This is a genomic window from Enterobacter sp. BIGb0383, assembly GCF_003751845.1.
In the GTDB taxonomy this organism is placed as follows: domain Bacteria; phylum Pseudomonadota; class Gammaproteobacteria; order Enterobacterales; family Enterobacteriaceae; genus BIGb0383.
In genome coordinates this window covers 173,015-230,258 of sequence record NZ_RJKQ01000005.1, presented here as the reverse complement: position 1 = coordinate 230,258, position 57,244 = coordinate 173,015, and the positions used below count along the sequence as shown (strand labels likewise).

Here is a 57,244-nt window from a genome sequence, read left to right as displayed (position 1 = left end):
CCGGGTAAATGTCGCCCGCCATCCGGTCAGTTCATTCCCCAGCAGGCGGAAACGGTCATGCTCCGTCAGCCAGTCGCTAAGGGTTTTGCCGCGGGCCTGCTGTGTCTGATGCTGCTGACGGGCGCTGGCGTAAATCGCGTCGCGCAGGCGCTGTTTGTCCAGTAAGCGAGTATTCACTTCCTGCGTCTGCAGGCGGGTCTGCTCGGCAACGGCGGTCTGGTCCTGCAGGCGTGTCCACTGGGGACGCAGTCGCTCTGCCGGCTGGGCGCGGGTCAGGGCATCCAGCTGGGGCCGGGCGGCATCGAGGGCCTGCTGTGCGGCGTTCAGGGCGGCCTGCGCCCGCTGGTTTTCACCGTTCAGCTCCAAGCGGCGGGTAAGCCACTGGTGCAACGCCTGGGCCTGCGCCTGCTCGCTAAGCTGCTGGCGCTCTTCGTCAGTAAGTACCTGCAAACGTTGCAGCAGCGCCTGCTGCTGCTCTTCGCCCAGCAGGGTTACGCCGTCGGCCAGAGCCTGAAGCTTATCCAGCTCGCCGCGTGCGGCTTTATGTTTCTCAAACACCATGGACGAAATCTGCCCGTAAATCTCGGTGCCGGTCAGCTCTTCCAGCAGCTCGGCCCGCTCTTTAGGTTTGGCGTTGAGGAAGGCGGCAAACTGCCCCTGAGAGAGCAGCATGGAGCGGGTAAAGCGGCCATAGTCGAGGCCGGTCAACGAGGCGGTCAGTTCCAGCTTATCCTTCACTTTATCCGCGAGGATCTTACCGTCATCCCGACGCGCCAGCTCCACGCGCGGCGCCTGCAGGTTGCCGTCGGGCTGGTTGCGGGCGCGGTTCTGGCTCCAGAAGGCGCGATACGCCACGCCCTGTACCTCAAATTCGACCTCGGCCAGGCATTCGGCGGTATCGCGGGTCATCAAATCGTTTTGCGACTGGGAGAGGGTATTGAGGCGCGGCGTCTCGTGATAGAGCGCCAGGCAGATGGCGTCGAGCAGGGTGGTTTTGCCCGCGCCGGTGGGCCCGGTAATGGCAAACAGACCGTTGCTGGCGAAGGGTTCCGCCGTAAAATCAATTTTCCATTCTCCCTTCAGGGAGTTGAGGTTTTTCAGCCGCAGGGTCAGGATTTTCATGCGTCTTTCTCCTCGTCCAGCGCCTGACGGGCGCGGTTAAAGCAGTCGTACAGCCGGGACTGACGGGCCTCATCCAGTTCTTCCAGCGCCAGGCGGCGGGCAAAAACATCTTCCACTTTCAGTTCGCTGAGGGTTTCCCGCTGAACGCTGGCCATAATGCGCGCCCGCTGCTCGCGGCTGCGGCGCACCAGCAGAACCTCAACGGGAAGTCCCTCGGTCAACGCCTGAATTTTGCGCTGCATATTGTGGAGGTAATCATCGGTAGTGATTTCAATATCCAGCCAGACGGGCGGTTCGTGCTGCCCGTCGCGGAAAACCTCAAGCTGCTCGCTAATCGACGCCAGGTCGCCCTTCAGCACCGCCAGCGGCTGGGTGATCGGCACCACAAGGGGCGTGATTTCCGTCAGCTTACCGTCGGCAAACACCACCAGGTTGACGATTTTATCTTTGCCGGTTTCATCGAAGCTCAAAGGGATCGGCGAACCGCAGTAGCGAATATGCTCTCCGCTGCCCACCCGCTGCGGACGATGGATATGTCCCAGCGCAATATAGTCGGCGGGCGGGAAATTCTGCGCCGGGAAGGCATCAAGGGTGCCAATATAGATGTCGCGCACGGCGTCGCTTTTGCTGGCCCCGACGGTTGTCAGATGGCCGGTGGCGACAATGGGCAGGGACCGATCGCCACGCAGGGTGCAGGCGGCATCATACTGCTGCTGATAGTAGTCGGTAATGGCCCCCAGCAGATGCTGCTGCTTTTCACTGCCCGACAGCCCCGCCTGGCTGGTGATAATATCCCGTGGGCGCAGGAAAGGAACCGGGCAGAGCACCGCGCCCGCCTCGCCGTCGCGGCGATACAGGAGCTGTGGCGCGTGACCGGCGCTGGCGACCACCGTAGTATTAAGGAAGGCGAGGATTTCACGCGATTCATTCAGCGTGGCGACCGAGTCATGGTTACCCGCCAGCACCACCAGATGGCAGCCCGTCTGCTGGAGCTGCACCACGAAGCGGTTATAAAGTTCACGGGCGTAGCTTGGTGGCGAGCCGGTATCAAAAATATCTCCCGCCACGATAATGGCATCGACCTGCTGCGCCTGTGCCGTTTCCAGCAGCCAGTCGAGAAAAGCCTGGTGCTCTGCGGCCCGGCTTTTGCTGTAAAAATTCTGGCCAAGATGCCAGTCAGAGGTGTGGAGCAGGCGCATAGCGATCCCGTGGCAAAAAAGCGTAAAGAGGATTATAAACATTCAGCCGCTTGAAGAAAGCGAAGATAGTCAGTGGCTTTGCGCCTGTCATAAAGGTTTTCAGTCCGTCATAAGACGGTCATCTTTTTCATAAAAGTGTCATAAATCTGACGCATAATGACGCCGCAACATATACTGTGACTAATATTAAACAGGGCAAATCATGGCGAGACGTATTCTGGTCGTAGAAGACGAAGCTCCAATTCGTGAGATGGTGTGTTTCGTGCTCGAGCAAAATGGCTTTCAGCCTGTCGAAGCGGAAGACTATGACAGCGCGGTAAACCAGTTAAATGAACCCTGGCCCGATCTGATTCTGCTGGACTGGATGCTGCCCGGCGGTTCGGGTATCCAGTTTATTAAGCATATCAAACGCGAAGCCCTGACCCGCGATATCCCGGTGGTGATGCTGACCGCCCGTGGTGAAGAAGAAGACCGCGTTCGCGGCCTGGAAACCGGCGCGGATGATTACATTACCAAACCCTTTTCGCCAAAAGAGCTGGTGGCGCGTATCAAAGCCGTGATGCGGCGGATCTCGCCGATGGCGGTTGAAGAAGTGATTGAAATGCAGGGCCTGAGCCTTGATCCCTCCTCACATCGCGTGATGACCGGCGACAATCCGCTGGATATGGGACCCACCGAATTTAAGCTTTTACACTTCTTTATGACGCACCCTGAGCGGGTTTACAGCCGTGAACAGCTGCTGAACCACGTCTGGGGAACCAATGTTTACGTTGAAGACAGAACGGTAGATGTGCATATTCGCCGCCTGCGCAAAGCGCTGGAGCACAGCGGCCACGACAGGATGGTGCAGACGGTGCGCGGCACGGGTTATCGCTTCTCAACCCGTTTCTAAATTTTGACAGGAGTGTGACGCGTGCTGGAACGGCTGTCATGGAAAAGACTGGTCCTTGAACTGGTCTTGTGCTGTATCCCGGCCTTGTTACTCGGTGCGGTGTTTGGCTATTTACCGTGGTTTTTACTGGTCGCGGTGACCGGGTTACTGGTCTGGCATTTCTGGAATTTGCTGCGCCTGTCATGGTGGCTGTGGGTCGACCGAAGTATGACCCCGCCGCCGGGTAGTGGCAGCTGGGAACCTCTGCTGTACGGGCTGCACCAGATGCAGCTGCGCAATAAAAAGCGCCGCCGCGAGCTGGGCAATCTGATCAAACGCTTTCGTAGCGGAGCGGAATCTCTGCCCGATGCGGTGATTCTGACCACCGAAGAGGGCACCATCTTCTGGTGTAACGGTCTGGCTCAGCAGCTGCTTGGGCTGCGCTGGCCTGACGACAGCGGGCAAAATATCCTCAACCTGCTGCGCTACCCGGAATTTTCACTCTATCTGAAGAACCGTGACTTTGCCCGGCCGCACAATCTGATCCTGAACAACGGTCGCCACCTCGAAATCCGCGTTATGCCCTACAGCGAGCAGCAGTGGCTGATGGTGGCCCGCGACGTGACGCAGATGCATCAGTTGGAAGGCGCCAGACGTAACTTCTTTGCCAACGTCAGCCACGAGCTGCGCACGCCGCTGACGGTGCTGCAGGGCTATCTGGAGATGATGCAGGAGCAGATTCTGGAGGGCGCCACGCGAGAAAAAGCGCTGCATACCATGCGTGAGCAGACCCAGCGTATGGAAGGGCTGGTCAAACAGTTGCTCACGCTGTCGAAAATTGAAGCTTCCCCGATACTGTCGCTGAACGAGCGTATTGATATGCCGGTGATGCTGAAAATCGTTGAGCGCGAAGCGCAGACCCTGGGGCCGAAGCATCTGCTGCACTTCGAGATTGAAGAGGGGCTGAAAGTGCTGGGCAACGAGGAGCAGCTGCGCAGCGCCGTTTCTAACCTGGTCTATAACGCCGTGAATCATACCCCGCCCGGCACGCAGATTACCGTGCGCTGGCATCGAATTGCCCACGGCGTGGAGTTCAGCGTAGAGGATAACGGCCCGGGCATCGCGCCTGAGCATCTTCCGCGTCTGACCGAGCGTTTTTACCGGGTGGACAAAGCCCGTTCGCGGCAGACCGGCGGCAGCGGGCTGGGGCTGGCGATCGTCAAGCACGCGGTCAATCACCACGAAGGTCGGCTGAACATCGACAGTACCCCGGGCAAAGGCACGCGATTCAGTTTCACCTTACCGGAACGTTTAATTGCCACAAACCCGCTCTGACCGGCGAATTGTCAGGAATAGTTGCCACAGACCAGCTTCGGCTGGTCTTTTTTATTGGCAGCAGGCTGGATAAACGTCGTTTGCTGAATTTTTGTTCGCATGATTGGCCATTTGTTTTTCTTATATATAGCGTTTAGAACTAGTCTGGTTTGGCTTTCTGGCATAATCATCTGGTTTTACGATCCCACCTTGCTTTAAAACGTTATAAGCGTTTAAATTGCGCCCCTGACACGACTGGACCGACTGTGTTTGCGTGGTAAATCGAAAAACTATTCTTCGCCACGCCTGGAGAGGAGCATTTCTCGCTGGAATTGCGTGCAATTACCGCGGGATTGTCCCACAGGGAAGTCAAAAATTTTAACGTTTCAACACCACATCCACAGGCAGTAAATACGCTATGACCCATCAGTTAAAATCGCGTGACATCATCGCTCTGGGCTTTATGACCTTTGCGCTGTTTGTTGGCGCCGGTAATATCATTTTTCCCCCTATGGTTGGCCTGCAGGCCGGTCCGCACGTCTGGACGGCGGCATTTGGCTTTCTGATCACGGCCGTGGGCCTGCCGGTGCTGACGGTTGTCGCCCTGGCGAAAGTGGGCGGCGGCGTTGACAGCCTGAGCACCCCGATTGGCAAAGTGGCTGGCGTACTGCTGGCTACCGTCTGCTATCTGGCCGTCGGTCCGCTGTTTGCCACGCCGCGTACCGCGACGGTTTCCTTCGAAGTGGGGATTGCCCCGCTGACCGGTAACGGTCCGCTGCCGCTGTTTATCTACAGCCTGGTTTACTTTGCGCTGGTGATCCTGGTCTCTCTCTATCCGGGCAAGCTGCTGGATACGGTGGGTAACTTCCTTGCGCCGCTGAAAATTGTGGCGCTGGTGATCCTGGCTATCGCTGCGGTCGTCTGGCCGGCTGGCCCGATCAGCCATGCGATGGAAGCCTACGAAAACGCCGCCTTCTCAAACGGCTTCGTTAATGGCTATCTGACGATGGACACCCTGGGCGCGATGGTCTTCGGTATCGTGATTGTTAACGCGGCTCGCTCTCGCGGCGTGACCGAAGCGCGTCTGCTGACCCGCTACACTATCTGGGCGGGTCTGATGGCCGGTGTCGGCCTGACGCTGCTTTATCTGGCCCTGTTCCGTCTGGGTTCCGACAGCGGCAGCCTGGTTGAGCAGTCGGCAAACGGTGCGGCAATTCTGCATGCTTATGTCCAGCACACCTTTGGCGGCGCGGGCAGTATGCTGCTGGCGGCGCTGATCTTCCTCGCCTGTCTGGTGACGGCGGTTGGCCTGACCTGCGCCTGTGCCGAGTTCTTTGCTCAGTATCTGCCGCTCTCTTATCGCAGCCTGGTGTTTATCCTCGGCGGCTTCTCGATGGCGGTCTCTAACCTGGGCCTGAGCCATCTGATCCAGATCTCTATCCCGGTACTGACGACCATCTATCCGCCGTGCATCGTGCTGGTGGTGCTGAGCTTTACTCGTTCATGGTGGAATAATTCCTCACGCATTATTGCGCCGGCCATGTTTATCAGCCTGCTTTTTGGTATCATCGACGGCATCAAGGCGTCGGCTTTTGGTGAGATGTTACCGGCCTGGACCCAGCGCTTGCCGCTGGCGGAACAGGGACTGGCCTGGTTGATGCCAACCGCAGTCATGGCCATTCTCGCTGTTATCTGGGATCGTGCGGCAGGACGACAGGTCGCCTACAAAGCTCACTAAAAAAAGCGGATTGTTTAACCACGGGGCTACAGGCCCCGTGGTTTTTTATTTGTTCTGATTGGTATGGAAAAAGATGGAAAGCACTAACACGCTAAAGCGGGGGCTTACCGCCCGGCATATCCGCTTTATGGCTCTTGGTTCGGCGATTGGCACCGGCCTGTTTTACGGTTCGGCGGATGCTATCAAGATGGCCGGGCCCAGCGTCCTGCTGGCCTATATTATCGGCGGCGTCGCGGCCTATATCATTATGCGTGCGCTCGGCGAGATGTCGGTGCACAATCCCTCTTCCAGCTCCTTCTCACGCTATGCCCAGGAAAACCTCGGGCCGCTGGCGGGTTATGTCACCGGCTGGACCTACTGCTTCGAAATGCTGATTGTCGCCATCGCCGACGTGACCGCCTTTGGTATTTATATGGGCGTCTGGTTCCCGGCTGTGCCGCACTGGGTCTGGGTACTGAGCGTGGTGCTGCTGATTTTCGCCATCAACCTGATGAGCGTAAAAGTCTTCGGCGAAATGGAGTTCTGGCTCTCCTTCTTTAAAGTCGCCACCATTATCATCATGATTGCCGCTGGTTTCGGCATCATTATCTGGGGTATCGGCAACGGCGGCGAGCCGACCGGTATCCATAATTTGTGGACCAACGGCGGCTTCTTCAGTAATGGCTGGCTGGGGATGATTATGTCCCTGCAGATGGTGATGTTCGCCTACGGCGGTATCGAAATTATCGGTATCACCGCTGGTGAAGCCAAAGATCCGGAGAAGTCGATTCCCCGCGCCATTAACTCGGTCCCGATGCGTATTCTGGTGTTCTATGTCGGTACCCTGTTCGTGATTATGTCCATCTACCCGTGGAACCAGGTCGGCACCGGCGGCAGTCCCTTTGTCCTGACCTTCCAGCACATGGGCATTACCTTCGCTGCGAGCATCCTTAACTTTGTGGTGCTGACCGCGTCGCTCTCGGCAATCAACAGCGACGTGTTTGGCGTCGGACGTATGCTGCACGGGATGGCAGAGCAGGGCAACGCGCCAAAGATTTTCGCCAAAACCTCCCGTCGCGGTATTCCGTGGGTGACGGTCACGGTGATGACCCTGGCGCTGCTGATTGCGGTGTATCTTAACTACATCATGCCGGAAAACGTCTTCCTGGTGATTGCGTCGCTGGCGACCTTCGCAACCGTCTGGGTGTGGATCATGATCCTGCTGTCGCAGATCGCCTTCCGCCGTCGTCTGCCGCCGGAAGAGGTGAAAGCCCTGAAATTCCGCGTGCCGGGCGGCGTGCCGACCACCGTCGTTGGCGTGATTTTCCTGGTCTTTATTATTGGCCTGATTGGCTGGCACCCGGAAACCCGCATCTCCCTGTACGTCGGGTTTGCGTGGATTGGGCTGCTGCTGGTGGGCTGGATGATTAAGCGCCGTCATACGGCGTAAGAAACGGGGGGATTTCCCCCCGATAATGGCTTAAACCGGCGTGTTCACGCTGCCTTCGCGGAAGTAGCGCAGCAGGTTATCAATCGCCAGGCTGGCCATTGCCTGACGGGTTTCGGCGGTATTACTCGCCAGATGCGGAAGGAGCACTACGTTGTCCATCTCGCACAGGGCGGGCGGGATCTGCGGCTCCTGCTCAAACACGTCCAGCCCCGCGCCGCGGATCTGCCCGCTGTGCAGGGCACCGATCAGCGCATCCGTATCGACCACCGATCCACGGGCGATATTGATCAGAATACCCTCCGGCCCCAGCGCCTTCAGTACCTCTGCGTTAATAATATGTCGGGTGGCCGCGCCGCCCGGTAGCGTCAGCACCAGAAAATCGACCGCGGCAGCCAGCTCCTCGATGGAGTTGTGGCGCTGCCACTGCGGCTCCTGGGCATCACGCGGGCTAAAGTAGTGTATCGGCATCTTAAAGCCGGCTACCCGCTGCGCGACTTCCCGGCCAATATTGCCCATTCCGACGATACCACAGCGCTTGCCGGTCATCTTCCATGCCATCGGATAGCCGCGTTTTAACCACTCGCCGCTGCGGGCAAAGCGGTCGGCGTTACAAATCGTGCGCGTGACCGCCAGCATCAGCGCCAGCCCGGTATCGGCCACGCACTCGTCCAGCACGCGCGGCGTATTGCTGACCAGGATCCCACGCGCCCGCGCTTTGGGCAGGTCAATGGCGTCCACGCCGACGCCAAAGCTGCTGATCACTTCCAGATTCGGCAGGCTGTCGATCAGTTCCCCGCTGATGCCCTGATTCCCGCGGGTAAAGGCACCGCGGATCTGCGTGGCGTAGTCGCGCAGCAGCTGAGGCTGGTCGGCCTGCCACCCTTTATGCAGGGTAAAGCGTTCGGACAGGGCGTCGAGCATTGGCTGAGTCAGTTCGCTGACGATCAGAATATGGGGCTTGTTGCTCATGCTAACTCCAGGAAAAATAAGCGTGTCGGTAAGTATAGAAACCCGCCGCCGCTGGCTCTTCATGCATAAGCCCTAACCGCCAGGGCAATTGTTTGCCAGTTGCCCGTCAGGTCTTGTGCGGGATCACAAAACCGCCTTTCTGCGCCCCCGTTCTCCCCCGGGCAAAAAGCGGGAAGAGAGGAGGGCGACGCGTCGTGCCTGTGGCATGGTGGCGGAATACTGCATTAAGGGAGGATCGTGATGTTGAATGCCTGGCATTTGCCGGTCGCACCGTTTGTGACCCGGCGCGAAGACCGTCTGACGATAACGCTGTGGCTGACGGGGAACGCGCAGCCGACGCGGGTTTCCCTGCGTGCCGAGCGGGACAATGAAGAGATCCATCTGCTGATGACGCGCCTGAAGCGTGCGCCGCAGCCGGGCGTCAGTGCCTGGCAGGTGACGCTGGCGATCCACGACGGCCAGCCGCGTCGCCGCTACAGCTTTAAGCTGCTGTGGCCCGACCGCCAGCGCTGGTTTACGCCGCAGGGCTTCAGCGATTTTCCCCCGGCGAGGCTGGAGCAGTTTGCCGTGGACGTGCCGGATAACGGGCCGCAGTGGGTCGCGGACCGGATTTTTTACCAAATCTTCCCCGACCGCTTTGCCCGCAGCGAACCGCGCAGTCCGGAGCAGGACAAGGTCTACTGGCACGCTGCCGCCGGGCGGGAAATCATTCTGCGCGACTGGGATGAACCGCTCACCGCCGAAGCCGGTGGCTCCACCTTTTACGGCGGCGATCTCGACGGCATCCGCCAGAAGTTACCGTATCTGAAGGCGCTCGGCGTTAATGCGCTCTACCTCAACCCGGTCTTTGTCGCGCCGAGCGTGCATAAGTACGATACGGAGGACTATCGCCGCGTGGATCCGCAGTTTGGCGGCGACGAGGCGCTGCTGCGCCTGCGCGAAGCGACACGCAAAGCCGGGATGCGGCTGGTGCTGGACGGCGTCTTTAACCACAGCGGCGATTCGCACGCCTGGTTTGACCGCCACCGGCGCGGTGAGGGCGGGGCCTGTCACTCTCCCGACTCCGCCAGCCGATCATGGTACAGTTTTTCCCCTGAAGGACTGGCCCTTGACTGGCTGGGCTACAGCAGCCTGCCCAAGCTCGACTATCGTTCGCCCACGCTGGTGGAGGAGGTTTATCAGGGCAGCGACAGCATCGTGCGCCACTGGCTGAAAGCGCCCTGGGAGATGGACGGCTGGCGACTCGACGTGGTGCATATGCTGGGTGAGGGCGGCGGTGCCGCAAATAACTTACAGCACGTGGCCGGGATTAGCCGGGCGGCAAAGGAAACCCGACCCGATGCGTATATTCTCGGCGAGCATTTCGGTGATGCTCGCCAGTGGCTGCAGGCGGATGCCGAAGATGCGGCGATGAACTATCGCGGCTTTACCTTCCCTCTGTGGGCATTCCTTTCCCGGACCGATATCTCCGGTGATCCGCAGCATATCAGCGCCCGTACCTGCATGGAGTGGATGGATAACTACCGCGCGGGGCTGTCGCATCAGCAGCAGCTCAGAATGTTTAACCAGCTCGACAGCCACGATACGCCGCGCTTTAAAACCCTGCTGGGCCGCGATATCGCCCGCCTGCCGCTGGCGGTGGTATGGCTGTTTAGCTGGCCCGGCGTGCCCTGCATCTATTACGGGGATGAGGTGGGCCTTGATGGGGAGCAGGATCCGTTCTGCCGTAAGCCTTTCCCCTGGGATAAGACACGCCAGGATACCGAACTGCTGGGGCTGTATCAGCGGCTGGCCCGCCTGCGCAAAGACAGTTTGCCTCTGCGTCAGGGAGGCTGTCAGGTTCTCTATGCCGAAGAGGATGTGGTGGTCTTTGTCCGGGTCTGGAAGCAGCAGCGCGTGCTGGTAGCGATCAATCGGGGTGACGCCTGTGAAGTTGTGCTGGGGGATTCGCCGCTGTTACGGGAAAAAAACTGGCAGCTTAATGAAGGTAACGGTAGGCTACAGGCCGATACATTGATGCTCTCCGCGGTGAGTGCATCGGTCTGGTCCGCCACCTGAACCGGAGTGCTCACGGGGGCGGGCGCACAGTGGCGCGTCACGCCACCTTTGAGTCAAGGTGAAAGTACATGGACGGTCTTTTATTTTTGGGCGCAGCCATACTCATCCTGGTGCTGGTCGTGGTGCCTATGGTGGCATTCTCTGCCAGGCGGCGCAGCATCGCCGTGCAGGATGAGCTTCAGCAACTAAAGCAGAGGCTGGCTGTCCTTGAGCAGCGTTCAGTCGAGCCGGAGGCCATTGCCAGACCTGCGCCGTTGGCCCCGGAGGTGGAGCCTCTTTCCGTCGAGGCCAGCGAGCCTGTCGATGTCCCACCGCCGCCGAGAAACGTCTGGGCGCGCAGCGCCACCACGGTATCGTCAACCCCATCCCCCGTTGCACAAGCAAAACCGCCTGAGTCTGCTTCCTGGGGCATCGTGACCTCACTGGTGCGCTGGTTTATGCAGGGGAATCCGCTGGCAAAGCTGGGGATTGTGCTGCTGTTTATCGGCCTCTCGTTTCTGCTGCGTTATACGGCCGAATATGCCCTCTTTCCGCTGGAACTGCGGCTGGTGTCGGTGGCCCTGGCGGCGATGGTCCTGCTGGGGCTTGGCTGGCGTCTGCGGCATAAGCAGACGGTTTTTGCTCTTATCCTGCAGGGCGGCGCGGTGGGTGCCCTCTACCTGACGGTATTTGGCGCGTTCCGGCTATGGCAGATGTTGCCGATGACCCTGGCCTTTGCTTTGCTGATTGTCATCTGTGCAGCCAGCGTTGGGCTGGCAGTGCTGCAGCGGGCATTAAGCCTTGCGCTGCTGGCAAGCCTCGGCGGCTATCTTGCGCCCATTCTGCTCTCTACCGGCGGCGGGAGCCATACGGCCCTGTTCTCATTCTATCTGCTGCTCTCCATCGGCATTCTTGCTATCAGCGTCTGGCAGCACTGGCGCGAACTGAATCTGCTGGGGATGCTGTTCTCCTTCGGCGTGGCCGGGATGTGGGGGCTGCAAAATTACCGCCCGGAATACTATCTCAGCTGCCAGCTGTTCCTGATTGCCAATATCCTGCTCTTCGGGGTGCTGAGCGTTGGGTTATCGCTGCGTGCGCAGCATCAGCGTGAACGCATTATTGATGGCGTGATGCTGTTTGCCCCGCCGCTGGTCGGGTTCGGGATGCAGTACGCGATTGTGCAACATTGGGTATACGGCCCGGCGTTTAGCGCCCTGGGATTCGGCCTCGTCTATATCACCCTCGCCTGGGGCGTACTTAAACGTTATCCCGGTGCAGGAAAACCGCTGGTGCTGGCGGGGCTGGCCCTCGGTGGTGCCTTTGTGACGCTGGCGATCCCGCTGGCCCTGTCGGCCCGCTGGACGGCGATGGCCTGGGCCCTGGAAGGTCTGGGGATCCTGTGGCTGGGCATGCAACAGCAGCAGAGGCGGATGAGCTATAGCGGCACGGCCCTGCTGATACTGGCGCTGTTTAGTGCGATGTGGGCCGGTGTTGATGGCCTGACGTCGCTCTCTGCGCTGCTGATTTGTACCGTACTCAGCGGCTGCTGGATGGCTGCCGCTTTGCTATGGCGTCCCGTACAGAACCTTGTCGGCAGGCTGCTGCTGGTTGGCGCGATCCTGCTGTGGATGATTGCCCTGGGCGCTGCGGCAAAGCTAATGCTGTCCGCCGTGGACGATATCGGCGTGGGCTTCCTGGTCCTGCTGAGCGGCTCGGTCTGGCTATGGCGTGCGTTAAGCCAGCGTCTGGCATGGCGGGATCTGGGCTACGCTCAGTGGCTGCTGTGGCCGGCGATGCTCTCTCTGGTGGGCTGGCAGTTAGGGGAACAGGGGCATATTCTGGCCGCCGGGTGGTACAACCTCGTCTGGTGTCTGGCGCTGCCTTCGGCGCTGATCCTGCTGTACAGGGACGCGGGCGCTGCGCCGTCTATTCTGTCGAAGAGCCTCCATATTTCACTTTTCTGGATCCTGTTACTGGCGGCGCTTGGCGAGCTGTGGTGGCTGGTTGATACATTCGAGTGGGGCTGGCTTGCCTGGCGGTTCGGCCTACCGATGGCGGCGGGTGGCGTGGTGATAACCCTGGTGCTGGCTGCCATTCGTCGCGATAACTGGCCGTTTCGGACCTGGCCCGTGCTGTACGGCACGCTCGGCCTGCTTCCTTTAGCGATCCCGCTGTTTATTGCGCTGATTGTTGCCAATCTTCTGGATGGAACGGTGTTCGGTATGCCGTATCTGCCGCTGATCAATCCGTTGGAGGAAGGGGCGCTGTTCGCGTTCTTTGGCCTGTGGGGCTATTGTCGTTTTGTCGAAACTCACTTTGCCCCCTGGACTCCCCGAGGCTGGCGTCTGTGGCTATTTGTGGTTCCGGGCTTCTGGTGGCTCAACGGCGCGCTGCTGCGCGCCCTGGCCGACTATGGTGAGGTGGCCTGGGAAGTCGAAAGCCTGTGGGCATCGCGACTGGTCCAGACCAGCTTTGCGCTGTTCTGGATGCTGATTGCCCTGGTCGTGATGGTCATGGCGACGCGTCGCCACATGCGGCGCGAGTGGCTGGGCGGTAGCGTACTGTTAGGGATTGTACTGGTTAAGCTGATGCTGGTGGATAGCGCTGGCGGCGGGGGATTATCACGCGCCATTGCGTTTATTGGCGTGGCCGTTCTGGTGCTGATCGTGGGGTATTTTGCCCCGTTGCCGCCAAAACCGGCTCAGGAGCAGAGTAAGGGAGAAGAACCATGAAAGGGCTGCACGGAGTGTTTTTAGTGGCGTTATTAAGCGTGTGTGGATCGGCGTTTAGCCAGGAGACGACGCCCGAACGTCCGCAGGATTACGCCTGGGGTGCGGAGCTGGAGCTGCCCGAGGCATCGTCATGGTATCGCGTCGATCTGCCGTCCGGGGTGTATGCCCGCAGCGTATGGCCCGACTTACGCGATGTGCGCGTGTTTAACCACGATGGTGAGCGGGTGCCGTTTACCCTGGTGACGCGGCATATCGAGGCCGCCGAACCTGAGGCGATACCGCTGCGTCTTTTTCCTCTGGCGGCAAAAGAGGAAGAGAGCGGCGTTGTTCAGCTGCGTTCCCCGGACGGGGTGGATATTCGCATTGAAGGACGCCGCGTCAACAACGTCGGGCAGAGCTATCTCCTGGCGCTACCTGAGACGATGCCGGAGCGCTTTGCGCTGACGCAGCTGGGGCTGACCTGGAGCCAGCCCGCAGAGCGCTGGCAGGCTAAGGCGACGCTTTTTTATAGTGACGACCTGCGTCGCTGGACGCTATTGCAGGAGGATGCGCCGCTGATGGAGCTGACCAGCGGTAGCGACCGCCTGAAGATCGATACTATTCCTGTCAACAGACGACTGACGGCCCGCTATTTGCTGATGGTGTTTGATGCGCCGCGTCTGCCGGTGACGATAACCCAGGCGACGGCCACTCTGGGCCGGGAGGAAACACCCCTGGAGCAGGTGAAATTAGTCAGCGAAGGGCAGTCGGTTTCTTCCACCGAGGCGCTGTATCAGTGGACGCAGCCGCAGCCGTTCAGTTCCCTGGCCGTTGAGCTGGCGGAAGAGGGCGTATTGCCGGTGGATATCGCCTGGCGCAGCGCGCAAAACGACCCCTGGCAGCCTCTGCGTAAAGAGGTTCTGTGGCGGCGTGATGGACAATCTCAGGCGGAGATTCCCCTTCCGGGTTCGGTCGTGCAGGCCGTGCGTATCACCACTCTGGATGCCCACCTGCCTGCCGCGTTGCCGAAGGTGGTCGGGAGCCGGGATCGTCAGGTGCTGGTGTTCAATACCCAGGGCAAGAAGCCCTTTATGCTGGCGTGGGGCAATAAAGCGGCCCAGCCTGCGGCAGTAAGCCTGGATGGATTAATTCCAGAGGCCCTGCGTAAGCAGGTTGATCCGGCGGCGCTGCCTGAAGCGCAGGTAAAAGCGGCTGTGACGCTGGGTGGGGAAGCGCGGCTGAGTGCGACCTCGCAGGCCGAACGGCAGGAGCTGTGGAAAACGGTGCTGGTCTGGGGAGCGCTGCTGCTGGGCGTTGCCGGGCTGGTGTGGATGGGCCTTGGCGTCTGGCGCGATGTCAAATCGCGTTAAGCGGGCGGGGAAAGAAAGAGAAAAGGCTCGCATCGCGAGCCTTTTTTATACAGCCGGATAATTACAGGCTGGAGACGTTTTCGCTCAGGTATTTCGCAACGCCGTCCGGAGACGCGTTCATACCTTCTTTGCCTTTTTCCCACTGAGCCGGGCACACTTCGCCGTGCTCTTCGTGGAACTGCAGCGCGTCAACCATACGCAGCATCTCGTCGATGTTACGGCCCAGCGGCAGGTCGTTAACAACCTGGTGACGAACGATGCCGTTAGCGTCGATCAGGAAAGAGCCGCGCAGCGCAACGCCTGCGTCCGGATGCTCGATGCCGTATGCCTGCTGAACTTCACGTTTGATATCAGCAACCATTGCATATTTAACCTGGCCGATACCGCCTTTGTCGACCGGGGTGTTACGCCATGCGTTGTGTACGAACTCGGAGTCAAAGGAGACGCCAACCACTTCCACGCCGCGCTTCTGGAACTCTTCGTAACGCTTGTCGAAGGCAATCAGCTCAGACGGGCAAACGAAGGTGAAGTCCATCGGCCAGAAGAACAGAACGGTGGCTTTACCGCTGGTGTGCTGTTTGAAGTTGAAGTTTTCAACGATTTCACCGTTGCCCAGAACGGCAGCAGCTGTGAAGTCCGGAGCCGGACGAGTGACCAGAACCATGGTGTTCTCCTGTTAACAGTAGGGATATTTAGAACGCAACGCGGGTCAGTATAGGGAGCCGGATTGGTGAATACAACGCGACCCTGACAATCGATAATATAGGCTGGGCCTATCAGGATTCATAGGTATAACCGTTCTACAGCTGCTGATTTTTTGCCTGCGCCATCATGCGTGGATAGAGCTGCCAGAAACGCTCGCTCAGGGCATCATAGTGGGTGTCCAGATCCTGCCAGCTATCGCGCAGCGCTTCCAGACGCGGGCGGCGGCTGGCCATCCCGTTCAGCACGCGCTGAATAAAGTCCATCTCGCCGTAGCGCACCAGCCAGCGCTCCGACCACAGATATTCATTGAGGTTAACAAAGCGCGGCGGCGAGTCAGGCAGGATCGTGCTGACCTGCTGGTGAGCATAGCGGACGAAATCTTCCAGCGGCAGATCGGGCGATAGCTGTGCCCAGTGGCGGGAAAGGAAGTGGTCCCACATCACGTCCAGCGCAATGGGCGCAACGCGGCGGGTTTGCGGACGGAACCAGGTTTTGGCCTCCGTCACCTCCGGGAGGTTATCGGTCAGTACGTCGATGCGCCGGTGCATAAAAATCCCCGCAACCACGTCCGCCGGATAGTCGGCTTCCGGGTTACCGCGCACAAAATCGGCCAGCAGGTTGCCGGAAAGGGAGCTGTTGGCGAGGTGCGCCAGGTGCAGGTGAGCAAGAAAATTCATCGGTTATTACCTGTCCGGAGGCGGCTAACGGTTGCAGCGAAGGGGCGTCAGCACTAGACTACCCGCCTCTTATTTTGTCCTGAGTTAGTGTCATGCGCGTTGCAGATTTTTCGTTTGAGTTACCTGAATCCCTGATTGCCCACTATCCACAGCCGGAACGTAGCGGCTGCCGCTTACTGTCGCTGGATGGGCCAACAGGTGCGCTGACGCATGGTACTTTCACCGATTTGCTCGATAAGCTCAACCCCGGCGATCTGCTGGTCTTTAATAATACCCGGGTGATCCCGGCACGTCTGTTTGGCCGTAAAGCCAGCGGCGGCAAGATTGAAGTGCTGGTTGAGCGGATGCTCGATGATAAGCGCATTCTGGCGCATATCCGCGCCTCGAAAGCGCCAAAGCCGGGTGCCGAGCTGCTGCTGGGCGATGACGAAAGCATCAATGCCACCATGGTGGCCCGTCACGATGCCCTCTTCGAAGTCGAGTTTAACGACGAACGTCCGGTGCTGGATATTCTGAACGCCATCGGCCATATGCCGCTGCCGCCCTATATCGACCGTCCTGACGAAGAGTCGGACCGCGAGCTGTATCAGACCGTTTATAGCCAGAAACCCGGCGCGGTTGCCGCCCCGACCGCCGGGCTGCACTTTGATGAGCCCCTGCTGGCTCGCCTGCGCGAAAAAGGCGTTGAGCTGGCCTTTGTGACCCTGCACGTCGGGGCCGGTACCTTCCAGCCGGTGCGCGTCGACAGCATCGAAGACCATATTATGCACTCCGAGTATGCGGAAGTGCCGCAGGAGGTCGTCGACGCCGTGCTGGCCGCCAAAGCGCGCGGTAACCGGGTGATTGCCGTCGGGACCACCTCGGTGCGTTCCCTGGAGAGCGCCGCTCAGGCGACCAAAGAGGGGCTGATTGCGCCGTTCTTTGGCGATACCCAGATCTTTATCTTCCCCGGCTATCAGTACCAGGTGATCGATGCCCTGGTGACCAACTTCCACCTGCCGGAATCGACGCTGATTATGCTGGTGTCGGCCTTTGCCGGCTATCAGCACACCATGAATGCCTATAAATCGGCGGTAGACGAAAAATATCGTTTCTTTAGCTACGGCGACGCGATGTTTATCACGTACAATCCGTCAGCCATTACTGAACGCGTCGGGGAATAAGTCCCGGGCGCAGGTTTTATTCGTCAGACTGTTTTTCTGGCGTCGGAGAAAGCATGAAATTTGAACTCGATACCACCGACGGCCGCGCTCGCCGCGGTCGCCTGGTGTTTGATCGCGGCGTGGTTGAAACGCCTGCGTTTATGCCCGTTGGCACCTACGGCACCGTCAAAGGGATGACCCCGGAAGAGGTTGAGGCCACCGGCGCGCAAATCATTCTCGGTAACACCTTCCACCTGTGGCTGCGCCCGGGTCAGGAGATCATGAAGCTGCACGGCGATCTGCACGATTTCATGCAGTGGAAAGGTCCGATCCTGACCGATTCCGGCGGCTTCCAGGTCTTTAGCCTCGGTGATATCCGCAAGATCACCGAAAAGGGCGTGCACTTCCGCAACCCGATCAACGGCGATCCGATTTTCCTCGATCCGGAAAAATCGATGGAGATTCAATACGATCTCGGTTCCGACATCGTGATGATCTTCGACGAATGTACGCCGTATCCGGCGGACTGGGATTACGCTAAACGCTCGATGGAAATGTCCCTGCGCTGGGCGCAGCGCAGCCGCGACCGTTTTGACGGCCTCGGCAACAAAAACGCGCTCTTTGGCATCATTCAGGGCAGTGTTTACGAAGATTTACGTGATATCTCGGTCAAAGGTCTGGTAGAGATAGGCTTTGATGGCTACGCTGTCGGCGGTTTGGCTGTCGGTGAGCCGAAGGAAGATATGCACCGTATTCTGGAGCACGTCTGCCCGCAGATCCCGGCCGACAAACCACGATACCTGATGGGCGTGGGTAAGCCGGAAGATCTGGTTGAAGGCGTGCGTCGCGGCATTGATATGTTCGACTGCGTGATGCCGACGCGCAACGCCCGCAACGGTCATCTGTTTGTGACCGACGGCGTAGTAAAAATCCGTAACGCGAAGTACAAAAGCGATACCGAATCCCTGGATGCCGAGTGCGATTGCTACACCTGTCGCCACTATTCACGGGCCTATTTGCATCATCTTGACCGTTGTAATGAAATATTGGGCGCGCGTCTCAACACGATTCATAACCTTCGCTACTATCAGCGCTTAATGGCTGGTTTACGGAAGGCTATCGAAGAAGGTAAATTAGAGGGCTTCGTGACTGATTTTTACCAACGCCAGGGTCGACCGGTTCCACCTTTGAACGTTGATTAATTTAATAATGAGGGAATTTGAATGAGCTTTTTTATTTCTGATGCGGTAGCGGCAACTGGTGCTTCGGCGCAGGGCAGCCCGATGTCTCTGATCCTGATGCTGGCGGTATTCGGTCTGATTTTCTACTTCATGATCCTGCGCCCACAGCAGAAACGCACCAAAGAGCACAAAAAGCTGATGGACTCCATCGCCAAAGGTGACGAAGTGCTGACCAACGGTGGCCTGGTGGGTCGCGTAACCAAAGTAGCAGAAAGCGGCTACGTTGTGATCGCACTGAACGACACCAATGAAGTGGTTATCAAACGTGACTTCGTAGCTGCCGTTCTGCCGAAAGGCACGATGAAGGCGCTGTAATCTTTTGTTTTCCCAAAGGGAACTGCCGTGTTAAACCGTTATCCTTTGTGGAAGTACATTATGCTGGTCGTCGTGATTGTCGTCGGCCTGCTTTACGCACTTCCCAACCTGTATGGTGAGGATCCGGCTGTTCAGATCACTGGTGCGCGCGGTGTCGCCGCCAGTGAGCAAACGCTGATCCAGGTCCAGAAAACGTTACAAGAAGAAAAAATTACCGCGAAGTCTGTGGCGCTGGAAGAGGGTGCAATTCTTGCGCGCTTCGACTCCACCGATACCCAGCTGCGCGCCCGTGAAGCGCTGATGAGCGAAATGGGTGAGCAATATGTGGTGGCGCTTAACCTTGCTCCGGCAACTCCGCGCTGGCTGTCGACGATTTACGCCGAGCCGATGAAACTAGGCCTTGACCTGCGTGGCGGCGTGCACTTCCTGATGGAAGTGGATATGGAAACGGCGCTGGGCAAGCTGCAAGAGCAAAGCATCGACAACCTGCGTAGCGGCCTGCGTGAGCAGAGCATTCCTTACACCAACGTGCGTAAAGCCGATAACTACGGCGTGGCTATCACTTTCCGCGACGGCGCTGCCCGCGATAAAGCGAATACTTTCCTCACCGCTCGCCACCGCGATATGGTTATCCGAAATCAGGGCAGTAATGGCCTGGTCGCGGTGATGACCGACGCGCGTCTGAGCGAAGCCCGTGAGTATGCCGTTCAGCAGAACATTAATATCCTGCGTAACCGCGTTAACCAGCTCGGCGTTGCCGAACCGCTGGTACAGCGTCAGGGCGCCGACCGCATCGTGGTTGAGCTGCCGGGTATTCAGGATACCGCACGTGCTAAAGAGATCCTTGGCGCGACCGCGACCCTCGAATTCCGTCTGGTCAATGCAAACGTCGATCCGTCTGCCGCCGCCTCTGGTCGCGTACCGGGCGACTCGGAAGTGAAGCAGATGCGTGATGGACAGCCGGTTGTGCTGTACAAGCGCGTGATCCTGACCGGTGACCATATCACCGACTCCACTTCCAGCCAGGATGAATACAACCAGCCGCAGGTTAACATCTCGCTCGATAGCGCGGGTGGTAACATCATGTCTAACTTCACCAAGGACAGCATCGGCAAGCCGATGGCGACCCTGTTTGTGGAGTACAAAGACAGCGGCAGGAAAGATGCCAACGGCCGTTCGATTCTGGTGAAACAGGAAGAGGTGATTAACGTCGCCAATATCCAGTCCCGTCTCGGCAGCAGTTTCCGCATCACTGGTATCAACAACCCGAACGAAGCACGCCAGCTCTCTCTGCTGCTGCGCGCCGGTGCGCTGATTGCGCCGATTCAGATTGTTGAAGAACGCACCATCGGTCCGACCCTGGGTATGCAGAATATCCAGCAGGGTCTGGAAGCCTGTCTGGCCGGTCTGGCGGTGTCGATCCTGTTTATGCTGATCTTCTATAAGAAGTTTGGTCTGATTGCGACCACTGCGCTGCTGGCGAACCTGGTGCTGATTGTCGGCATTATGTCGCTGCTGCCTGGTGCGACGTTGACCATGCCGGGTATCGCGGGGATCGTGTTAACCCTTGCGGTGGCGGTCGACGCCAACGTACTGATTAACGAACGTATTAAAGAAGAGCTGAGCAACGGTCGTTCCGTACAGCAGGCGATTGATGAAGGGTACAAAGGCGCGTTCAGTTCCATCTTTGATGCGAACATCACCACGCTGATTAAAGTCATCATTCTGTATGCGGTCGGTACCGGTGCAATTAAAGGCTTTGCGATCACTACCGGTATTGGTGTGGCGACGTCCATGTTTACCGCAATTGTCGGTACCCGTGCCATCGTGAACCTGCTGTACGGCGGCAAACGCATCAAAAAGCTGTCTATCTGAGGAGTGCGTTGTGGCACAGGAATATACTGTTGAACAATTGAACCACGGCCGTAAAGTCTGGGACTTTATGCGCTGGGACTACTGGGCCTTCGGCATTTCCGGTTTTCTGCTGATCGTGTCGATTATTATTATCGGCGTGCGCGGTTTTAACTGGGGTCTCGATTTCACCGGCGGTACGGTCATTGAAATTTCCCTGGAAAAACCAGCGGATGTGGAAGTGATGCGTGCTGCGCTGGAGAAAGCCGGCTTCGCCGATCCGCTGCTGCAGAACTTTGGCAGCAGCCGCGACATCATGGTGCGCATGCCGCCTGCTGAGGGTGAAACCGGCGGTCAGGTGCTGGGCAGCAAAGTCGTTAGCGTGATCAACGAAGCGACCAACCAGAATGCGGCGGTCAAACGTATCGAATTTGTTGGGCCAAGCGTGGGTGCCGATCTGGCGCAGACCGGGGCAATGGCGCTGATCGTGGCGCTGATCTCGATTCTTATCTACGTCGGTATTCGCTTTGAATGGCGTCTGGCGGCGGGGGTGGTTATCGCCCTTGCGCACGACGTGATCATCACCATGGGCGTGCTCTCTCTCTTTAGTATCGAGATTGACCTGACCATCGTGGCGTCGCTGATGTCGGTTATCGGCTACTCGCTGAACGACAGCATCGTGGTATCGGACCGTATTCGTGAGAACTTCCGCAAGATCCGTCGCGGTACGCCTTACGAGATATTTAACGTGTCGCTGACCCAGACGCTGCACCGAACCTTGATCACATCCGGGACCACCTTAGTGGTTATCCTGATGCTGTATCTGTTCGGTGGTGCAATGCTGCAGGGCTTCTCCCTGACCATGCTGATCGGTGTCTCCATCGGTACCGCGTCCTCTATCTACGTGGCATCCGCACTGGCACTGAAACTGGGTATGAAGCGCGAGCATCTGATCCAGCAGAAAGTCGAGAAAGAAGGGGCGGATCAACCGTCAATTCTGCCGTAATCCCGTTTCGGGGTAATAAAAAACCGCAGCTTTCGGGCTGCGGTTTTTTTATGGCCGGGGAATAATAAATCAAACGCCTTCGAGCAAACGCACCTGGCTCATCGACAATGGGCGGGAATATACATAGCCCTGGAAACCGATGCTGTTATATTCTTTCAGTTTCGCTATATTGAATTCTTTATTACGCCCTTCATATATTATCTCGGCGCCAGAGTGACGACAGCTTTCAATAAGCGAATGGCATTTTTCCTCTTCGCAAATTCGCGTTTTATCGATCTTAATGCTATCGAAACCGAAGGACGAAAGGACTTCCGCAGGGCGTTCGCCGATGCTGATAGCGTCCAGCGCGATTTTAAACCCGTAGCGCCTGGCCAGCAGCAGGAAGTTAAGGTTCTCAATCAGCTGCGCGGCAGCGATCTCCTCGCTAAGCTCAATCTCAATCTGCTCCGGCGCGATACCGAGGATCTCGCAGCGGGCGTGCATTTTTGCCAAAAACGCTTCATCGCCAAGCAGCGATTTTGGAAAATGGAAAGAGGCGCGCAGCTCGTTCTTACGGATCAGCAAACTGCAGGTTAAATTAAATATAATTTCCGTAACCTGACGTATTACTGCTCTGTTGGCGGCGCTTTCTGCAATGTCCGTTGCGGCCACACCGTCACCAGCAATATTTTCTAATCTGCCCAGCGACTCATATTTATATATCTTTTGCGAGCTCAGTGAATAAACAGGCTTGAAGGCTGTAGAAACCGAAAACTCTTCGCCTGATATAATGACAGTATTCATTATCGACTCTTAGTTTACTCATCGTTGGAAGATGACAGGGGGGACCGATCTTATGATTATTGACGATCATTTAAAAATTGTTTTCATCGATCAATATTACTTTAAGTAATAGTTTTAATCTATTAGTTTGATCCGAATGATCGCTTGAATCTATTGTACTGTGGCCAGAAAACGAGATAGTTTGCTATAAGTCGATGTATATTCTTTTCTTTTGATAAATAACAGATTTTTAATTCTTTTGCGCCCTTCCAATGCAGATTTTCATCTAAATTTGATCTGCATCAAGAATATCGCAAGTAATTTAAAAGATCACGATCTCAAGGATCTTTTTTGTCTTTATTTTCGCCAGTCAAAAAGATCGTCGCGCCGGGCGCGATGTTTATTTGTGCAATAAGAAGAGGACTCCTGACAGTATGCTGTCAGGAGGGGGGTTTTAGAGTGTTCCTGAACTTAATTGATAGCACAGGAGCTATGATGAAAAACGTAATCAACTGGTTTGAAATTATCGTCGAGGATCTGGAACGCGCCGTTGGGTTTTATGAGGCGGTCATGGCGGTATCGCTGCGCCGGGAAACCCTGTCCGAGTTTGCTATGGCCATCTTCCCGCACGATCCGGCTCAGCCGGGCGGAGCGCTGGTTAAATGTTCGCAAATGAAGCCGTCCGCAGAGGGCGCTCTACTTTATCTGCATACGGATGATATCGCCGCCACGCTCAAGCGAGTGACGGAGAACGGCGGTGAATGTGCCTTTGGCCCGCAGATTTTACCCAACGATATTGGTACGATTGCGCTCTTTACCGACAGTGAAGGCAACCGAATTGGCCTGCATCAACCGGCATAATTCGATACTCATGGAGTCATAATGTCCCGACGCGCCGACCGGCTTTTTCAGATTGTGCAGATCCTGCGCGGCAGACGCCTGACCACGGCCGCGCTGCTGGCAGAGCGGTTGAGCGTGTCGGAACGCACCATTTACCGCGATATCCGCGACCTGTCGCTCTCCGGTGTGCCGGTGGAAGGGGAGGCGGGCAGCGGTTACCGCCTGATGGCGGGTTTCGATCTGCCGCCGCTAATGCTGACAACCCAGGAATCGGAAGCGCTGATGGTGGCGATCCGCCTGCTAAAAACCTGGGGAGGCGAGTCTCTCTCTAAGTCGCTGGAATCCGCACAGGAGAAAGTGCTGGCGATACTCCCGGCGGAAAGCCGTCGCAAAGCGGAACAGACCCGCGTCTATGCGCCTGCCTTTGGCGCGCAGCAGCACTCGAAAAGCGACTTTGATCTGATGCACCAGGCGGTTTCGGGGCAACAGGTACTGGCGCTGCATTACCGCGATGAGAGCGGGCAGCTTTCACGGCGGGACGTGCAGCCGCTGGGGCTTTTTTTCTGGGGAGAACACTGGCTGCTGGTGGCCTGGTGCGAGCTGCGGAAGGATTATCGCTGCTTTCGTCTCGACCGCTGCCTGGCGATAACGCCTGTCGCACGCCGGTTTAGCGAACGGGCTGACTGCTCGTTAAATGACTTTTTCCGCAAAATTAAGCCGATGGTCAGACAATAAAAAACGGGCCGCCGTGGCGACCCGTAGTGTTAACTGCTGGCGGATTAGAAGTTGTAACCGGCCACCAGGTACCAGCCGAAGCCGTTGGATTTAACACGTTCAGTCTGGAAGAAAGGCTGGTCGCCATCTTTCCACTGGCCGCCGTTATGGAAGTAACGCGCAACCACGGAGTAGTGCCAGTGATCGTAGTTCAGCGCCAGTACGTGGCTGGAAGCGATGGAGTTGCTGGTGCGGTACTGCTCGTCACCCAGATCGGAGCCCCAGTCGAAGTTGGTGAAGCCGATATAGTTCAGCTGGCCGCCCCAGAGCGGAGTCAGCGGAACAAAGTATTTGATCTTAAAGCGGTAGCCATCCCACTCATTCTCGTTATTGGCGTTGTAGTTCTGCCACTGGTATTTAGCATAGATGTTCAGGGAGAGGCTCATCGGCAGGCCGGTATCGATATCGGTGCCCAGACCCATATACCAGGTGCTCTGACGGTTATCTGCGTTACGACCCATATCGTAGATATAGTTGTTCGCGAAGTACCACTCTTTGAACGGACCGAAGCTCAGGTCGGTATTGGTCAGCTTATCGATGGAGAAGCGCGGTTCGATCTCCATAAACAGTGGGGAACCGTGGTTCCAGATACCACGGGACTTGCTGTCACCGCCGACGGAACGCGGGGCATCAACGTAGCCGTAGAAATCAAACCAGTCTTTTTTCGCGAACGCTTCATATTCCAGGTAGGTATCGTTACGCAGCGTTGGTCCGAAGCGGGTGTGATAGCTTCCCACCACGTTGACGCTCTGGTGCCACCAGTCGGAAACGTATTCCGGTTTTGACGTTTCTTCCGCCGCGTTAGCGGTGAAAGTCATGGAGAGTGCCAGCGCAGCGCCAGCTGCAAGAATTGTTTTTTTCATAGTAATGCCACTGTTTGAAGAAAGACACGCCTGAGCGTCGTAGTTATAGCGTTTTGTGCGGCCTATTATATAAATCCGTGCTCACAAAAATACGTAGTGTTTCACATTATTGCGTTCTACGTAATCGATTGCGTTCACGTTTGCGCGCTTTAAACGGCCGGGATTGTACTGGCTTTTGTCAAAGGTGCCAATAGCCACCGAAAAATCGGGGAATTAACGAACAGAAAACGGGCAGGGATAACCTGCCCGGAGGGGATTACTGTACCGGAGGCTGGATATCGTGAATGCGCACGAATCCAAGCTGGTCAGGCGTGACGCCATCCAGCTGGAGGGGGATATCCACATCGCTCGGGGCCAGTTGGCTTGCCGGGGCGTTGATCAGCTGATTGCGGACGTTCACTTCCTGATAGTTCTGGGTCGTGCCCTGAATCTGACCCCACTCCACCGTGCCGCTAAAGGCAGGCAGTGGCGTGTTGGATTCACCCTGGATGCGCAGGGTCAGACGCGTACCGTCCGCATTGGGCGCGATATTCAGAAGAGACATACGCAGCATCCCGATCTGGCTGTTAAGCCGGGCTGGCGTACGAGCGCCAGGCAGCAGATAGACCCCGCTGCCGGATTTTTTGTTCAGGGCGTTTTGCTGGGTGATCTTCACCGTCTGCTGGTTAAGCTGATCCATCTCTTTGTTCAGCGTATTAACGCTCTGATTCATCTGGCTAACGCCGCCCTGCTGGGCACAGGCGCTCAGGGTTAGCAGGCTGCCCAGCACCAGCGTTTTAATATAACCGCTTGTCATCATGTTGTTTTCCTTACCCTTGACCGTTTCCCCAATGGTAGCCTGCCGCGCTGCACTTGCCATCACTCTTTATCTCAAAATATACCCGTCATACTTCAAGTTGCATGTGCGTTGGCTTCCTCGCTCACCCCAGTCACTTACTGATGTAAGCTCCCGGGGATTCGCTGCGTTGCCGCCTTCCTGCAACTCGAATTATTTTGGGTATAAATCTCTTCCTTTTATCACAAAAAGCGCTCTTCCTTTGTTGTCCCGCCACTTCGCGGTAAACTATCCTTCTGTGAAATTATTCGTCAGGACGCGCTATGCATTGCCCCTTCTGTTTCGCCGTAGATACCAAAGTGATCGACTCCCGTCTGGTGGGCGAGGGTTCCTCCGTGCGCCGCCGTCGGCAGTGTCTGGTGTGTAACGAACGTTTCACGACCTTTGAGGTGGCGGAGCTGGTGATGCCGCGGGTAGTAAAAAGCGATGATGTGCGCGAACCCTTTAATGAAGATAAGCTGCGTCGCGGTATGCTGAAGGCGCTGGAAAAGCGCCCGGTCAGCTCAGACGACGTCGAAATGTCTCTGAACCACATTAAGTCCCAACTGCGCGGTACCGGCGAGCGTGAAGTGCCGAGCAAACTGATTGGCAGTCTGGTGATGGATCAACTGAAAAAACTGGATAAAGTCGCCTACGTGCGTTTTGCCTCGGTTTACCGCAGCTTCGAAGATATTCGCGAGTTCGGCGAAGAGATCGCCCGCCTACAGGATTAACGTCATGCACGACGAGCAGTATATGGCGCGCGCCCTGAAACTGGCGCAGCGCGGACGCTTTACCACTCATCCGAACCCTAACGTCGGCTGCGTGATTGTCAAAGACGGTGAGATCGTGGGAGAAGGCTTCCACTATCGCGCCGGTGAACCCCATGCCGAAGTCCATGCTCTGCGCATGGCCGGTGAAAAGGCGCGCGGCGCGACCGCCTACGTGACTCTTGAGCCCTGCAGTCATCACGGGCGTACGCCGCCGTGCTGCGATGCGCTGATCGCCGCCGGTGTTTCCCGCGTGGTTGCGGCAATGCAGGACCCGAACCCGCAGGTGGCGGGGCGCGGCCTGTATCGCTTACAGCAGGCGGGTATCGACGTCAGCCACGGGGTGATGATGAACGACGCCGAAGCGCTGAATAAAGGCTTTCTCAAGCGCATGCGGACCGGTTTCCCCTACGTACAGCTGAAAATGGGGGCTTCCCTGGACGGCCGTACGGCGATGGCCAGCGGCGAAAGCCAGTGGATCACCTCCCCGCAGGCGCGACGTGATGTCCAGCGCCTCAGGGCGCAAAGTCACGCTATTCTGACCAGTAGCGCCACCGTCCTGGCGGACGATCCGCAGCTGACCGTGCGCTGGGACGAGCTGAATGAAGAGACCCGCGAGCTGTATCCTCAGGATGCGCTGCGTCAGCCGGTCAGAATTGTTGTCGACAGCCAGAATCGGGTCACGCCGCAGCATCGTCTGGTGCAGCAGCCCGGCGAAACCTGGTTTGCCCGTACCCGTCATGACGATCGCGACTGGCCGGAAAATACCCAGCAGCTGCTGGTACCGGAACATAACGGCCATGCGGACCTGGTGGTACTGATGATGCAGCTGGGCAAGCGGCAGATTAACAGCGTCTGGGTTGAAGCCGGCGCGCAGATGGCCGGTGCGCTGCTGCAGTCAGGCCTGGTCGACGAGCTGGTGATTTATATGGCGCCGGTGCTGCTGGGCAGCGACGCTCGCGGGCTGTGCGTGCTGCCGGGGCTTGAAACCCTCGCAGAGGCTCCGCGCTTTAAATTCAAAGAGATACGCCAGACAGGCCCCGATATTTGCCTGCATTTAATCAACGCGTAATACGCTTCCTAATATAGGAAGCAGTACGCGAAATATTATGATAAAATCCGCCCCCCTGCGGGGTTCTGAAGAACTCGAAAGGAAGAGTATGAACATTATTGAAGCTACCGTTGCTACCCCGGACGCTCGCGTCGCCATCACCATTGCGCGTTTCAACAACTTCATCAACGACAGCCTGCTTGACGGTGCGGTAGACGCCCTGAAACGCATCGGCCAGGTAAAAGATGAAAACATTACCGTTGTCTGGGTTCCAGGCGCTTACGAACTGCCGTTGGCAGCGGATGCGCTGGCGAAAACCGGCAAATATGACGCGGTGATTGCGCTGGGTACGGTGATCCGCGGCGGTACCGCCCACTTTGAATATGTTGCGGGCGGTGCAAGCAACGGTCTGGCGCACGTTGCGCAGGAATCTGGAATTCCTGTCGCCTTCGGCGTGCTGACCACTGAAAGTATTGAACAGGCCATCGAACGCGCTGGTACTAAAGCCGGTAACAAAGGTGCAGAAGCTGCACTGACCGCGCTGGAAATGATTAATGTATTGAAGGCCATCAAAGGCTGATTTTTTTGTAAGGGGAATTCCGTGAAACCTGCTGCTCGTCGTCGTGCCCGTGAGTGTGCCGTCCAGGCGCTTTACTCCTGGCAGTTGTCCCAGAACGACATCACTGATGTTGAATACCAGTTCCTGGCGGAACAGGACGTTAAAGATGTGGACGTTCTGTATTTCCGTGAACTGCTCTCCGGGGTGGCGACCAACAGCGCATATCTCGACGGCCTGATGAAGCCGTACCTGTCCCGCCTGCTCGAAGAGCTGGGCCAGGTAGAGAAAGCGGTGCTGCGCATCGCGCTGTTTGAGCTGTCAAAGCGTGACGATGTGCCGTACAAAGTGGCCATCAACGAGGCTATCGAGCTGGCGAAAACCTTCGGTGCCGAAGACAGCCACAAGTTCGTTAACGGCGTGCTGGATAAAGCTGCACCGTCTATCCGTCCCCACAAAAAATGACCCGCAAGCCGGAGTCGGAGGCTGCCACTGGCGGCCCCGTTCCGGCTTTTCTTTTTCTTAGCTGAGGCATAACGTATGGCATGCGGCGAGTTCTCCCTGATTGCCCGTTATTTTGATCGCGTAAGAAGCTCCCGTCTTGATGTTGAAACCGGTATCGGTGACGACTGCGCACTCCTGAATATTCCTGAAAAACAGACTCTGGCGATCAGCACCGACACGCTGGTCTGCGGTAACCATTTTCTCGAGGATATCGATCCGGCCGATCTGGCGTATAAAGCGCTGGCGGTCAATATCAGCGACCTTGCGGCAATGGGCGCGGATCCGGCATGGCTGACGCTGGCGCTGACCTTACCCTCAGTCGATGAAGCCTGGCTGGCGGCATTTAGCGACAGCCTGTTTGAACAACTCAATTACTACGATATGCAGCTGATTGGCGGCGACACCACCCGTGGTCCGCTGTCGATGACGCTGGGTATTCACGGCTATGTGCCGCTCGGACGCGCCATTAAGCGTTCCGGGGCGAAACCGGGCGACTGGATTTATGTGACCGGTACGCCGGGTGACAGCGCCGCCGGGCTGGCTATTTTGCAGAAGCGTCTGTCCGTCGCCGACAGCGATGATGCCGCTTATCTGGTTCGTCGCCATCTGCGCCCGACGCCGCGCATTCTGCAGGGCCAGGCGATGCGCGACCGGGCCAGCGCGGCGATTGACCTCTCCGACGGTCTGATCTCCGACCTGGGGCATATTCTCAAGGCCAGTCAGTGCGGCGCCCGTATCGATCTCGACGCGATGCCGCTGTCGGATGCGCTGCGTCGCCACGTGGATATCGACCAGGCCCTGCGCTGGGCCATTGCCGGTGGTGAAGATTACGAGCTGTGCTTTACCGTACCGGAACTCAATCGCGGCGCGCTGGATATGGCCATGAGCCAACTGGGCGTGCCCTGTACCTGCGTCGGTCAAATCAGCGGCGAGATTGACGGCCTGCAGCTGATGCGGTCGGGCAAGCCGGTTGAGTTTGAGGTGAAGGGGTACGATCACTTCGCGTAACCATAAGGCGGTTGGCTCTGCTGACCGCCGTTCAGAACTTATAGTGCTCCTTGCTCAGACCATACTTTTTCATTCTCAGATAAAGCTTCTTACGCGGGATATGCAGATGCTCCGCGACGTCGTTAATGCGTCCCTGATGGATATTTAGCGCGTCGGTGATGATCTGCCGCTCGTACTCTTCGACCCGCCGATCCAGCGGCGCGGGCTCTGCCTGATGTCGCTGTGGATGGGGCGTTTCCGCCAACGGTAAAACGCCGACGGCCAGCAGTTCAGCCGCATTCGCCAGCTCCCGGACATTGCTGGGCCAGGTGCGATGCATCAATCTTTTTAGCAGGTTGTTATCCACGTCCGGAACCGGGTGATTCAGGCGCAGGCAGGCTTTTTTCAGATAGTGCCGGAACAGCGGGGCAAAGTCGTCCGGCCGCTTCGCCAGAGGCTGGCAGGCTATCTGGGTTAGCGTAAAACAGGCGTAGAGCTCCGCCGCGATCTGCTGGGTTGCCGCCAGCTCCACCAGCGGCGTGTCTCCGATGGCAATCAGTCGGAAAGGGCGTTGCTCCAGGCTCTGCAAATGAACCAGATGATGCTGCTGATCGCGCGTCAGACACGCAATATGACTTAGCACGAGCGTGCCGCCCTGCGCCTGAGCGATATAGTCGTTGAGCAAGGGGGCGCTATTGCCGGTCAGCTCACAGCGAATAAGCGGTCCCTGCGCGCTGCGCCCCAGCTGATGCAGATAGCGCGCGCCGGTCATGCGTCCGGTGCCCGGCTCGCCATAAAACCAGACGGCGATATCGGTTTCCGCCAGCTGCTGCAGACGCTGACGGTAGTGATGCAGCCATTCGCTCTCGCCAATCAGTTCGGCCAGCAATGTCTCCTGACAGCGCTGGCGGCGGGCGATAACCGACGCACGTTGACGTAAGGCCTCTGCAATTCGCGAGAGCAGCTGAGCCGGATCGACCGGCTTTTGCAGAAAATCCCAGGCCCCTTTCTTAACCGCGTCGACGGCCATAGGCACATCGCCGTGGCCGGTGATCAGCAGGACGGGCAGCTGTTTATCCTGTTGATGAAACAGGGTCATCAGGTCAATGCCGGAACAGCCGGGCATGCAGACATCGCTCAGGACAATACCCGGCCAGTCTGGCTGAAGCCAGGCCTGCGCCGTAAAGGGATTATCACAGGCGCAGACGCGGTAGCCCCCCTGTTCCAGCAGTTGGGTATAAGCGTCCAGTACATCGGCATCATCATCAATGAGCAGAATCGAACAGTCATGAGGTCGCATCTTTTACATCCGATAACGTGAATTGCAGTACCACGCAGGCATTGCGCGCTGGCGTTGAGGCGAGAAACAGCTCGCCCTCCATCTGCGTCATTAACGATACGCAGATCGACAGGCCAATCCCGAGGCCGACGGCCTTGCTGGTGGTGAAGGGTTTCAGTAAAGAGGGGAGTAATGCCACCGGCCAGCCGGGGCCATTATCCGTGATAAAAACGCGCAGCTTACGGCCTTCCGTTTGCCAGCTCACCGTAATTTGAGCCCGGGTCGGGCAGGCGTCGAGGGCATTTTTCAGAACGTTGACCAGCACCTGCTGAATGCGCACCTCATCGCCCCTGACCCACACCGCGTCGGCGGGCAGTGAGAGCATGCCCGGCTGCGACCTGTGGCGCATCGCCAGTAATTCCCATGCGGCGGTGAGCGTTTGCCGGATATCAACCGGATAGAGCGGTGTATCCAGCTCCGCCCGGCGGGTGAACTGACGCAGCGAGCGGATAATGGCATCAATGCGATTAATCAGACGCTCCGCTTTGCCCAGGGTTGTTCTTGCCAGATCGGATTGCCCATGGTCAACGGCGCGCCCCGCGGTGAAAAGGTACATTGATAGCGCATTAAGGGGCTGGTTTATCTCGTGCGCCAGCGTCGTCATTGTCTGTCCCACGACGGCCAGTTTTGCTGTCTGGATAAGTTCATCCTGGGTTGCCCGCAGATCGGATTCTATCTGTTTGCGCTCGGCGATCTCCTGCTCCAGCTGCCGCTTTTGCGCATTAAGCTGGCCCAGCGTGCGACGCAGCAAACGGGCGATCCTCCCCAGTTCATCCGGTCCGTAAACCGGAATGGTGGCGTCGGTCCTGCCGAGACCAATTTGCACGACGGCCTGGTTTAATACCGTAAAACGCTTCACCAGCCGCGAGCGGATAAAATAGTGGTTCAGTCCCCACGCCAGCAGCAGCGCCAGCAGCGTCGCGACCAGAATTAATCCACTGCTGATGCGGACCGTCTGTTCCATCCGCTGGTTCAGCATCTGCATCTGCCGGTGGCTACTTCCCAGCTGAGCCTCAAGCAGCGTACGAAAGCGGCCCAGCGTTATCTCTCTGGCGCGGCTGGCCTCTACCAGCGCCCGCCTGGCCGCTACATAGTCGCGCAGGGTATCCGGCATTCTGTTTTTTACCATCCCTATATCCAGCAGCTCATCGATCGTCTGTCGTAGCGTGATGGTGCTGGGCCAGTTGTTCAGCGTGCGGATGTTTTCATCTGCCGTCTGCTTCAGATTCTGAAGATAACGAATGTGCGTCTCGACCTGAATGTCGTCGTCATTATCGGACTGCAGCGCATTAAGACGGTCGCGCAGATCATCGACAATCTGGTTTTCTATTCTCGCCAGGGTGTAGACCTGCTGCTGTTCGTCCTGGACTTCACGGGAGCGCTTCAGGTACTGCGCGGCATCCCCTTTTTGCGCTTCTATCTGATCCAGCAGCGTGCCCTGCTGCCAGGTAAAATCCTGTACCAGCGAGTTCATCTCGCTGGTGAAGTCCTCATGGAGCCAGTTAACCCGCGCCGACAGCTCCGCCACCTTTTCCCGCACCAGAAACAGGTTATAGAGCACCCGATCCAGCCCGGACAGCAGCGTGTGGCTCTCCTGTAAGATCTCCGTGAGCTGCTGCCGTTCTGCCCGCTGTAGCCCCTGACTGAGCTGCTCAATTTTATCCAGATGCTGAACGATCTGTTTGCGTAGCTGCAGGCGGACGGTGGTATTCGGCGCCAGCAGGAATTCATTAAGCTGATCGACCACCAGGTTCAGGTTTCCCTCGATCAGAAACGCAGAATGAATACGGGGAAAGTAATCATCCAGCGAGTAGCGTGTCTGAGCGCTCTGCTCGTGCAGGGAGTACAGGCTGGCACCGCTGACAACGAGCGTCAGCAGCGCCCCCACCAGAAACGCGCCCCGCAGGCTGCCGCTGATACTGTGCTGCCATCCCGATCCCCGCGTCATTTCAACTCTTCCAGCCGGGTAATCGCCAGGCGCTGGTTTCTGAGAAACCAGAACTGCCACTCCATCATCTGCTGCTCGGCAAAACGTTTATTATCGAACTGCGCCAGCCAGGCCTCATCTTCACTGCTCGCCGCATCGACGGGGACGCTGGTCAGCAGCGTGCGGATAGCGGGCAGCGGGTGTTTCAGCCGGGCTTCGGCGCTATGCAGCGCCCGCCAGGCATCCTTTAGCTGGGCAAGACGGAAGCTGATCGCCGTATCGAACATCCGCTGCACCAGCTGCTGACGTTTAAGGATCAGCCGGTAGTCGAGCGGCGGCTGACTGAGCAGACGCCTTTGCTGCACCGAACGGGGATTGTCGGCTTCCAGCGGCGCGATCGGGTATTTTCCGGTATTGGCATCGGCCAGAACTTGCTGTCCCGCCGGGCTTAGCAGGTAGCGGATAAAGCGCCGCGCTTCGCTGTTTCGCTGGCTGTTTTTAAGAACGGCAATATAGGTCGGCGATGCTGCCGACTGAGGGAAATAGAGAAAGGAGAGATTCGGATCGCTGAGCAGCAGATTGGCATAGTTATCAATCACCGGGCCGGCCACGCCCGATCCGCTTTTGACTTTGTCGGCGACGCCAAAGCTGCGGGACGAAATGGTGACCAGATTGCCCGCGCTGGTCAGCAGGGTTTCCCATCCTTCCGCCCAGCCTTTTTGTTGCAGCAGGGCTTCGACCATCAGATGGCTGGTATCCGAACGCGAGGGGCTGCTCATCAGCAGCGCGCCCTGATACCCTGGATGGCCCAGGGCCTCCCAGTTATCGGGCGGCGAAAGCTGTCTGGCCGCCAGCGCGGAGTGGTTAATCAGTAAACCAAAGCCTGATATGGCCACGGCCACCGACGTTGCACGAATAGATTCCGGCACCAGGCGCTGATTGTCCTGCGGGGCGCCCTCAAAAGGCGCGAGCTTTTGATGTTCCTGAAGATGCTGGAGCAGCATCGGCGAGGAGGTCAGAATCAGGTCGACATTTTCCCCCTCCGTATCAAGCAGCCGTTCCAGTGACGCGCTGGTGCGATTGAGCGTACGGATCCTGACCGCGCCAGGAGCTTTCTGCCAGTGCTGGATAATCCACGCCGTCGCACCGGGCGAAAATGTCGTTGCCATGACCAGTTCATCACTGAGTGCCGACGTTGGCCTGAGAATTAACAGCCCTAAAAGGAGGGCGCTAATAACCTTTCCACTAATATGGCGGCGCGGGAGTGTGAGGCGGTTCATAAATATCACTCTATTAATAAAATAATCCTGAGACAAAATTAACCCGTCCATGAAATAAGGAGAAAGACTATCAAACAACGCAGTGTAAATTTGCTATCCGCCGCACAAAGCGTTTTGTTTAGTCAGCATTTGATTTCATTTTGTGTTAAAAATATCCTTATAAATCAGTTTTTTGTGTCATTTTTGACACATTTTCATCACTTGAGTTTTACTCTCGTTTGCTGAATCCTGCCTGCTAAATAAGACGGACGTTTATTTTCAATGCAGAATACAGGTGATGACATGCTATCGATACTAAAAAAAAGGCAATCAGCAAGGGCAGTAGCAGAAGATAAAATTCAGGAAACCTATGGGCGATACCGTATACAGGCGCTGCTTAGCGTATTTATGGGCTATCTGGCGTACTATATTGTGCGCAATAACTTCACCTTATCGACGCCCTGGCTAAAAGAGCAGCTGGATCTCAGCGCCACGCAAATCGGCCTGCTCAGTAGCTGCATGCTGATTGCCTATGGGATCAGTAAAGGCGTCATGAGCAGCCTGGCGGATAAGGCCAGCCCTAAAGTCTTTATGGCCTGCGGCCTGGTGCTATGTGCGATTGTTAACGTGGGGCTGGGCTTCAGTAACGCATTCTGGATCTTCGTCGCGCTGGTGGTCCTCAACGGGCTGTTCCAGGGCATGGGCGTCGGTCCCTCGTTTATTACCATCGCCAACTGGTTCCCGCGTCGGGAGCGAGGCCGTGTCGGTGCATTCTGGAATATTTCGCATAATATCGGCGGCGGTGTGGTTGCGCCGATTGTCGGTGCGGCATTCGCTATTCTGGGCAACGAGCACTGGCAAAGCGCCAGCTACATTGTGCCTGCCTGCGTAGCGGTACTTTTCGCGCTGATTGTGCTGGCGCTCGGCAAAGGTTCACCGCGTGAGGAAGGGCTTCCCTCGCTGGAAGAGATGATGCCGGAAGAGAAGGTCGTGCTGAGTCATCAGCCCACCGTTAGCGCCCCGGAAAACATGAGCGCCTTCCAGATATTTTGTACCTACGTATTGCGCAATAAAAATGCCTGGTACGTTTCGCTGGTGGATGTTTTTGTCTATATGGTGCGTTTCGGCATGATCAGTTGGCTGCCGATCTATCTTCTGACGGAAAAGCATTTTTCAAAAGAGCAGATGAGCGTGGCGTTTCTGTTTTTTGAATGGGCAGCTATTCCCTCAACGCTGCTGGCAGGCTGGCTAACGGACAAGCTGTTTAAAGGCCGCCGGATGCCGTTAGCGATGATCTGTATGGCGCTGATTTTCGTCTGTCTGATCGGCTACTGGAAAAGTGAATCCCTGCTGATGGTCACCGTATTTGCCGCCGTGGTGGGCTGCCTGATCTACGTGCCGCAATTCCTGGCATCGGTACAGACCATGGAGATTGTGCCCAGCTTTGCTGTTGGTTCCGCCGTCGGCCTGCGCGGGTTTATGAGCTATATCTTTGGCGCATCTTTGGGCACCAGCCTGTTTGGCGTGATGGTTGATAAAATGGGCTGGCACGGTGGCTTCTATCTGTTGATGGGTGGGATCCTCTGCTGCATTCTGTTTTGCTACCTTTCCCATCGCGGCGCTCTGGAGCTGGAGCAGCAACGCCAGAGAGAGGCGTCGCTACAGCCTGCAGAGGCGAAGTGAATCACGCGCCAGCAACGCTGGCGCCTGGTGTTTACTTAAACCCGACCTGGGGATGTCGCTGATAGGGCGTCTCCAGCTCGGCGATCTGGACCTGGGTCAGCGTCAGATCGACCGCCTGCAATAGCTCCTCCAGCTGCTCTTCACGCGAAGTACCCACTATCGGTGCCGCAATGCCCGGTTTGCTAAGCAGCCAGGCCAGCGCGACCTGTGCTCGTGTGGCACCGGTCTCTTCGGCAACCCCCGTCAGGCGTTCGGCAATCTGCGCGTCGTTGGCATCGGTGGCGTTATAGAGGGTCTGACCAAACTCATCCGAGACCAGTCGGGCGGTGGTTTCACCCCATGGGCGGGTCAGGCGACCACGGGCCAGCGGGCTCCAGGGGATCACCGCCACCTTCTCCCGATAGCAGAGCGGCAGCATGGCCTCTTCTTCTTCGCGATAGATCAGATTGTAGTGATCCTGCATGGTGACAAAGCGGCCCAGGCCGTTTTCCGCCTGCAGCGTCAGAGCCTGGGCGAACTGCTCCGGGTGCATAGATGACGCGCCGAGATAACGAACCTTACCGGCTTTAACCACTTCATCCAGCGCCTGCAGCGTCTCTTCGAGGGGCGTGTTGTAGTCCCAGCGGTGGATCTGCAGCAGGTCAATGTACTCCATGCCCAGACGGCGCAGGCTGTCGTCGACAGAGCGCAGGATCTGCGCCCGGGAGAGGCCCTCCGCCAGGTCGCCGACCTGGTGATAGACCTTGGTGGCCACTACCACCTCGTCGCGGCGGGCGAAGTCGCGCAGCGCCCGGCCAACAATCTCTTCGCTGCTGCCGTCGGAGTAGCTGTTGGCGGTGTCGAAGAAGTTGATGCCGCCTTCGAGGGCACGCTGGATAATCGGGCGGCTGCTCTCTTCCGGCAGGGTCCAGGCGTGTTTGCCCCGGTCCGGCTCGCCAAAGGTCATACAGCCCAGGCAAAGACGGGAAACGTTAAGGTCGGTCGTTCCTAATTGATTGTATTTCATGGTTCCGCTCCGGCTGGTTGCTTAAAACATTATCCTTAAGCATAGCAGGAGCGGAAAGAGGGAAAGGATCAGGCAAGCCAGCTGCGGATGCGGGCTTCAATACCGGCGGCGTCGAGACCCAGCTCAGCGCGGGCTTCTTCCTGGCTGCCCTGAGGAACAAAGCTGTCCGGCAGGCCGAGGTTGAGCACCGGTACGACTTTACGGCGGGACATCAGTACCTCGTTAACGCCGCTGCCCGCGCCGCCGATAATGGCGTTCTCTTCCACGGTCACCAGCGAGTCGTGACGGGCGGCCATCTCCAGGATCAGCGCCTCATCGAGCGGCTTAACAAAGCGCATATCGACGAGGGTGGCATTAAGGTTTTCTGCTGCAACGGCGGCCTCTGTGAGCAGCGTGCCGAAGCAGAGGATCGCGACGTTTTCACCCTGACGTTTTACCAGACCTTTGCCTATTGGCATCTTTTCCAGCGGCTGCAGCTCGGCACCGGTGCCGGTGCCACGCGGGTAGCGCACCGCGCTCGGTCCCTGCTGATAGTGGTAGCCGGTAAACAGCATCTGGCGACATTCGTTCTCGTCGCTCGGGGTCATAATCACCATTTCCGGGATGCAGCGCAGATAGGAGATATCAAACGCGCCCTGGTGCGTCTGGCCGTCGGCACCGACGATACCGGCACGGTCGATGGCGAACAGCACCGGCAGCTTCTGGATCGCCACATCATGAATCACCTGATCGTAGGCGCGCTGCAGGAATGTGGAGTAGATCGCCACCACCGGCTTGTAGCCGCCGATGGCAAGACCGGCGGCAAAGGTCACCGCGTGCTGCTCGGCGATCGCTACGTCAAAATACTGATCCGGATGACGGCGTGAGAACTCCACCATGCCGGAGCCTTCGCGCATGGCAGGCGTGATCGCCATCAGCTTGTTATCACGGGCGGCTGTTTCGCACAGCCAGTCACCGAAAATTTTCGAGTAGGAGGGCAGACCGCCGCTGCTTTTCGGCAGCACCCCGCTGGTGTGGTCAAACTTTGGCACCGCGTGGAAGGTGATCGGGTCTTTTTCTGCCGGCTCATAGCCGCGCCCTTTTTTGGTCATAATATGCAGGAACTGCGGGCCTTTAAGGTCGCGCATATTCTTCAGGGTATTAACCAGACCCTGCACGTCGTGACCGTCAACCGGGCCGATATAGTTAAAGCCCAGCTCTTCGAACAGGGTGCCAGGCACCACCATTCCTTTAATATGTTCTTCGGTGCGTTTCAGCAGCTCTTTAATCGGCGGTACGCCGGAGAAGACTTTTTTGCCGCCTTCGCGCAGGGAAGAGTAGAGCTTGCCGGAGAGCAGCTGCGCCAGATGATTATTCAGCGCGCCGACGTTCTCCGAAATCGACATTTCGTTGTCATTCAGCACCACCAGCATATCCGGGCGGATATCCCCGGCGTGGTTCATGGCCTCAAAAGCCATACCGGCGGTGATCGCACCGTCGCCAATCACACAGACCGTGCGGCGCTGTTTGCCCTCTTTGGCTGCGGCAACCGCGATACCGATACCGGCGGAGATGGAAGTGGAGGAGTGGCCGACGCTGAGCACGTCATACTCGCTCTCTTCGCGCCACGGGAACGGATGCAGACCGCCTTTCTGACGGATAGTGCCAATTTTGTCGCGACGCCCGGTGAGGATCTTATGCGGATAGGCCTGGTGACCCACGTCCCAGATCAGCTTATCGAACGGCGTGTTATAGACATAGTGCAGCGCGACGGTGAGTTCCACCGTGCCAAGCCCGGAGGCAAAGTGCCCGCTGGAGCGGCTCACGCTGTCGAGCAGATAGCGACGCAGTTCGTCGCACAGCTTCGGCAGGCTCTCTTTCGGCAGCAGGCGCAGATCCTGGGTGGAGTCCACCAGTGCCAGCGTCGGGTATTTGGCAATATCAAAACTCATCAGAGACTCATCGCGGTGTTTTTACACTACTCATCTTTCAGGCGGCCTGAGGGATGGAAGGTATTGTTTATTTATTACGCTGGATTATATAGTCCGCTAGCGCTTCCAGTGCCGTGGTATCAAGGGATTGCGCGGCCAGTTCGGCAAGGGACCGGTTCGCATCGGCAATCAGATCACGGGCTTTATTACGGGCTTGCTCAAGGCCCAGTAGTGCGGGATAGGTGCTCTTGCCAAGCTGCTGGTCAGCACCCTGGCGTTTTCCGAGCGTCGCAGTATCCCCCACCACGTCGAGAATGTCATCCTGAACCTGGAAGGCCAGACCGATGCTTTCGGCATAGCTATCCAGCAGTGGCAGCGCTTCACGGCCGCGAGCACCGGCGCTTAGCGCACCCAGTCTTACCGCCGCACGGATTAACGCGCCGGTTTTATGGCGGTGAATACGCTCCAGCTCTGCGAGACTTACCTGCGCTTTGCCTTCGGCTTCAAGATCCAGCGCCTGGCCGCCGCACATACCGGCAACGCCGCTGGCCTGCGCCAGCTCAGAGACCATCGCCAGCCTGTCGCGATCCGCGACTTCCGGCATCTCTGCATCGCTCAGGATGGAGAAGGCCAGAGTCTGCAACGCATCGCCGGCCAGAATCGCGTTCGCTTCGCCAAATTTAATATGGCAGGTTGGCTGGCCGCGGCGTAAATCGTCATCGTCCATCGCCGGGAGGTCGTCATGCATCAGCGAGTAGGCGTGGATACACTCAACGGCGGCGGCGGGCGCGTCAAGGGTCGTCAGGCTAACGCCAAACATATTGCCGGTGGCGTACACCAGGAAAGGACGCAGACGCTTACCGCCTAATAATGCGCCATAGTGCATCGCTTCAACCAGCGGAGTGTTCTGAAAGGGCTGCGGCTCGATAAAGCGGCGCAGCGCGGCATTGGCCCGATCAACGCAGGAATTTAACTGTTCGCTGAAGTGCATTTATTCGGCGTCCGGACTGAAGGGCGAAAGCGGGGCGTCTTCGGTGTCAGACAGCAGGATCTGCACGCGCTGTTCTGCCTGCTGCAGTTTAGACTGACCCTGGCGGGCAAGCTGCACGCCGCGTTCAAACTGATTCAGCGCCTCTTCCAGCGGCAGATCGCCACTTTCCAGGCGGGTAACGATGCTTTCGAGTTCGGTCAGCGCGGTTTCGAAACTGGCTGGCGCTTCATTTTTTTTCGGCATAGTGAATGTCTGACTCTTCTGTAACGCGATAGCGCGTATGGTAGCGAAATCCCGGCGGTTATTAAATAACACTCGCCCCAAAGTGCACAGGGACTATGCGTTGGTGGTATACTTGCGCGTCCTGGATGCAGGCACCTCTGTGCGCTGCAGTACCGCTTACTTGCTAAAGCCCCTGCGGGCTTGCCAACGAACCTAATTGTCGCCATGAAGTTTATCATTAAATTGTTCCCGGAAATCACCATCAAAAGCCAATCTGTGCGTTTGCGCTTTATTAAAGTGTTGACCGGCAACATTCGTAACGTTCTGAAACCCTACGATGAAACCCTCGCTGTGGTTCGCCACTGGGATCATATTGAAGTCCGTGCGAAGGACGAAAATCAGCGTTTAGCCATTCGTGAGGCCCTGACCCGTATTCCGGGGATCCACCATATTCTGGAAGTGGAGGACGAAGCCTTCACCTCCCTGCACGATATCTTTGAGAAAGCCCTCGCGCTCTACCGTGACCAGCTCGAAGGCAAAACCTTCTGCGTGCGTATTAAACGCCGCGGTAAGCATGAGTTCTCTTCCATTGACGCTGAACGTTACATCGGCGGCGGACTGAATCAGCATATTGAATCCGCGAAGGTGAAGCTGACCCATCCTGACGTTACCGTGAATCTGGAAATTGAAAACGATCGCGTCCTGCTGGTGAAAGGCCGTTACGAATGCATTGGCGGCTACCCGCTGGGGACTCAGGAAGACGTGCTGTCCCTGATTTCAGGCGGCTTCGACTCCGGCGTCTCCAGCTATATGCTGATGCGTCGCGGCTGTCGCGTGCACTACTGCTTCTTTAACCTTGGCGGTGCGGCCCATGAAATCGGCGTGCGTCAGGTGGCTCACTACCTGTGGAACCGCTACAGCAGCTCCCATAAGGTGCGCTTTGTGGCGATCAACTTTGAGCCAGTGGTCGGTGAGATCCTCGAAAAGGTCGAAGACGGCCAGATGGGCGTGGTGCTGAAACGTATGATGGTCCGTGCCGCATCCCAGGTGGCTGAACGCTATGGCGTGCAGGCGCTGGTGACCGGCGAGGCTCTCGGCCAGGTCTCAAGCCAGACCCTGACCAACCTGCGTCTGATCGACAACGTCTCCGATACGCTGATCCTGCGCCCGCTGATCTCTCACGATAAAGAGCACATTATCGATCTGGCGCGTGAAATCGGCACCGCCGACTTTGCCCGCACCATGCCGGAATACTGCGGCGTGATCTCCAAAAGCCCGACTGTGAAGGCGGTGAAGGCGAAGATCGAAGCCGAAGAGCAGAACTTCGACTTTGCGATCCTCGATAAAGTGGTGCAGGAAGCCAGCAATATCGATATCCGCGAGATTGCGAATCAGACGCAGGAGCAGGTGGTGGAAGTGGAAACCGTCAGCGGTTTCGGTGCCAACGATGCGATCCTCGATATTCGTTCTATCGACGAACAGGATGAGAAGCCGCTACAGGTAGAGGGTGTGGAAGTGGTTTCCCTGCCGTTCTATAAGCTGAGCACCAAATTCGGCGACCTCGACCAGAGCAAAACCTGGCTGCTGTGGTGCGAACGCGGCGTGATGAGCCGTCTGCAGGCGCTCTATCTGCGCGAGCAGGGCTTTGCCAATGTGAAGGTATATCGTCCGTAACTATCGGATAAGATAAAAAAGCAGAGAAGGGCGACCTTCTCTGCTTTTTTTATGCTCAGAACAGCGCAAACTCAATCGGCAGAACTTTGTCACCTGCGTGCCACTCGCCGATGTATTTCCCTTCCGCCTGCGTCAGAGTAATCGTCTCCGTTACGCCGTCCTCGCTATAGGTTTTCATGACGTACGGCTGGTCGCTGCCTGTCGGGCAGGTGCCGTGCAGCTCAATGGCGGCGCCAAAACGGCTGTAGAAATAAGCTCCGTCGAGCGAGGTTTCGCGGCAGGTAATATTCAGCACTACGGGCGTTTTCTCACCCAGCGTACCGTATAACAGGCGTCCGTTTAGCGAGGGTGGCGGCGCTACCGTGCTGGTGGAATCGGGGGTAAGAAGGCTTAAACCATAGGGTGTCAGCTGGCTGCGCATATCGGCAACGGGAACCTTGCTGGTGAAGGTGTCCAGCTCATCCAGCGCCCGGCTGGCATGGTTGCTGCAGCGCTCATTGTGAAAAACAAAGTTGTTTTTCGCCAGGGAGAAGTCATTCGCGTAGTACGTCCCGGTTTCGGTTCTTGCCAGGCAGGAGGCATAGAATTCCTGATAATCAACGTATTCGTCGTCTTCGAGCCGCTGCTCCTCTGTCGACAGCGCCTTCTGCTGCGCAACAAAGGTGGTGATTTGCTGGCGTACATCGGCTCTGACGAGATCGTTCAGCCGGGTCCGGGTGTCCGGCGTGACCACATCATCAAGGTTGATCAGGGTGCCGCTGCGTAAGTCAAAGCTCAGGAAGGTATCCCAGGATTCACAGTAGGCACCGCAGCCTTCGGCAAAAATATCCAGCGTCAGGATCCGTGGCGTCGTCTCTACCCGCGACCAGGAGAGGCTGGCTATCGGGTCCATACCGGCTTTCGCGAGGCGGTTAAGCGTCGCCTGAGGATCTTTACCGGGGAGATGCGAGGCAAAACGGCTAAAGATATAGTCGTTGATTCGACGGGCGGCCTGCGGATTATCTTTTATCGTGACCCAGGGAAGAAGGTACTGTTTCTCTTTACTGTCAGGGTAGTTGTAACTGATTTCGCTAATTTTTACCTGACTTGCCAGTACGGAAGACGACAGCAACAGGGCTGCGGCTCCCGCCAGAAATCCTTTCATTAATAAACCTCGTTAAACAGCAGACTGTTATTCTATTCTTCGTAGTGATTGTAAATCCCGGCCGCGATCACCAGCTGTGACGCGACCTCGTGGGCTTTTTTCTGTCCGACCAGCAGGTCGATAATCTTCAGGGCGAAATCAATAGAGGTTCCCGGTCCCTGACTGGTCAGCAGGTTTACTCTCGGGTCCCATACCACGCGCTTATCCATCCACTGCTCTTCGGGGATTTTATCTTTCAGCGTCGGAAAACCGGTCATATTGCCGACGGGGAAAATATTGTGCGGCACCAGCACGGTGGCTGCCGCAGCGCAAATGGCGGCAACAATACGTCCGGAGCGGTGGAACTGTTTAACGGTTTCGACCAGCAGCGGGCTGTCCCGGAAGCATTCAGCGCCTTTAAGGCCGCCGGGCAGCACGATAATGTCGTAGTCTCCGTCCGCGACGGTAACCAGCGGAGCATCCGCCAGCAGGCGTACGCCGCGAGAGCAGACGATGGTCAGGTCGCCATCGCTGGCGACGCTGGCAGTGGTGACGCGAATACCACCGCGTACCAGAAGGTCGATGGTGGTGACCGCTTCGGTCTCTTCGCTACCAGGGGCGAGGCATATCAGTGCTGACGCGCTCATACTCACTCTCCTTGCGTTTTACCAGCTCATACAGGCGGGTGTTTTCAGGAACCGGTACGCCGTGCGCACGCGCGCGACGGATCAGATATCCGGTGATGTAGTCCAGCTCCGTGCGCCGCTGTGCGCGAATGTCCTGTAGCATAGAAGAGGTATTTTCTGCCGCGCTTTCAATAACCTGGTTGGTATAGTACAGCAGATCTTCGGTCGAGGTATGGTGGCCTTCACGGGCCATCACCGCCGCAACTTCGCTACACAGGGCTTCTATCAGAACCTGCTCGTCGCGCAGTTCACCGTTAGTACAGTCGCGCAGGGCGGTCAGCGGGTTAATCACGCAGTTGACCGCCAGCTTACGCCACAGGGGCGTATGAATGCTGTTGTACCAGGCGACGTCCGGCAGGACATGCTGCAGGGTATCGGCAAGCGCGCTGTAGTCCTGCTCGTAGGGTTTGGCCGGGCCTATCTGGGTGGTTCCGCTGGCAACATGAATAATCACGTTACCATCGTGACGTGCGGCATGGGTCGTTGCCGCCAGCAGCAGCGGCTGACGCAGACCGGCCAGCTCATCGACGGTGCCCATACCGTTGTGGATCAGCAGGATTGGCGTGGTGGATGGCAGACGTGCGGCCAGGCTTTTGACGGCGTCGGAAACCTGCCATGCCTTGAGCGTGACCAGCAGCAGGTCGCTCTGCAGCAGAAAATCCGGATCGTTGGCGATCAGGGACTCGTTGAAAATCGTCCCGTCTTCTTCTATCAGATTCACACTGCAATAGGGCTGCGGTACGCGTAGCCAGCCCTGAACCTCGTGGCCGTGTTTACACAGTGCGGTCAGCCACAGCTGCCCCAGCGCACCGCATCCCAGCACGGTAACTTTCATTGTTCCTCCTCACCCGCAACTGCGCCAGGTGCTTTTTGTCTATTATAGCGCTGTCTGCCAGGCTTCAGGTGATTACTCGTTGTGTTATGCCCGGTTGAAGGTATCATGCATCGCAACAAAAATAGAGGGAGAACAACCCATGCCATCTTTTGATATTGTCTCTGAAATCGATCTTCAGGAAGTTCAGAATGCGGTAGACAACGCCAGCCGTGAAGTGGAGACCCGTTTCGATTTTCGTAACGTGGAAGCCTCTTTCGCCCTGAATGAGAAAAATCAGACCATTAAGGTGCTGAGTGAATCCGATTTCCAGGTCAACCAGCTGCTGGATATCCTCCGCGCTAAGCTGCTGAAACGCGGGATTGAAGGCGCGTCTATCGAGGTGCCGGAAGAGTTCGTGCACAGCGGTAAAACCTGGAGCGTCGAGGCCAAACTTAAGCAGGGTATCGACAGCCCGACGGCGAAGAAAATCGTTAAGCTGATTAAAGACAGCAAGATCAAAGTCCAGACCCAGATCCAGGGCGAAGAGCTGCGCGTGACGGGCAAAGCCCGCGACGATCTGCAGGCGACCATGGCGCTGGTGCGCGGCGGCAATCTGGGACAGCCATTCCAGTTTAAAAACTTCCGCGATTAAGCGTAAAAAAGCGGGTTACCCCGCTTTTTTTACGCCCCTTTGACGACCTGCTCAACTTCAAAGCGATTGGTCACCTTACTGTCAATTTTGACGTAGGCGCTCTGCTCTTCGGCCACCACCAGCACTTCACTCACACCCTCTATGGCTAACAGACGCGCCTTCAGCGCCTCATCGGCCACGACATCTTCAGGTAGCGCAATGCGCAGACTACTGACGTAGGGCGGCTCTTTCATGGTGCTCGCGACCAGCAACCACAGCGTGGAGAGCAGGGCACCGGCAAGAAACACCGTCTGTGAATCAAACATGCCGTCGACCCAGCCGCCCAGCGCGCCACCGATGGCGACGCCGATAAACTGGCTGGTGGAGTAAATCCCCATCGCCGTGCCTTTATAGCCCGCTGGAGACTCTTTACTGATCAGCGACGGCAGCAGGGCTTCCATCAGGTTAAAGGCGATAAAGAAAATCTGCACGCCGAGCACCAGCTCCCAAAACCAGGTCCCGGATCCCCAGAGCACAATCTCGGCGATCAGCAGCAGCACCACACAAAGCAGGAATACCCGCTTCATCCGGCGCTTCACTTCCGCATAGATAATAAAAGGCACCACCGAGACGAAGGAGATCAGCATGGTGACCAGATACACTTTCCAGTGATCCGCAGGCGCTAATCCCGCCGCTTCCAGCTGGCCGGGAAGGGCTACAAAGGTGGACATCAGCAGGATATGCAGACACATAATGCCGAAGTTAAGTTTCAGCAGCTTCGGGTTAGCCAGCACCAGCTTAAAGCTGCCTTTAACCATCCCGGATTCGCGGTTCAGGACGTGATCGCGGCTGTTCGGCACCACCCAGATGGTCAGGGCAATCGCCAGGGTAGCCAGCAGGGCAATCATCCAGAACAGGGCGTGCAGCCCGAGCTTATGGGTAATGACCGGCCCGGCGACCATCGCAATGGCGAAGGTGACCCCAAAGCTGACGCCGATAAAGGCCATCGCTTTGGTGCGGTTCTGTTCGCGGGTTAAGTCAGACAGCAGGGCCATCACCGCGGCGGCAATCGCCCCGGAGCCCTGTAGCGCCCGGCCGAGGATAATGCCCCAGATAGAGTCTGAGAGGGCGGCGATAATACTGCCGACGACAAAAATCGCCAGCCCGCCGACGATCAGCGGTTTACGGCCAATGCGGTCTGAGAGCAGACCAAAGGGCACCTGGAAAACGGCCTGGGCCAGGCCATAGATACCAATCGCCAGACCGATCAGCGCTTCGCTTGCGCCCTGCAGCGCCATGCCGTACGTGGTCAGAACGGGCAGGACCATAAACATGCCGAGCATGCGCAGAGAGAATACGGTCCCTAAACCCCAGGTCGCGCGCAACTCGCCCGGCGTCATTTTAAAATCGTTCATTGCCACCTCAGTGTGAAAGCCGGGCATAGTGTAATCTGCGGAAGGGGGAGGGTAAACAGCGGGTTTCTTAGCAAATATTACACGGCGGGGTGTTTAGCCCGGACATAAAAAAAGGGTGCCGAAGCACCCTTTTTAGCGTGGAGTGTTTACCAGACGTAAGTCAGCAGGCTGTGGGAGTCCGGGACCATAAAGTCGACGGACATCATCACGCTCAGGGAGGTAATAGCCACGATAGAGAAGACGAACAGCTTGCGCGCCCACACCTTATCGTTTTCCGCTTTATAGCCGCGAAGGGCCATACCCAGCCACCAGACGCTCACCGCTGCGGCCACCACCAGATACTTGTAGCCAGCGTATCCGCCCAGAGAGAGCATCAGCGTGGCGACAGCAAAGGCGATGATATACAGCGTGATATGGTTTTTTGCGACGGAAATACCTTTCACCACCGGCAGCACGGGAATATTGGCTGCCTGATAATCCTTAAAGCGGAAAATCGCGATGGCGTAAGAGTGCGGCATCTGCCACAGGCTGAAAATCGCCAGCAGGATAGCCGCGCCGCTATCAAAATCACCGGTTACCGCACAGTAGCCGATCACCGGCGGCGCAGCGCCGGAGAGCGAGCCAATCAGCGTGCCGTAGACGGAGTGGCGCTTCATGTACAGGCTGTAAACGCCGACATAAACCACAAACCCCATCACCCCCAGCCAGCAGGCCAGAGGGTTGGCGCCAAACCACAGCAGCATAAAGCCAGCAATACCCAACAAGGTGGCGTACACCAGCGAGACTTTTGGCGAGATCAGCCCCTTGACCAGCACCCGGTTTTTTGTGCGCTCCATCTTCCTGTCGATGTCACGGTCGATGAAGTTGTTAAAGACACAACCAGAGGCGACAACCAGGGACACGCCAACCAGCGTGTACGCAAACAGCGGATAATCGATGCTGCCCTTAGAGGCCAGCAGGAAACCGCCGATGACCGAAATCAGGTTGCCAAAAATGATGCCTGGCTTTGTTACTTGCAGGTATTGCTTAAACATCATACTCGCCGCTCTTAGTGAACCATCATGTTGTAGTTCAGGTTCCACATAATCCAGATGGATCCCACTACCACGATAGCGATGATAATGACGGTAAAGATAAAGGCCGTCAGGTTCCAGCGCTCCTCAGAAGAGGTATTCATGTGCAGGAAGCAGACCAGGTGCACCAGAATCTGTACCACTGCCGCCACCAGGATAGTACCCAGGATGGCTGCTTTTGATGCGGATCCGTCCATTACCATCCAGAACGGAATCACCGTCAGGATGACCGACAGAATAAAGCCAATCATATAGGTCTTTACGCTGCCGTGGGACGCGCCGTGATCGGTAGAATGACTCATTACATCGCCCCCATCAGATAAACAACAGTGAACACACAGATCCAGACCACGTCGAGGAAGTGCCAGAACATGCTCAGGCACATCAGACGGGTGCGGTTGGTGCTGGTCAGGCCGCGACGCGCAACCTGAACCATCATTACCGCCATCCAGATCAGACCAGAGGTCACGTGCAGACCGTGGGTACCGACCAGCGCAAAGAACGCTGACAGGAAGCCACTGCGATCCGGACCCATACCGTTAACAATCAGGTGATGGAATTCATAGATCTCCATCCCGATGAAGCCCGCACCGAACAGGAAGGTGAGGCCGAGCCAGGTAAGAACCTGACTCTTGTTATTTTTGTACATGGCGATAGCCGCCATGCCGTAGGTAATGGAGCTGAACAACAGCAGGAAGGTTTCTACCAGCACGAACGGCAGTTCAAAAATATCCTTGCCGGTCGGGCCGCCTGCCGTACCGTTCACCAGAACGGCATAGGTTGCGAAGAGCGTTGCAAAGATAATGCAGTCGCTCATCAGGTAGATCCAGAACCCAAAGACCTTATTCGGGCCTGCGTCGTGGTGCCCGTGATCGTGCGCGTGGGCATCCGCGTGGGTGAGGGTATCAGTTGCCATTTTTCAGCCCCGCTTTAGAAATCTCATCGAAATGCTGGTTTTCGATTTTTTCAACTTCACTTACCGGTACGTAGTAATCCACGTCTTCATCAAAGCTCTTCACAATCCAGCTCGCGATAACAGCCACGAAGCTCGCGATTGCCAGCCACCAGATATGCCAGATCATGGCAAAACCGAAGATGGTGGTGAACAGGGCGATGATGATTCCGGCACCGCTGTTTTTCGGCATATGAATTTCTTCATACTGCGCAGGCTGCTTGTAGGCTTCGCCTTTCTCTTTCATTTCCCAGAATGCATCGCGTTCGTGGATCTGCGGCACAATGGCAAAGTTATAGAATGGCGGCGGAGAGGAGGTTGCCCACTCCAGCGTACGAGCGCCCCACGGGTCACCGGTCAGATCGCGGTTTTTCTCACGGTCACGAATGGAGACAACGATCTGAATCAGCTGGCTTGCGATACCGCAGGCAATCAGCACCGCACCAAACGCAGCAACCATCAGCAGCGGGTGGAACTGCGGATCGATCTGCTGGCTCAGACGACGGGTCATACCCATAAAGCCAAGCACGTACAGCGGCATAAACGCTACGAAGAAGCCGATGATCCAGAACCAGAATGCGCGAACACCCCATTTCTCATCGAGAGTAAAGCCGAAAGCTTTTGGCCACCAGTAGGTCATACCTGCGAAGCAGCCGAAGACCACGCCGCCGATAATCACGTTATGGAAGTGCGCAATCAGGAACAGGCTGTTGTGCAGAACGAAGTTCGCGCCCGGCACTGCCAGCAGAACGCCGGTCATACCGCCAACGGTAAAGGTGACGATAAAGCCGATGGTCCACAGCATCGCGGAGTTAAACACGATGCGGCCCTGGTACATGGTGAACAGCCAGTTGAAGATCTTCACCCCGGTCGGGATGGCGATAATCATGGTTGTAATACCAAAGAAGGCGTTTACGTTCGCGCCTGCACCCATGGTGAAGAAGTGGTGCAGCCAGACGATGAACGACAGAATGGTAATACAGACGGTTGCCCACACCAGCGAGGTGTAGCCGAACAGACGTTTACGCGAGAAGGTGGCGGCGATTTCGGAGAACACCCCGAAGACCGGCAGCACCAGAATGTACACTTCCGGATGGCCCCAGGCCCATATCAGGTTGATGTACATCATCATGTTGCCACCCATATCATTGGTAAAGAAATGGGTGCCCAGATAGCGATCCAGGGTCAACAGGGCGACGGTCACCGTCAGAATCGGGAAGGAGGCGATAATCAGAATGTTGGCGCACAGAGAAGCCCAGGTAAAGACAGGCATCTTGAACATATCCATGCCAGGCGCGCGCATTTTGAGGATCGTCACGAAGAAGTTAATCCCCGTCAGAGTCGTACCGATACCGGATAGCTGAATACTCCATATCCAGTAATCGACCCCGACCCCTGGACTGTACTCAATCCCCGACAGCGGCGGGTAAGCCAGCCAGCCGGTCTGACCGAATTCACCCAGCCCGAGGGACAGGTTAACCAGGATCACACCAACGACGGTAAACCAGAAGCTGAGGTTGTTCAGGAACGGGTACGCCACGTCGCGGGCACCGATCTGCAGCGGAACAACAATGTTCATCAGACCGATAACGAAAGGCATCGCCACGAAGAAGATCATGATCACGCCGTGAGCGGTGAAGATCTGATCGTAGTGGTGCGGGTTCAGGAACCCGGCTTCGCCCGCGGAGGCCAGCGCCTGCTGGCTACGCATCATGATGGCATCAGCAAAACCACGCAGCAGCATAACGAATGCCACGATGATATACATGATACCCAGGCGTTTGTGGTCAACGGAGGTCAGCCACTCATTCCACAGATATGACCACTTACCGAAGTAGGTGATCGCGGCCAGTAAGCCCAGGCCGCCGATGATAATTGCAGCCACCGTAACCATGATAATGGGTTCATGGTACGGAACGGCATCCAGTGTAAGTTTTCCCAACATCGTATTATTCCTCGGCCCCTTAGTGAGAGGTTTCCGCGTGGTTCATGTCCATGCCTTCATGTGAGCTGTGCTCACCTGCTGGCTGGTTCATGTCCATGCCTTCCATTCCTTCATGTGAGGTTTTCTCACCTTCAGGCTGGGTCATGTCCATGCTATGGCCGTGTCCCATAAACTTGTTCGTGACGTCTTTGAACAAATCAGGTTTCACGCTGGAGAAGTATTCAACCTTGTTGTACTCGCTCGGTGCGGCAATTTTCTCGTAGGCGGCCATATCATTGATGCTGCCTGAAGACTGCTTAACCTTCGCGACCCACTGGTCGAAACCTGCGCGATCCGGCGTCGCAATAGCTTTGAACTTCATGCCCGAGAAACCCGGACCGCTATAGCTTGCGGAAATCCCGTCGTAGGTGCCGGCTTCGTTGGCAATCAGGTGCAGGTTAGTCTGCATCCCGGCCATCGCATAAATCTGGCTGCCCAGTCGCGGAATAAAGAACGAGTTCATCACCGAGTTAGAGGTGATCTTGAACTGCACGTTGGTATTTGCCGGGAAGGCAACTTCGTTGATTGTGGCGATACCCTGTTCCGGGTAAATGAAGAACCACTTCCAGTCCATTGAGATGACTTCGATGGTGACCGTCTTCTCACCGTTGTCCGCCAGCGCTTTGCTGGGTTCTAACGCGTGAGTGGTTTTCCAGGTCAGCACGGCGAGGAAGATGATGATCAGAATCGGCACCGTCCAGACCACAGCTTCCACTTTATTGGAGTGTGACCAGTTAGGGCTATACTTCGCATCTTTATTGCTCGCACGGTACTTCCAGGCGAAACCAACAGCCATCAAAATGGCTGGAATCACGACGATCATCATCAGGCCGAAAGCCGTCAGTATCAGCGACCGTTGTTCCAGGCCAATCTGTCCTTTGGGGTTGAGAAGTGCAGAATCACAGCCACTGAGTAAAACAGTGCCTGCGATTAATGACAGCAGTCCCAAACTTTTATTGTATTTCCTGAGTCTCATTTAACGACCTCAATTCCACGGGATCTGGTGGCGTTCAAAGTGTGGGGGCATTTTACGGGAAGGTTACATTACTGTAAACATGAATGGACTCCTGTCAGTTCGGTGTTACCGGGTTCTGCCGGACATGTCACACATGTTGCTAGTTGTGTCTAAAACGCGACCAAAAAAAGCCTGCAGCCCTTGTTATAACGAAAGGTCGGGGGAGGGCTGATGACCATGGGCAATTGGTATAACCACAACAAATGCATACAGTAGATTAACATTTAATTATCAAATCAAAGACAAAATAAGAACGAAAAATTAAATGCTTTTTGGCTGAAACGGTTAATTTGTTCATCGCCTTTCAGAAACTACCAATAATTTCCGAAATTCTATTGCGCACAAAAGTGCAAATATTTTTGTAAAGATATGGCGTTATTTTGAGCGATATAATTGCAGGCCGTTATTACAAGGACAAATATGCGCTATTTTGCGTTATCCATTGAGGATATCTGGCGAAGCGAACGGTAGTCGAGCACGCCTCCGAGGACAACACCGCTTAACGCCAGGACGGCACCTGCTTCAAATAACAGTGTCAGCCAGGGTAAGTCGGTGAGATGGAGAGCATCAAGCCCCAGCAGTACCAGCCACAGGATCATCACAAACGTGCCGGCCAGCAGCAGGCGCAGGGCGAAGCGATAACCGGCGCTAAAACGGGTGCGCGGCATAAAGCTTTCGGTCAGCCGGGTATATTCCAGCGTCTGACGACAGACCAGCAGTAGCGCGATCCCGGGCAGTGCGGCAAAAATGGAGAAGAGATAGAACAGAGGCCAGCCCCAGGATTCCACGAACCAGCCGGCAATGGGGCCGACGTATACGCGTCCGACCGCGGACAGAGCCGACAGCAGCGCAAACTGAGTGGCGGAAAAGGATTTGTTGCACAGGGTCATCAGCAGGGCGACAAAGGCCGCGGTGCCCATACCTCCGCACAGATTTTCAAAAAACACCACGCCAGCCATGCTGACAATATGTTTATCGGTGATGGCCAGCAGCCAGTAACCGGCGTTAGACGCCGCCTGCAGCAGGCCAAAAATCAGCAGTGCGCGGAACAGGGTCATTCGCTGCATCAGCACGCCGCCGTACAGCGCCCCGATAATGGTGGCCAGCAGCCCCAGCGATTTATTCACCATCCCGACCTGGCCGGGATCAAAGCCGAGGCCGCGAATCAAAAAGGGCGTGGTCAGGGTCATGGCGAAGGCATCACCGAGCTTATAAAGGACAATCAGCAGCAGAATAAGCCAGGCGTTATTACGGCCAAAAAAGTCGCGCAGCGGGGCGGTAACCGCCTGCTCAAGGCTGCGCGGCGCAGGAATGGCATCCTGCGGGTCCGGTGCCAGCAGGGTCGCGATAATACAGGGGATCAGCAGCGCCGCCATTAGCCAGTACATCCCCTGCCAGCCGAGCCAGCGGTCGGCGAACCACAGGGCCAGCCCGCCGGAAACCAGCATCGCCAGCCGGTAGCCGAGCACGCTGATCGCCGCCCCGGCTCCGCGCTCCTCCTGGGACAGGACGTCGGTTTTCCAGGCGTCGAAGACAATATCCTGCGAGGCGGAACAGAAGGCGATCACCACCGCCAGCGCAGCCATCCAGCGCAGATGGGTGGAGGGCTCCATAAAGCCCATCCCGGCAATGGCGCACAGCAACAGAATCTGGGTTGCGAGCAGCCAGCCGCGACGACGGCCGAGGAACGGCGGCGTGTAGCGGTCCATCAGCGGCGACCAGAGGAATTTAAAGACGTACGCCTGACCCACCAGTGAGAAGAAACCGATGGTTTTCAGGTCGATATTTTCGACGGTCATCCACGCCTGCAGGGTGCCGGAGGTCAGCGCCAGCGGTAAACCGGAGGCGAAGCCCAGTATCAGCAGAATGGCCGATTTTGGCTGGCGGAATATGTGCAGGTAGTGGCTAAACATGACGTGGCTACAGGCCCGACGGATGTCGGGCCATGCAGGGCAATATTAACGGGCGTTTTGCTTGATAAAGTCGTGAATGCTGGTGTCCTGCGCCATGTCGGCGATGGTGTCAGTCAGCACGCTGTTCACGGCGTTAGCGATATTTTCGTTAGAGGCCTGGAAGGCGCCCTCTACGGTATAGCTCGCACGGTAGTTCTTGTTCATTTTGTTGCCGTTCGCCGCGGTGGCGATGATGGCGATATCGGCTTTAGTGGCGATGTTGTAACGCACGTTACCCTGGGATACGTCAGCGTAGAGCTGGTTAACAATAATCTGCAGGCTCACGGCGCCGCTTGGGCCAATCATATAACCGCGGGCGGTCATCTGTTTTTCCAGCACTTCCTGCAGCAGGAAGCGCAGGTCGCGGTTGGCGGTCAGGGTAACCAGCTGATTGTTGCGGGTCACTTTCGCCAGGGCCTGATCCTGACGCTGGTCGGCGCCATTGATGCTGACGGTAACGCCCATCAGGCTCGGATCCTGCTGTGGCAGGGTGATTTTCGGCGTAACGTTAATGGTGGTCGGCGGGGTAACGCAGCCAGCCAGCATAAAAACAGCAACCAACGGGAATAAAAGTTTCTTAAACATATTCAGGATCTCAGCGCAGCGTTGAGTTATTAGAGAAAAATTGCCGCCATCATAACATCGCCAACGGCGAGGGCAATCGGACAACGCACGTAAATTCACCGTTTTGCCGGTTTTCTTTTCATCATCCCGTGGTCGGGAGGATCGTGGGGGCAAAACAGGCGGCAGGACGCGGCGCACAAAAGCTAAATATTTGTTGTGTTCCTGTAACGAAGCCGGTAAAAGCGGCTAACATTTAAAGACATGGGCGACAGCTCAGCGTTGTCGGAGGAGTCATTTATGATGATACGCGAACAGATTGAAGAAAAACTGCGGGAGGAATTTTCCCCGGAATTTCTCGAAGTTGTCGACGAAAGCTATCGTCACAATGTACCGGCTGGATCTGAAAGCCATTTTAAAGTCGTGTTAGTCAGCGACCGCTTCAGCGGTGAGCGCTTCCTGAATCGTCATCGGATGATATACGGAACCTTAAAGGAAGAGCTGGCAACGACGGTGCACGCGCTGGCGCTGCATACCTATACCGCTAAAGAGTGGGAAGGGTTACAGGATGCGGTCTTTGCGTCCCCGCCATGCCGCGGTGCAGGCACCCTCGCATAATCTACCCTTCTGCAACTCGAATGACTTTGGGTAGATAAATCACATTTGCAACAGCCTGAGCTTTTCCAGTATGTTGCGTAGGTTGATGAGAAAACGGCCCGCGGGCCGTTTTGTTTTGTCTGAATTTTGTGCGCATCTGCCAGCATTCAGACAAAAATTAGCCGGGAATTGTGAAAAAAGCCGCAGCATGAGGCGATAACCGTTCTCGACTCATATAAATGATGCCGCTATAATGCGGCGTCTAATTTTTCGTAACGTCTTCGGGATGATTCTGGTAACAGGGAATGTCTTTCTGATTGAAGAGAACATCCCGTTCTGTGAAGCAGGGACTGATGCTTCCAGAGTAAGAGTTGACCGAGCACCGTGATTTTTTTGAGGTAACAAGATGCAAGTTTCAGTGGAAACCACTCAGGGCCTTGGGCGCCGTTTAACGATTACTATCGCAGCTGACAGCATCGAGAGCGCTGTAAAAAGCGAACTGGCCAACGTCGCGAAGAAAGTGCGTATCGACGGCTTCCGTAAAGGTAAAGTACCGCATACCGTTATTGCTCAGCGTTATGGCGCTTCCGTTCGTCAGGACGTGCTGGGCGAGCTGATGAGCCGCAACTTTATTGATGCGATCATCAAAGAGAAAATCAACCCGGCTGGCGCACCGAACTACGTTCCGGGCGAATACAAACTGGGCGAAGACTTCACCTACACCGTAGAGTTCGAAGTGTACCCGGAAGTTGAGCTGAAAGGTCTGGAAGCAATCGAAGTTGAAAAACCGGTTGTTGACGTGACTGAAGCTGACGTTGACGGCATGCTGGACACTCTGCGTAAGCAGCAGGCTGAATGGTCTGACAAAGACGGCGCTGCAGAAGCAGAAGACCGCGTAACCATCGACTTCTCCGGCTCCGTAGACGGCGAAGAGTTCGAAGGCGGCAAAGCGTCTGACTTCGTACTGGCGATGGGCCAGGGTCGTATGATCCCGGGCTTCGAAGAAGGCATCAAAGGCCACAAGGCTGGCGAAGAATTCACCATCGACGTGACCTTCCCGGAAGAGTACCACGCTGAAACCCTGAAAGGTAAAGCGGCGAAATTCGAAATCACCCTGAAGAAAGTTGAAGGCCGCGAGCTGCCGGAACTGACCGCTGAATTCATCAAACGTTTCGGCGTTGAGGATGGTTCTATCGAAGGTCTGCGTGCTGAAGTGCGTAAAAACATGGATCGCGAACTGAAAGGCGCCGTGCGTAACCGCATCAAGTCTCAGGCTATCGACGGTCTGGTTAACGCCAACAACATCGACGTGCCGGCTGCCCTGATCGACAGCGAAATCGACGTTCTGCGTCGCCAGGCTGCTCAGCGTTTCGGTGGCAACGAGAAACAGGCTCTGGAACTGCCGCGTGAGCTGTTCGAAGAGCAGGCTAAACGCCGCGTAGTTGTTGGTCTGCTGCTGGGCGAAGTGATTCGTACCCACGAGCTGAAAGCTGACGAAGACCGCGTTAAGACGCTGATCGAAGAGATGGCTTCTGCCTACGAAGATCCGTCAGAAGTTATCGAGTTCTACAGCAAAAACAAAGAGCTGATGGACAATATGCGTAACGTGGCTCTGGAAGAGCAGGCTGTTGAAGCCGTTCTGGCGAAAGCGAAAGTGGCTGATAAAGCAACTTCCTTCAACGAGCTGATGAACCAGCAGGCGTAATCTACGCTTAGCCGTGTTAAAACAGAAAGCCCGTCACCTGAAGGTGACGGGCTTTTTTTGTCAGCATGCGGGATTTGCCGACGACGTAAATCATCGTTTCGGTATTAGCGTAACTGCAAAAGCTTGTTATGCTTGAAATATGATGACGTCGTACCCATTACAGGGAACATGAGTTTACGAGAATCATTCGGGTTGTATCAGGACGATATAAACAGAGGTTGCCTGAACTGAGGAACGTAGAAAGAGTCTGGCTGATAATCCGTCCATAAGGTTACAATCAGTACAGCAGGTTTTTTCATTTTTTATCCAGGAGACGGACATGTCATACAGTGGCGAACGAGATAACTTTGCACCCCACATGGCTCTGGTGCCAATGGTCATTGAACAGACCTCACGGGGTGAGCGTTCATTCGATATCTATTCCCGTCTGCTCAAGGAGCGTGTTATTTTCCTGACCGGTCAGGTTGAAGACCATATGGCCAACCTGATTGTGGCGCAGATGCTGTTTCTGGAAGCGGAAAACCCAGAAAAAGACATCTACCTGTACATTAACTCTCCTGGTGGCGTGATTACCGCAGGGATGTCGATTTACGACACCATGCAATTTATTAAGCCGGACGTTAGCACCATTTGTATGGGGCAGGCGGCGTCAATGGGCGCTTTCCTGCTGACGGCCGGTGCAAAAGGCAAGCGTTTCTGCCTGCCAAACTCACGCGTGATGATCCACCAGCCGCTGGGTGGCTATCAGGGACAGGCGACGGATATTGAGATCCACGCCCGTGAAATCCTGAAGGTGAAAGGACGCATGAATGAACTTATGGCGCAGCACACGGGTCAATCCCTTGAGCAAATCGAGCGCGACACAGAACGAGATCGTTTCCTGTCCGCTCCTGAAGCCGTAGAGTACGGCTTAGTTGACTCCATATTGACCCATCGTAATTGATGCCCCATGAAGCACCTGTGCCGCTATACTGGTTATCGGGACGGATAACGAGCGGCACAGTGCTTGTGTAGCAGCTTGCGCTTTTGAATGGCATTTGCGTCGTCAAGTGCGGCACAAAGAACAGAAAAGAGGTTTTGACTCATGACAGATAAACGCAAAGAGGG

52 protein-coding genes (2 of these 52 cut by a window edge) are annotated in these 57,244 nt (G+C 56.6%); 26 read left to right on the top strand and 26 right to left on the bottom strand.

The genetic code is table 11. The features are described from left to right. Together sbcC and sbcD are read right to left on the bottom strand one after the other, a co-directional pair. Positions 1-1,122: the 5' end (the start) of an exonuclease subunit SbcC gene (sbcC, locus tag EDF81_RS21120; RefSeq protein ID WP_123350129.1), read on the bottom strand. Its footprint begins 1,941 nt before the window's first position; the window shows 1,122 of its 3,063 coding nt (coding positions 1-1,122); it begins with the start codon at positions 1,120-1,122; the stop codon falls past the left edge of the window. Then, on the bottom strand, positions 1,119-2,321 hold the full coding sequence (gene sbcD / locus EDF81_RS21115; protein ID WP_123350128.1) for an exonuclease subunit SbcD: 1,203 nt from the start codon (positions 2,319-2,321) through the stop codon (positions 1,119-1,121). Before sbcD ends, sbcC begins: the two co-directional genes overlap by 4 nt. A 202-nt stretch (positions 2,322-2,523) precedes the next feature. Between sbcD and phoB the strand changes: the two genes are divergently transcribed. The 4 genes from phoB to proY all read left to right on the top strand — a co-directional run bounded on the left by phoB (position 2,524) and on the right by proY (position 7,673). Beyond that, positions 2,524-3,213 (top strand): phosphate response regulator transcription factor PhoB, encoded by a 690-nt coding sequence (gene phoB, locus EDF81_RS21110; protein ID WP_123350127.1) that lies wholly within the window; start codon positions 2,524-2,526, stop codon positions 3,211-3,213. 21 nt (positions 3,214-3,234) lie between these two features. Continuing rightward, the gene (gene phoR / locus EDF81_RS21105; RefSeq protein WP_123350126.1) at positions 3,235-4,527 is read left to right on the top strand and encodes a phosphate regulon sensor histidine kinase PhoR; all 1,293 of its coding nucleotides are present in this window, start codon (positions 3,235-3,237) and stop codon (positions 4,525-4,527) included. A 397-nt stretch (positions 4,528-4,924) separates the two neighbouring features. After that, entirely contained in the window at positions 4,925-6,244 is a 1,320-nt protein-coding gene (gene brnQ, locus EDF81_RS21095) for a branched-chain amino acid transporter carrier protein BrnQ (protein WP_123350124.1), read from the top strand. Positions 6,245-6,317: 73 nt separating this feature from the next. Next, positions 6,318-7,673: a proline-specific permease ProY gene (proY, locus tag EDF81_RS21090; protein WP_123350123.1), complete on the top strand. Its 1,356-nt coding sequence runs from the start codon at positions 6,318-6,320 to the stop codon at positions 7,671-7,673. 30 nt (positions 7,674-7,703) lie between these two features. Here proY and EDF81_RS21085 read toward each other — a convergent pair whose 3' ends face one another. Further along, a complete protein-coding gene (locus EDF81_RS21085; RefSeq protein ID WP_123350122.1) occupies positions 7,704-8,642 on the bottom strand; it encodes a 2-hydroxyacid dehydrogenase in 939 nt (312 codons plus the stop codon). A gap of 240 nt (positions 8,643-8,882) precedes the next feature. Here EDF81_RS21085 and malZ point away from each other — a divergent pair, with 240 nt between their 5' ends. The 3 genes from malZ to EDF81_RS21070 all read left to right on the top strand — a co-directional run bounded on the left by malZ (position 8,883) and on the right by EDF81_RS21070 (position 14,760). Then, entirely contained in the window at positions 8,883-10,700 is a 1,818-nt protein-coding gene (malZ, locus tag EDF81_RS21080; RefSeq protein ID WP_123350121.1) for a maltodextrin glucosidase, read from the top strand. 68 nt (positions 10,701-10,768) lie between these two features. Continuing rightward, the gene (locus EDF81_RS21075; RefSeq protein ID WP_123350120.1) at positions 10,769-13,411 is read left to right on the top strand and encodes a DUF2339 domain-containing protein; all 2,643 of its coding nucleotides are present in this window, start codon (positions 10,769-10,771) and stop codon (positions 13,409-13,411) included. Then, entirely contained in the window at positions 13,408-14,760 is a 1,353-nt protein-coding gene (locus EDF81_RS21070) for a DUF3999 family protein (protein ID WP_123350119.1), read from the top strand. The genes EDF81_RS21075 and EDF81_RS21070 overlap by 4 nt, the downstream gene beginning before the upstream one ends. Before the next feature lie 61 nt (positions 14,761-14,821). On the opposite strand, the gene EDF81_RS21065 is transcribed toward EDF81_RS21070, so the two are convergent. Both EDF81_RS21065 and acpH read right to left on the bottom strand, forming a co-directional pair. Next, complete coding sequence (locus tag EDF81_RS21065; protein WP_123350118.1) at positions 14,822-15,424, bottom strand: peroxiredoxin C; 603 nt, start codon at positions 15,422-15,424, stop codon at positions 14,822-14,824. A gap of 136 nt (positions 15,425-15,560) precedes the next feature. Beyond that, positions 15,561-16,142, bottom strand: coding sequence for an ACP phosphodiesterase (gene acpH, locus EDF81_RS21060; protein WP_123350117.1), 582 nt, complete (start codon positions 16,140-16,142; stop codon positions 15,561-15,563). 92 nt (positions 16,143-16,234) lie between these two features. Between acpH and queA the strand changes: the two genes are divergently transcribed. Genes queA through secF form a run of 5 tightly spaced genes read left to right on the top strand, consistent with a single transcriptional unit; the run spans position 16,235 to position 21,697 of the window. Further along, on the top strand, positions 16,235-17,305 hold the full coding sequence (queA, locus tag EDF81_RS21055) for a tRNA preQ1(34) S-adenosylmethionine ribosyltransferase-isomerase QueA (RefSeq protein ID WP_123350116.1): 1,071 nt from the start codon (positions 16,235-16,237) through the stop codon (positions 17,303-17,305). Positions 17,306-17,358: 53 nt separating this feature from the next. After that, positions 17,359-18,486, top strand: a complete 1,128-nt coding sequence (gene tgt / locus EDF81_RS21050; protein WP_123350115.1) for a tRNA guanosine(34) transglycosylase Tgt — start codon at positions 17,359-17,361, stop codon at positions 18,484-18,486. Between the two features lie 21 nt (positions 18,487-18,507). Then, positions 18,508-18,840 (top strand): preprotein translocase subunit YajC, encoded by a 333-nt coding sequence (gene yajC, locus EDF81_RS21045; RefSeq protein ID WP_123350114.1) that lies wholly within the window; start codon positions 18,508-18,510, stop codon positions 18,838-18,840. A gap of 27 nt (positions 18,841-18,867) precedes the next feature. Continuing rightward, positions 18,868-20,715, top strand: coding sequence for a protein translocase subunit SecD (secD, locus tag EDF81_RS21040; RefSeq protein WP_123350113.1), 1,848 nt, complete (start codon positions 18,868-18,870; stop codon positions 20,713-20,715). 10 nt (positions 20,716-20,725) lie between these two features. Then, positions 20,726-21,697: a protein translocase subunit SecF gene (secF, locus tag EDF81_RS21035; protein ID WP_123350112.1), complete on the top strand. Its 972-nt coding sequence runs from the start codon at positions 20,726-20,728 to the stop codon at positions 21,695-21,697. Between the two features lie 69 nt (positions 21,698-21,766). Here the strand turns inward: secF and EDF81_RS21030 are convergent, their stop codons facing one another. Then, positions 21,767-22,480, bottom strand: a complete 714-nt coding sequence (locus EDF81_RS21030; protein WP_123350111.1) for an EAL domain-containing protein — start codon at positions 22,478-22,480, stop codon at positions 21,767-21,769. A gap of 474 nt (positions 22,481-22,954) precedes the next feature. Between EDF81_RS21030 and EDF81_RS21025 the strand changes: the two genes are divergently transcribed. Both EDF81_RS21025 and EDF81_RS21020 read left to right on the top strand, forming a co-directional pair. Then, the gene (locus EDF81_RS21025; RefSeq protein WP_123350110.1) at positions 22,955-23,320 is read left to right on the top strand and encodes a VOC family protein; all 366 of its coding nucleotides are present in this window, start codon (positions 22,955-22,957) and stop codon (positions 23,318-23,320) included. A gap of 21 nt (positions 23,321-23,341) precedes the next feature. Next, the gene (locus tag EDF81_RS21020) at positions 23,342-24,034 is read left to right on the top strand and encodes a YafY family protein (RefSeq protein ID WP_123350109.1); all 693 of its coding nucleotides are present in this window, start codon (positions 23,342-23,344) and stop codon (positions 24,032-24,034) included. A 44-nt stretch (positions 24,035-24,078) separates the two neighbouring features. On the opposite strand, the gene EDF81_RS21015 is transcribed toward EDF81_RS21020, so the two are convergent. Further along, positions 24,079-24,936, bottom strand: a complete 858-nt coding sequence (locus EDF81_RS21015) for a nucleoside-specific channel-forming protein Tsx (protein WP_123350108.1) — start codon at positions 24,934-24,936, stop codon at positions 24,079-24,081. A gap of 256 nt (positions 24,937-25,192) precedes the next feature. Then, a complete protein-coding gene (locus tag EDF81_RS21010) occupies positions 25,193-25,732 on the bottom strand; it encodes a DUF3251 domain-containing protein (protein WP_123350230.1) in 540 nt (179 codons plus the stop codon). Between the two features lie 302 nt (positions 25,733-26,034). Between EDF81_RS21010 and nrdR the strand changes: the two genes are divergently transcribed. The 5 genes from nrdR to thiL all read left to right on the top strand — a co-directional run bounded on the left by nrdR (position 26,035) and on the right by thiL (position 29,639). Further along, entirely contained in the window at positions 26,035-26,484 is a 450-nt protein-coding gene (gene nrdR, locus EDF81_RS21000) for a transcriptional regulator NrdR (protein ID WP_123350107.1), read from the top strand. Positions 26,485-26,488: 4 nt separating this feature from the next. Next, the gene (ribD, locus tag EDF81_RS20995) at positions 26,489-27,592 is read left to right on the top strand and encodes a bifunctional diaminohydroxyphosphoribosylaminopyrimidine deaminase/5-amino-6-(5-phosphoribosylamino)uracil reductase RibD (RefSeq protein WP_123350106.1); all 1,104 of its coding nucleotides are present in this window, start codon (positions 26,489-26,491) and stop codon (positions 27,590-27,592) included. Between the two features lie 88 nt (positions 27,593-27,680). Continuing rightward, positions 27,681-28,151, top strand: a complete 471-nt coding sequence (gene ribE / locus EDF81_RS20990; RefSeq protein WP_123350105.1) for a 6,7-dimethyl-8-ribityllumazine synthase — start codon at positions 27,681-27,683, stop codon at positions 28,149-28,151. 21 nt (positions 28,152-28,172) lie between these two features. Further along, on the top strand, positions 28,173-28,592 hold the full coding sequence (nusB, locus tag EDF81_RS20985) for a transcription antitermination factor NusB (protein WP_123350104.1): 420 nt from the start codon (positions 28,173-28,175) through the stop codon (positions 28,590-28,592). 75 nt (positions 28,593-28,667) lie between these two features. Further along, positions 28,668-29,639, top strand: coding sequence for a thiamine-phosphate kinase (gene thiL / locus EDF81_RS20980; protein WP_123350103.1), 972 nt, complete (start codon positions 28,668-28,670; stop codon positions 29,637-29,639). Positions 29,640-29,670: 31 nt separating this feature from the next. Here thiL and EDF81_RS20975 read toward each other — a convergent pair whose 3' ends face one another. The 3 genes from EDF81_RS20975 to pgtC are packed head-to-tail and all read right to left on the bottom strand — an operon-like array spanning position 29,671 to position 34,053. Then, complete coding sequence (locus EDF81_RS20975) at positions 29,671-30,918, bottom strand: two-component system response regulator PgtA (protein ID WP_123350102.1); 1,248 nt, start codon at positions 30,916-30,918, stop codon at positions 29,671-29,673. Continuing rightward, entirely contained in the window at positions 30,905-32,905 is a 2,001-nt protein-coding gene (gene pgtB / locus EDF81_RS20970; protein WP_123350101.1) for a two-component system sensor histidine kinase PgtB, read from the bottom strand. Before pgtB ends, EDF81_RS20975 begins: the two co-directional genes overlap by 14 nt. Then, the gene (pgtC, locus tag EDF81_RS20965; RefSeq protein WP_260232744.1) at positions 32,902-34,053 is read right to left on the bottom strand and encodes a phosphoglycerate transport regulator PgtC; all 1,152 of its coding nucleotides are present in this window, start codon (positions 34,051-34,053) and stop codon (positions 32,902-32,904) included. The genes pgtB and pgtC overlap by 4 nt, the downstream gene beginning before the upstream one ends. A 393-nt stretch (positions 34,054-34,446) precedes the next feature. Between pgtC and pgtP the strand changes: the two genes are divergently transcribed. After that, positions 34,447-35,826, top strand: a complete 1,380-nt coding sequence (gene pgtP, locus EDF81_RS20960; protein WP_123350099.1) for a phosphoglycerate transporter PgtP — start codon at positions 34,447-34,449, stop codon at positions 35,824-35,826. 31 nt (positions 35,827-35,857) lie between these two features. Here pgtP and EDF81_RS20955 read toward each other — a convergent pair whose 3' ends face one another. The 4 genes from EDF81_RS20955 to xseB all read right to left on the bottom strand — a co-directional run bounded on the left by EDF81_RS20955 (position 35,858) and on the right by xseB (position 39,976). Then, positions 35,858-36,832, bottom strand: a complete 975-nt coding sequence (locus EDF81_RS20955) for an aldo/keto reductase (protein WP_123350098.1) — start codon at positions 36,830-36,832, stop codon at positions 35,858-35,860. Positions 36,833-36,900: 68 nt separating this feature from the next. Beyond that, positions 36,901-38,763 carry a 1-deoxy-D-xylulose-5-phosphate synthase gene (gene dxs, locus EDF81_RS20950; RefSeq protein ID WP_123350097.1) on the bottom strand — a complete coding sequence of 621 codons (1,863 nt, stop codon included), beginning with the start codon at positions 38,761-38,763 and terminating at the stop codon, positions 36,901-36,903. A gap of 67 nt (positions 38,764-38,830) precedes the next feature. After that, positions 38,831-39,733: a (2E,6E)-farnesyl diphosphate synthase gene (gene ispA, locus EDF81_RS20945; RefSeq protein ID WP_123350096.1), complete on the bottom strand. Its 903-nt coding sequence runs from the start codon at positions 39,731-39,733 to the stop codon at positions 38,831-38,833. Beyond that, positions 39,734-39,976, bottom strand: coding sequence for an exodeoxyribonuclease VII small subunit (gene xseB / locus EDF81_RS20940; protein WP_123350095.1), 243 nt, complete (start codon positions 39,974-39,976; stop codon positions 39,734-39,736). Positions 39,977-40,180: 204 nt separating this feature from the next. Between xseB and thiI the strand changes: the two genes are divergently transcribed. After that, positions 40,181-41,629 (top strand): tRNA uracil 4-sulfurtransferase ThiI, encoded by a 1,449-nt coding sequence (gene thiI / locus EDF81_RS20935; RefSeq protein WP_123350094.1) that lies wholly within the window; start codon positions 40,181-40,183, stop codon positions 41,627-41,629. Positions 41,630-41,684: 55 nt separating this feature from the next. Here the strand turns inward: thiI and EDF81_RS20930 are convergent, their stop codons facing one another. From EDF81_RS20930 to panE, 3 genes are read right to left on the bottom strand one after another with little or no spacing between them, the layout of a single operon-like run. After that, positions 41,685-42,773 (bottom strand): hypothetical protein, encoded by a 1,089-nt coding sequence (locus EDF81_RS20930; RefSeq protein ID WP_123350093.1) that lies wholly within the window; start codon positions 42,771-42,773, stop codon positions 41,685-41,687. Positions 42,774-42,805: 32 nt separating this feature from the next. Continuing rightward, entirely contained in the window at positions 42,806-43,399 is a 594-nt protein-coding gene (gene yajL / locus EDF81_RS20925; protein ID WP_123350092.1) for a protein deglycase YajL, read from the bottom strand. Then, positions 43,362-44,273, bottom strand: coding sequence for a 2-dehydropantoate 2-reductase (panE, locus tag EDF81_RS20920; RefSeq protein ID WP_123350091.1), 912 nt, complete (start codon positions 44,271-44,273; stop codon positions 43,362-43,364). The genes yajL and panE overlap by 38 nt, the downstream gene beginning before the upstream one ends. Positions 44,274-44,412: 139 nt before the next feature. On the opposite strand from panE, the gene EDF81_RS20915 reads away from it, so the two are divergent. Then, positions 44,413-44,904: a YajQ family cyclic di-GMP-binding protein gene (locus tag EDF81_RS20915; protein WP_123350090.1), complete on the top strand. Its 492-nt coding sequence runs from the start codon at positions 44,413-44,415 to the stop codon at positions 44,902-44,904. A gap of 29 nt (positions 44,905-44,933) precedes the next feature. Here the strand turns inward: EDF81_RS20915 and EDF81_RS20910 are convergent, their stop codons facing one another. The 8 genes from EDF81_RS20910 to EDF81_RS20875 all read right to left on the bottom strand — a co-directional run bounded on the left by EDF81_RS20910 (position 44,934) and on the right by EDF81_RS20875 (position 53,859). Next, positions 44,934-46,298, bottom strand: a complete 1,365-nt coding sequence (locus EDF81_RS20910) for an MFS transporter (protein ID WP_123350089.1) — start codon at positions 46,296-46,298, stop codon at positions 44,934-44,936. A gap of 146 nt (positions 46,299-46,444) precedes the next feature. After that, the gene (gene cyoE / locus EDF81_RS20905; RefSeq protein ID WP_123350088.1) at positions 46,445-47,335 is read right to left on the bottom strand and encodes a heme o synthase; all 891 of its coding nucleotides are present in this window, start codon (positions 47,333-47,335) and stop codon (positions 46,445-46,447) included. 11 nt (positions 47,336-47,346) lie between these two features. Continuing rightward, positions 47,347-47,673 carry a cytochrome o ubiquinol oxidase subunit IV gene (locus EDF81_RS20900; RefSeq protein WP_123350087.1) on the bottom strand — a complete coding sequence of 109 codons (327 nt, stop codon included), beginning with the start codon at positions 47,671-47,673 and terminating at the stop codon, positions 47,347-47,349. Then, the gene (locus EDF81_RS20895; RefSeq protein ID WP_123350086.1) at positions 47,673-48,287 is read right to left on the bottom strand and encodes a cytochrome o ubiquinol oxidase subunit III; all 615 of its coding nucleotides are present in this window, start codon (positions 48,285-48,287) and stop codon (positions 47,673-47,675) included. Before EDF81_RS20895 ends, EDF81_RS20900 begins: the two co-directional genes overlap by 1 nt. Beyond that, on the bottom strand, positions 48,277-50,268 hold the full coding sequence (gene cyoB / locus EDF81_RS20890; protein ID WP_123350085.1) for a cytochrome o ubiquinol oxidase subunit I: 1,992 nt from the start codon (positions 50,266-50,268) through the stop codon (positions 48,277-48,279). Before cyoB ends, EDF81_RS20895 begins: the two co-directional genes overlap by 11 nt. Before the next feature lie 19 nt (positions 50,269-50,287). Further along, the gene (gene cyoA / locus EDF81_RS20885; protein WP_123350084.1) at positions 50,288-51,283 is read right to left on the bottom strand and encodes a cytochrome o ubiquinol oxidase subunit II; all 996 of its coding nucleotides are present in this window, start codon (positions 51,281-51,283) and stop codon (positions 50,288-50,290) included. A 464-nt stretch (positions 51,284-51,747) separates the two neighbouring features. Beyond that, positions 51,748-53,235: a muropeptide MFS transporter AmpG gene (gene ampG, locus EDF81_RS20880; RefSeq protein ID WP_123350083.1), complete on the bottom strand. Its 1,488-nt coding sequence runs from the start codon at positions 53,233-53,235 to the stop codon at positions 51,748-51,750. 45 nt (positions 53,236-53,280) lie between these two features. Next, a complete protein-coding gene (locus tag EDF81_RS20875; RefSeq protein WP_123350082.1) occupies positions 53,281-53,859 on the bottom strand; it encodes a lipoprotein in 579 nt (192 codons plus the stop codon). A gap of 276 nt (positions 53,860-54,135) precedes the next feature. Between EDF81_RS20875 and bolA the strand changes: the two genes are divergently transcribed. The 4 genes from bolA to clpX all read left to right on the top strand — a co-directional run. After that, positions 54,136-54,453 carry a transcriptional regulator BolA gene (gene bolA, locus EDF81_RS20870; protein WP_123350081.1) on the top strand — a complete coding sequence of 106 codons (318 nt, stop codon included), beginning with the start codon at positions 54,136-54,138 and terminating at the stop codon, positions 54,451-54,453. 385 nt (positions 54,454-54,838) lie between these two features. Beyond that, the gene (tig, locus tag EDF81_RS20865; RefSeq protein WP_123350080.1) at positions 54,839-56,137 is read left to right on the top strand and encodes a trigger factor; all 1,299 of its coding nucleotides are present in this window, start codon (positions 54,839-54,841) and stop codon (positions 56,135-56,137) included. Positions 56,138-56,456: 319 nt separating this feature from the next. Beyond that, the gene (clpP, locus tag EDF81_RS20860) at positions 56,457-57,080 is read left to right on the top strand and encodes an ATP-dependent Clp endopeptidase proteolytic subunit ClpP (RefSeq protein WP_123350079.1); all 624 of its coding nucleotides are present in this window, start codon (positions 56,457-56,459) and stop codon (positions 57,078-57,080) included. A 141-nt stretch (positions 57,081-57,221) separates the two neighbouring features. After that, positions 57,222-57,244, top strand: the 5' portion of a protein-coding gene (clpX, locus tag EDF81_RS20855; RefSeq protein WP_123350078.1) for an ATP-dependent protease ATP-binding subunit ClpX. It continues 1,252 nt past the right edge of the window; the window shows 23 of its 1,275 coding nt (coding positions 1-23); the start codon lies at positions 57,222-57,224; the stop codon falls past the right edge of the window.

Excerpts from the sequence above, each read along its gene's own strand:
- sbcD (WP_123350128.1), bottom strand. The coding sequence starts at position 2,321 with ATGCGCCTGCTCCACACCTCTGACTGGCATCTTGGCCAGAATTTTTAC.
- phoB (WP_123350127.1), top strand. The coding sequence starts at position 2,524 with ATGGCGAGACGTATTCTGGTCGTAGAAGACGAAGCTCCAATTCGTGAG.
- brnQ (WP_123350124.1), top strand. The coding sequence starts at position 4,925 with ATGACCCATCAGTTAAAATCGCGTGACATCATCGCTCTGGGCTTTATG.
- proY (WP_123350123.1), top strand. The coding sequence starts at position 6,318 with ATGGAAAGCACTAACACGCTAAAGCGGGGGCTTACCGCCCGGCATATC.
- EDF81_RS21085 (WP_123350122.1), bottom strand. The coding sequence starts at position 8,642 with ATGAGCAACAAGCCCCATATTCTGATCGTCAGCGAACTGACTCAGCCA.
- malZ (WP_123350121.1), top strand. The coding sequence starts at position 8,883 with ATGTTGAATGCCTGGCATTTGCCGGTCGCACCGTTTGTGACCCGGCGC.
- EDF81_RS21075 (WP_123350120.1), top strand. The coding sequence starts at position 10,769 with ATGGACGGTCTTTTATTTTTGGGCGCAGCCATACTCATCCTGGTGCTG.
- EDF81_RS21070 (WP_123350119.1), top strand. The coding sequence starts at position 13,408 with ATGAAAGGGCTGCACGGAGTGTTTTTAGTGGCGTTATTAAGCGTGTGT.
- EDF81_RS21065 (WP_123350118.1), bottom strand. The coding sequence starts at position 15,424 with ATGGTTCTGGTCACTCGTCCGGCTCCGGACTTCACAGCTGCTGCCGTT.
- acpH (WP_123350117.1), bottom strand. The coding sequence starts at position 16,142 with ATGAATTTTCTTGCTCACCTGCACCTGGCGCACCTCGCCAACAGCTCC.
- queA (WP_123350116.1), top strand. The coding sequence starts at position 16,235 with ATGCGCGTTGCAGATTTTTCGTTTGAGTTACCTGAATCCCTGATTGCC.
- tgt (WP_123350115.1), top strand. The coding sequence starts at position 17,359 with ATGAAATTTGAACTCGATACCACCGACGGCCGCGCTCGCCGCGGTCGC.
- yajC (WP_123350114.1), top strand. The coding sequence starts at position 18,508 with ATGAGCTTTTTTATTTCTGATGCGGTAGCGGCAACTGGTGCTTCGGCG.
- EDF81_RS21030 (WP_123350111.1), bottom strand. The coding sequence starts at position 22,480 with ATGAATACTGTCATTATATCAGGCGAAGAGTTTTCGGTTTCTACAGCC.
- EDF81_RS21025 (WP_123350110.1), top strand. The coding sequence starts at position 22,955 with ATGAAAAACGTAATCAACTGGTTTGAAATTATCGTCGAGGATCTGGAA.
- EDF81_RS21020 (WP_123350109.1), top strand. The coding sequence starts at position 23,342 with ATGTCCCGACGCGCCGACCGGCTTTTTCAGATTGTGCAGATCCTGCGC.
- EDF81_RS21015 (WP_123350108.1), bottom strand. The coding sequence starts at position 24,936 with ATGAAAAAAACAATTCTTGCAGCTGGCGCTGCGCTGGCACTCTCCATG.
- EDF81_RS21010 (WP_123350230.1), bottom strand. The coding sequence starts at position 25,732 with ATGACAAGCGGTTATATTAAAACGCTGGTGCTGGGCAGCCTGCTAACC.
- nrdR (WP_123350107.1), top strand. The coding sequence starts at position 26,035 with ATGCATTGCCCCTTCTGTTTCGCCGTAGATACCAAAGTGATCGACTCC.
- ribD (WP_123350106.1), top strand. The coding sequence starts at position 26,489 with ATGCACGACGAGCAGTATATGGCGCGCGCCCTGAAACTGGCGCAGCGC.
- ribE (WP_123350105.1), top strand. The coding sequence starts at position 27,681 with ATGAACATTATTGAAGCTACCGTTGCTACCCCGGACGCTCGCGTCGCC.
- thiL (WP_123350103.1), top strand. The coding sequence starts at position 28,668 with ATGGCATGCGGCGAGTTCTCCCTGATTGCCCGTTATTTTGATCGCGTA.
- EDF81_RS20975 (WP_123350102.1), bottom strand. The coding sequence starts at position 30,918 with ATGCGACCTCATGACTGTTCGATTCTGCTCATTGATGATGATGCCGAT.
- pgtB (WP_123350101.1), bottom strand. The coding sequence starts at position 32,905 with ATGACGCGGGGATCGGGATGGCAGCACAGTATCAGCGGCAGCCTGCGG.
- pgtC (WP_260232744.1), bottom strand. The coding sequence starts at position 34,053 with ATGGCAACGACATTTTCGCCCGGTGCGACGGCGTGGATTATCCAGCAC.
- pgtP (WP_123350099.1), top strand. The coding sequence starts at position 34,447 with ATGCTATCGATACTAAAAAAAAGGCAATCAGCAAGGGCAGTAGCAGAA.
- EDF81_RS20955 (WP_123350098.1), bottom strand. The coding sequence starts at position 36,832 with ATGAAATACAATCAATTAGGAACGACCGACCTTAACGTTTCCCGTCTT.
- dxs (WP_123350097.1), bottom strand. The coding sequence starts at position 38,763 with ATGAGTTTTGATATTGCCAAATACCCGACGCTGGCACTGGTGGACTCC.
- ispA (WP_123350096.1), bottom strand. The coding sequence starts at position 39,733 with ATGCACTTCAGCGAACAGTTAAATTCCTGCGTTGATCGGGCCAATGCC.
- xseB (WP_123350095.1), bottom strand. The coding sequence starts at position 39,976 with ATGCCGAAAAAAAATGAAGCGCCAGCCAGTTTCGAAACCGCGCTGACC.
- thiI (WP_123350094.1), top strand. The coding sequence starts at position 40,181 with ATGAAGTTTATCATTAAATTGTTCCCGGAAATCACCATCAAAAGCCAA.
- EDF81_RS20930 (WP_123350093.1), bottom strand. The coding sequence starts at position 42,773 with ATGAAAGGATTTCTGGCGGGAGCCGCAGCCCTGTTGCTGTCGTCTTCC.
- yajL (WP_123350092.1), bottom strand. The coding sequence starts at position 43,399 with ATGAGCGCGTCAGCACTGATATGCCTCGCCCCTGGTAGCGAAGAGACC.
- panE (WP_123350091.1), bottom strand. The coding sequence starts at position 44,273 with ATGAAAGTTACCGTGCTGGGATGCGGTGCGCTGGGGCAGCTGTGGCTG.
- EDF81_RS20915 (WP_123350090.1), top strand. The coding sequence starts at position 44,413 with ATGCCATCTTTTGATATTGTCTCTGAAATCGATCTTCAGGAAGTTCAG.
- EDF81_RS20910 (WP_123350089.1), bottom strand. The coding sequence starts at position 46,298 with ATGAACGATTTTAAAATGACGCCGGGCGAGTTGCGCGCGACCTGGGGT.
- cyoE (WP_123350088.1), bottom strand. The coding sequence starts at position 47,335 with ATGATGTTTAAGCAATACCTGCAAGTAACAAAGCCAGGCATCATTTTT.
- EDF81_RS20900 (WP_123350087.1), bottom strand. The coding sequence starts at position 47,673 with ATGAGTCATTCTACCGATCACGGCGCGTCCCACGGCAGCGTAAAGACC.
- EDF81_RS20895 (WP_123350086.1), bottom strand. The coding sequence starts at position 48,287 with ATGGCAACTGATACCCTCACCCACGCGGATGCCCACGCGCACGATCAC.
- cyoB (WP_123350085.1), bottom strand. The coding sequence starts at position 50,268 with ATGTTGGGAAAACTTACACTGGATGCCGTTCCGTACCATGAACCCATT.
- cyoA (WP_123350084.1), bottom strand. The coding sequence starts at position 51,283 with ATGAGACTCAGGAAATACAATAAAAGTTTGGGACTGCTGTCATTAATC.
- ampG (WP_123350083.1), bottom strand. The coding sequence starts at position 53,235 with ATGTTTAGCCACTACCTGCACATATTCCGCCAGCCAAAATCGGCCATT.
- EDF81_RS20875 (WP_123350082.1), bottom strand. The coding sequence starts at position 53,859 with ATGTTTAAGAAACTTTTATTCCCGTTGGTTGCTGTTTTTATGCTGGCT.
- bolA (WP_123350081.1), top strand. The coding sequence starts at position 54,136 with ATGATGATACGCGAACAGATTGAAGAAAAACTGCGGGAGGAATTTTCC.
- tig (WP_123350080.1), top strand. The coding sequence starts at position 54,839 with ATGCAAGTTTCAGTGGAAACCACTCAGGGCCTTGGGCGCCGTTTAACG.
- clpP (WP_123350079.1), top strand. The coding sequence starts at position 56,457 with ATGTCATACAGTGGCGAACGAGATAACTTTGCACCCCACATGGCTCTG.